This is a genomic window from Chryseosolibacter histidinae (assembly GCF_018598225.1).
GTDB lineage: Bacteria > Bacteroidota > Bacteroidia > Cytophagales > Cyclobacteriaceae > Chryseosolibacter > Chryseosolibacter histidini.
Genome location: NZ_JAHESF010000005.1, coordinates 114,390 through 172,060 on the forward strand (window position 1 = coordinate 114,390; position 57,671 = coordinate 172,060).

General features: G+C 50.6%; 47 protein-coding genes (2 of these 47 cut by a window edge). 31 read left to right on the plus strand and 16 right to left on the minus strand.

Annotation, left to right across the window (positions count from 1 at the left end; all coding sequences use genetic code 11):
- Together KK083_RS06835 and KK083_RS06840 are read left to right on the plus strand one after the other, a co-directional pair.
- On the plus strand, positions 1–885 hold the end of the coding sequence (locus KK083_RS06835) for a TonB-dependent receptor plug domain-containing protein (protein ID WP_254161860.1). Its footprint begins 1,110 nt before the window's first position; 885 of the gene's 1,995 nt are visible here — the last part of the coding sequence; its start codon lies off the left edge, out of view; it ends in the stop codon at positions 883–885.
- 6 nt (positions 886–891) lie between these two features.
- Entirely contained in the window at positions 892–1,398 is a 507-nt protein-coding gene (locus KK083_RS06840; RefSeq protein WP_254161861.1) for a YfiR family protein, read from the plus strand.
- Here the strand turns inward: KK083_RS06840 and KK083_RS06845 are convergent.
- On the minus strand, positions 1,387–2,343 hold the full coding sequence (locus tag KK083_RS06845) for a Ppx/GppA phosphatase family protein (protein ID WP_254161862.1): 957 nt from the start codon (positions 2,341–2,343) through the stop codon (positions 1,387–1,389). The genes KK083_RS06840 and KK083_RS06845 overlap by 12 nt on opposite strands.
- Positions 2,344–2,511: 168 nt before the next feature.
- On the opposite strand from KK083_RS06845, the gene KK083_RS06850 reads away from it, so the two are divergent.
- From KK083_RS06850 to KK083_RS06875, 6 genes are all read left to right on the plus strand, one after another.
- A complete protein-coding gene (locus KK083_RS06850; protein WP_254161863.1) occupies positions 2,512–4,083 on the plus strand; it encodes an acyl-CoA carboxylase subunit beta in 1,572 nt (523 codons plus the stop codon).
- 114 nt (positions 4,084–4,197) lie between these two features.
- Positions 4,198–5,268: a M42 family metallopeptidase gene (locus tag KK083_RS06855; protein WP_254161864.1), complete on the plus strand. Its 1,071-nt coding sequence runs from the start codon at positions 4,198–4,200 to the stop codon at positions 5,266–5,268.
- A 119-nt stretch (positions 5,269–5,387) separates the two neighbouring features.
- A complete protein-coding gene (locus KK083_RS06860; protein WP_254161865.1) occupies positions 5,388–5,900 on the plus strand; it encodes a YfiR family protein in 513 nt (170 codons plus the stop codon).
- Between the two features lie 98 nt (positions 5,901–5,998).
- Positions 5,999–6,508 (plus strand): YfiR family protein, encoded by a 510-nt coding sequence (locus KK083_RS06865; protein WP_254161866.1) that lies wholly within the window; start codon positions 5,999–6,001, stop codon positions 6,506–6,508.
- A gap of 81 nt (positions 6,509–6,589) precedes the next feature.
- A complete protein-coding gene (locus tag KK083_RS06870) occupies positions 6,590–7,657 on the plus strand; it encodes an ATP-binding protein (RefSeq protein ID WP_254161867.1) in 1,068 nt (355 codons plus the stop codon).
- Positions 7,658–7,750: 93 nt separating this feature from the next.
- Positions 7,751–8,530: an ABC transporter substrate-binding protein gene (locus tag KK083_RS06875; protein ID WP_254161868.1), complete on the plus strand. Its 780-nt coding sequence runs from the start codon at positions 7,751–7,753 to the stop codon at positions 8,528–8,530.
- A gap of 288 nt (positions 8,531–8,818) precedes the next feature.
- Here KK083_RS06875 and KK083_RS06880 read toward each other — a convergent pair whose 3' ends face one another.
- Both KK083_RS06880 and aroB read right to left on the minus strand, forming a co-directional pair.
- Positions 8,819–10,042 (minus strand): 3-phosphoshikimate 1-carboxyvinyltransferase, encoded by a 1,224-nt coding sequence (locus KK083_RS06880; RefSeq protein ID WP_254161869.1) that lies wholly within the window; start codon positions 10,040–10,042, stop codon positions 8,819–8,821.
- Between the two features lie 289 nt (positions 10,043–10,331).
- Positions 10,332–11,366: a 3-dehydroquinate synthase gene (aroB, locus tag KK083_RS06885; protein WP_254161870.1), complete on the minus strand. Its 1,035-nt coding sequence runs from the start codon at positions 11,364–11,366 to the stop codon at positions 10,332–10,334.
- A 125-nt stretch (positions 11,367–11,491) separates the two neighbouring features.
- On the opposite strand from aroB, the gene KK083_RS06890 reads away from it, so the two are divergent.
- Positions 11,492–12,676, plus strand: coding sequence for a proline dehydrogenase family protein (locus KK083_RS06890; protein WP_254161871.1), 1,185 nt, complete (start codon positions 11,492–11,494; stop codon positions 12,674–12,676).
- 62 nt (positions 12,677–12,738) lie between these two features.
- Positions 12,739–14,469: a lysine--tRNA ligase gene (lysS, locus tag KK083_RS06895; RefSeq protein ID WP_254161872.1), complete on the plus strand. Its 1,731-nt coding sequence runs from the start codon at positions 12,739–12,741 to the stop codon at positions 14,467–14,469.
- A gap of 111 nt (positions 14,470–14,580) precedes the next feature.
- On the opposite strand, the gene KK083_RS06900 is transcribed toward lysS, so the two are convergent.
- Positions 14,581–16,491 (minus strand): hypothetical protein, encoded by a 1,911-nt coding sequence (locus KK083_RS06900; protein WP_254161873.1) that lies wholly within the window; start codon positions 16,489–16,491, stop codon positions 14,581–14,583.
- Between the two features lie 295 nt (positions 16,492–16,786).
- Between KK083_RS06900 and mobA the strand changes: the two genes are divergently transcribed.
- A complete protein-coding gene (gene mobA / locus KK083_RS06905) occupies positions 16,787–17,350 on the plus strand; it encodes a molybdenum cofactor guanylyltransferase (protein WP_254161874.1) in 564 nt (187 codons plus the stop codon).
- A gap of 228 nt (positions 17,351–17,578) precedes the next feature.
- Here the strand turns inward: mobA and KK083_RS06910 are convergent, their stop codons facing one another.
- Both KK083_RS06910 and cobA read right to left on the minus strand, forming a co-directional pair.
- Positions 17,579–18,046: a nitrate reductase associated protein gene (locus KK083_RS06910; protein WP_254161875.1), complete on the minus strand. Its 468-nt coding sequence runs from the start codon at positions 18,044–18,046 to the stop codon at positions 17,579–17,581.
- A 42-nt stretch (positions 18,047–18,088) separates the two neighbouring features.
- Complete coding sequence (gene cobA, locus KK083_RS06915; RefSeq protein WP_254161876.1) at positions 18,089–18,871, minus strand: uroporphyrinogen-III C-methyltransferase; 783 nt, start codon at positions 18,869–18,871, stop codon at positions 18,089–18,091.
- 108 nt (positions 18,872–18,979) lie between these two features.
- On the opposite strand from cobA, the gene nirB reads away from it, so the two are divergent.
- From nirB to KK083_RS07000, 17 genes are all read left to right on the plus strand, one after another.
- Complete coding sequence (gene nirB, locus KK083_RS06920; RefSeq protein WP_254161877.1) at positions 18,980–21,481, plus strand: nitrite reductase large subunit NirB; 2,502 nt, start codon at positions 18,980–18,982, stop codon at positions 21,479–21,481.
- Between the two features lie 12 nt (positions 21,482–21,493).
- On the plus strand, positions 21,494–21,877 hold the full coding sequence (gene nirD / locus KK083_RS06925; RefSeq protein WP_254161878.1) for a nitrite reductase small subunit NirD: 384 nt from the start codon (positions 21,494–21,496) through the stop codon (positions 21,875–21,877).
- A 147-nt stretch (positions 21,878–22,024) separates the two neighbouring features.
- Positions 22,025–23,872 (plus strand): sensor histidine kinase, encoded by a 1,848-nt coding sequence (locus KK083_RS06930; RefSeq protein ID WP_254161879.1) that lies wholly within the window; start codon positions 22,025–22,027, stop codon positions 23,870–23,872.
- A 10-nt stretch (positions 23,873–23,882) separates the two neighbouring features.
- Positions 23,883–24,542: a response regulator transcription factor gene (locus KK083_RS06935; protein ID WP_254161880.1), complete on the plus strand. Its 660-nt coding sequence runs from the start codon at positions 23,883–23,885 to the stop codon at positions 24,540–24,542.
- 96 nt (positions 24,543–24,638) lie between these two features.
- Positions 24,639–24,863 carry a hypothetical protein gene (locus KK083_RS06940; protein ID WP_254161881.1) on the plus strand — a complete coding sequence of 75 codons (225 nt, stop codon included), beginning with the start codon at positions 24,639–24,641 and terminating at the stop codon, positions 24,861–24,863.
- A gap of 205 nt (positions 24,864–25,068) precedes the next feature.
- The gene (gene abc-f / locus KK083_RS06945) at positions 25,069–26,655 is read left to right on the plus strand and encodes a ribosomal protection-like ABC-F family protein (protein WP_254161882.1); all 1,587 of its coding nucleotides are present in this window, start codon (positions 25,069–25,071) and stop codon (positions 26,653–26,655) included.
- A 195-nt stretch (positions 26,656–26,850) separates the two neighbouring features.
- The gene (locus KK083_RS06950) at positions 26,851–27,870 is read left to right on the plus strand and encodes an EscV/YscV/HrcV family type III secretion system export apparatus protein (protein WP_254161883.1); all 1,020 of its coding nucleotides are present in this window, start codon (positions 26,851–26,853) and stop codon (positions 27,868–27,870) included.
- A gap of 257 nt (positions 27,871–28,127) precedes the next feature.
- Entirely contained in the window at positions 28,128–29,114 is a 987-nt protein-coding gene (locus KK083_RS06955) for a hypothetical protein (RefSeq protein ID WP_254161884.1), read from the plus strand.
- A gap of 359 nt (positions 29,115–29,473) precedes the next feature.
- Positions 29,474–30,832, plus strand: a complete 1,359-nt coding sequence (locus tag KK083_RS06960; protein WP_254161885.1) for a NarK family nitrate/nitrite MFS transporter — start codon at positions 29,474–29,476, stop codon at positions 30,830–30,832.
- Positions 30,833–30,977: 145 nt separating this feature from the next.
- Entirely contained in the window at positions 30,978–32,357 is a 1,380-nt protein-coding gene (locus KK083_RS06965; protein ID WP_254161886.1) for an alginate export family protein, read from the plus strand.
- A gap of 8 nt (positions 32,358–32,365) precedes the next feature.
- Positions 32,366–33,598, plus strand: coding sequence for a CmpA/NrtA family ABC transporter substrate-binding protein (locus KK083_RS06970; RefSeq protein WP_254161887.1), 1,233 nt, complete (start codon positions 32,366–32,368; stop codon positions 33,596–33,598).
- 5 nt (positions 33,599–33,603) lie between these two features.
- Entirely contained in the window at positions 33,604–34,452 is an 849-nt protein-coding gene (ntrB, locus tag KK083_RS06975) for a nitrate ABC transporter permease (RefSeq protein WP_254161888.1), read from the plus strand.
- Positions 34,453–34,462: 10 nt separating this feature from the next.
- Complete coding sequence (locus KK083_RS06980) at positions 34,463–35,281, plus strand: ABC transporter ATP-binding protein (protein ID WP_254161889.1); 819 nt, start codon at positions 34,463–34,465, stop codon at positions 35,279–35,281.
- A gap of 176 nt (positions 35,282–35,457) precedes the next feature.
- Positions 35,458–38,967 carry a nitrate reductase gene (locus KK083_RS06985; protein ID WP_254161890.1) on the plus strand — a complete coding sequence of 1,170 codons (3,510 nt, stop codon included), beginning with the start codon at positions 35,458–35,460 and terminating at the stop codon, positions 38,965–38,967.
- Positions 38,968–38,970: 3 nt separating this feature from the next.
- Entirely contained in the window at positions 38,971–40,548 is a 1,578-nt protein-coding gene (locus KK083_RS06990) for a rubredoxin (RefSeq protein ID WP_254161891.1), read from the plus strand.
- Between the two features lie 235 nt (positions 40,549–40,783).
- Positions 40,784–43,198: an ABC transporter permease gene (locus KK083_RS06995; protein WP_254161892.1), complete on the plus strand. Its 2,415-nt coding sequence runs from the start codon at positions 40,784–40,786 to the stop codon at positions 43,196–43,198.
- Positions 43,199–43,518: 320 nt separating this feature from the next.
- Entirely contained in the window at positions 43,519–46,509 is a 2,991-nt protein-coding gene (locus KK083_RS07000) for a hypothetical protein (RefSeq protein ID WP_254161893.1), read from the plus strand.
- A gap of 186 nt (positions 46,510–46,695) precedes the next feature.
- Here KK083_RS07000 and KK083_RS07005 read toward each other — a convergent pair whose 3' ends face one another.
- From KK083_RS07005 to KK083_RS07040, 8 genes are all read right to left on the minus strand, one after another.
- Positions 46,696–48,048, minus strand: a complete 1,353-nt coding sequence (locus KK083_RS07005; protein ID WP_254161894.1) for an MATE family efflux transporter — start codon at positions 48,046–48,048, stop codon at positions 46,696–46,698.
- Between the two features lie 132 nt (positions 48,049–48,180).
- A complete protein-coding gene (locus KK083_RS07010; protein WP_254161895.1) occupies positions 48,181–48,606 on the minus strand; it encodes a VOC family protein in 426 nt (141 codons plus the stop codon).
- A gap of 34 nt (positions 48,607–48,640) precedes the next feature.
- The gene (locus KK083_RS07015) at positions 48,641–49,180 is read right to left on the minus strand and encodes an SRPBCC family protein (RefSeq protein WP_254161896.1); all 540 of its coding nucleotides are present in this window, start codon (positions 49,178–49,180) and stop codon (positions 48,641–48,643) included.
- 65 nt (positions 49,181–49,245) lie between these two features.
- Positions 49,246–49,587 carry an ArsR/SmtB family transcription factor gene (locus tag KK083_RS07020; RefSeq protein WP_254161898.1) on the minus strand — a complete coding sequence of 114 codons (342 nt, stop codon included), beginning with the start codon at positions 49,585–49,587 and terminating at the stop codon, positions 49,246–49,248.
- Positions 49,588–49,714: 127 nt separating this feature from the next.
- The gene (locus KK083_RS07025) at positions 49,715–50,338 is read right to left on the minus strand and encodes a Type 1 glutamine amidotransferase-like domain-containing protein (protein ID WP_254161900.1); all 624 of its coding nucleotides are present in this window, start codon (positions 50,336–50,338) and stop codon (positions 49,715–49,717) included.
- 45 nt (positions 50,339–50,383) lie between these two features.
- A complete protein-coding gene (locus tag KK083_RS07030; RefSeq protein ID WP_254161903.1) occupies positions 50,384–50,599 on the minus strand; it encodes a hypothetical protein in 216 nt (71 codons plus the stop codon).
- Between the two features lie 63 nt (positions 50,600–50,662).
- The gene (locus tag KK083_RS07035; protein ID WP_254161905.1) at positions 50,663–51,238 is read right to left on the minus strand and encodes an RBBP9/YdeN family alpha/beta hydrolase; all 576 of its coding nucleotides are present in this window, start codon (positions 51,236–51,238) and stop codon (positions 50,663–50,665) included.
- The gene (locus KK083_RS07040; protein WP_254161907.1) at positions 51,235–51,417 is read right to left on the minus strand and encodes a hypothetical protein; all 183 of its coding nucleotides are present in this window, start codon (positions 51,415–51,417) and stop codon (positions 51,235–51,237) included. The genes KK083_RS07035 and KK083_RS07040 overlap by 4 nt, the downstream gene beginning before the upstream one ends.
- A gap of 189 nt (positions 51,418–51,606) precedes the next feature.
- Between KK083_RS07040 and KK083_RS07045 the strand changes: the two genes are divergently transcribed.
- Positions 51,607–52,587: a GlxA family transcriptional regulator gene (locus KK083_RS07045; protein ID WP_254161909.1), complete on the plus strand. Its 981-nt coding sequence runs from the start codon at positions 51,607–51,609 to the stop codon at positions 52,585–52,587.
- A gap of 245 nt (positions 52,588–52,832) precedes the next feature.
- Here KK083_RS07045 and KK083_RS07050 read toward each other — a convergent pair whose 3' ends face one another.
- Together KK083_RS07050 and KK083_RS07055 are read right to left on the minus strand one after the other, a co-directional pair.
- Positions 52,833–55,184 (minus strand): ABC transporter permease, encoded by a 2,352-nt coding sequence (locus KK083_RS07050; RefSeq protein WP_254161911.1) that lies wholly within the window; start codon positions 55,182–55,184, stop codon positions 52,833–52,835.
- 204 nt (positions 55,185–55,388) lie between these two features.
- Positions 55,389–56,501: an ATP-binding response regulator gene (locus KK083_RS07055; RefSeq protein WP_254161913.1), complete on the minus strand. Its 1,113-nt coding sequence runs from the start codon at positions 56,499–56,501 to the stop codon at positions 55,389–55,391.
- Positions 56,502–56,789: 288 nt separating this feature from the next.
- On the opposite strand from KK083_RS07055, the gene KK083_RS07060 reads away from it, so the two are divergent.
- Positions 56,790–57,128 (plus strand): PadR family transcriptional regulator, encoded by a 339-nt coding sequence (locus KK083_RS07060; protein WP_254161916.1) that lies wholly within the window; start codon positions 56,790–56,792, stop codon positions 57,126–57,128.
- Positions 57,125–57,671, plus strand: the 5' end (the start) of a protein-coding gene (locus KK083_RS07065) for an ABC transporter permease (RefSeq protein WP_254161918.1). The gene runs 2,114 nt beyond the window's last position; only the first 547 of its 2,661 coding nucleotides appear in the window; it begins with the start codon at positions 57,125–57,127; its stop codon lies beyond the right edge, outside the window. Before KK083_RS07060 ends, KK083_RS07065 begins: the two co-directional genes overlap by 4 nt.

The window sequence follows — 57,671 nt, forward strand, 5'->3', positions numbered from 1 at the left end:
CAGCTCAACAACTTTGCTTTCTTTGCCCAGGGCCTGCTCAAGCACCGCCTCGTGAATGCCACGCTGGGCTTCCGGTACGAGAAGAATAACTACTACGGTGCCGCTTTTGTGCCGCGTATGGCGCTGACGAAAAAGATCGAGAACTTCCATTTCAAGGTATTGTATAGCCAGGCCTTCCGCGCGCCGTCGATCCAGAACATCAATCTCGCGAAGACCGGAAGCGTGAGCCCTGAAAAATCGAATGTGTTCGAGTTTGAGCTCGGTTATCAGTTCACGCCCGAAATGCTGCTGGCCGTGAATGCCTTCAGCCTCACCACACGCGACATTCTCACCTATGGCTCGGAGGGAACAGGCGGAGAAGATTTTACCGAGTGGTATGAGAACGCCACCAAGACCGGTACACGCGGCGTTGAGTTCATCTACAGCATCCGCAGAAAATCGTGGTATGCCAACATCTCTTACTCGTTCAGTCATGCCATTAAAGGTGACGAAACCGTGGCAACCTACACGGTGCCTCAAACCACCACGCAGTATGCCGGTATGCTGGCAAACAAGATCGCCATCAACTCCGCATTTTATCTTACGCCCCGGTTCAGCGTCAATCCAAGCTTCATCTACGGTGGCAAGCGGTATGCTTACGTAACCGCGGATGATAACGATGAACCTGTGGCCACCAGCCTCGACCCGTACCTGCTGGCAAATGTTTTCTTCAATGTCAATAACCTCTTCACAGAGGGCTTCACAGCTGGCGTAGGTGCCTTTGACATCCTGAACGAGCAACCTTCCCTGCCACAGGCATACAATGGCGGATATGCACCCATCCCGGGCCGCAGCCTCGAATTCGTAGTGAAGTTGTCCTATCAGTTGAACTTCAAAAAGCAGTAACACCCCATGAAAAAAATATCGGCTTTAATCCTCCTTACAACCCTCGCCTGCAGCGTCAGGGCGCAGACCACCAATTACCAGGTGCACTCGCTGTTTGTGTTGAATATCGCCAAGTATTCAACGTGGCCATCCAGTGCCGGTGAGTTTCACATCGTTGTTTTCGGAAAATCGAAAATGTACGAAGAGCTCATGAAGCAGGTCTCCGGCAAACATATCAACGGGCAGATCATCAAGGTAACGCAAACAGACGATGCCGGTGAAATAGGCGCAGCCCAGATCGTTTTTCTTGCCGATGGAAAAAGCAGCAACCTCTCGGATATTGTGAAGGCAACCGATGGAAAATCTACCATGGTGATCGCCGAACGCGAGGGCCTGTTCAGGAAAGGCGCGGGCTTCAGCTTTGTACTGATGGAGAACAACACCTTGCGTTATGATATCAACAACGTTGAGCTCGAAAAACGGAACATCAAGGTGTCGAAGAACCTCGCCAGCCTGGCCAACTCAATAATCTGATGTGCGGGCTTTCAGCTGGTCGGTGAGGTAGGCCAGCACACCTTCTTTCAGCGAGTAGGTAGATACCCTGATGCGCGCGAAGTGGTGGCTCTCCAGCAGGAATTTCACGAGGCAGCACGCTACCACGATCATATCCACGCGCATTTCGATCATGCCGGGGATCAGCATGCGCTGTTCCCGGTTCTTCAGCAACAGGTCCTTATGGATCTCATAGAAGCCTTCGATCGAGAGGGGCGTCTCAACCTCTTCGGGCGACTTCTCGATATGATGGGTGATGCAGAAAATATCGCTGAGGGTATCGAACGTGCCCGATGAACCAACCAGAATAGAAGGATTGAATTTCTGAAGCGCCTGGAACAACGGTTCCAGCGATTTGTGAAAATAGGCTTCTAGCTCCGAAACTTCAGCGGGGTGAATGGGATCGTGTTTCTGGAACATCTCCAGCAGCCGCTGCGCACCGATCTCGAAGCTTTGTTTCCAGAATACCTGGTCATGGTCGGCGATGATGAACTCTACGCTGCCCCCGCCGATATCGATGATCAGGTTCTTGTCATGGCCCAGTCCCAGCGCCGCCCTTACGCCCAGGTAAATGTAATGCGCTTCCTGGTCGCCGGGGATGATGGAGATCCCGATGCCGGTGATCGACCTGATCTTGTCTACGATCTCCTGGCCGTTCCTGGCATTGCGCAGCGCACTGGTGCCGAAGGCATACGTGTTCTTAACGTCAACCCCATGCCCATCGAGGATATTTTTAAAGCTCTGCATGGCCAGCAGGGCCCGTTGCAGACCACTTTCAGTGATCACCCCGTTATTGATGCCGCCCATCCCGATCTTCACTGCCAGCCTGTCGCGAAGAATGATATTATAGCCATTCCCGCTCCCTTCGGCGATCAGCAAATGGAAGGTATTTGTACCAAGGTCAATAATGGCGATCCTGTTTTGCATTTCGCAGTTTTAAAAGTTTGAAGTTGAAAGTTTAAGGTTTAAAGTTACCCTCGACGAACTTTAAACTTTAAACTTTGAACCTGAAACCTCCCCTAAAGCCGTGCGAATTTAATACTATATTTCGACCGCCTTTTACTTATTTTTGGCACCATTCATATACCCTTTATCATGGCCAAACGCAATATCACAGACCCCGTACTTCTGGAAAAATTCAACGAGCTCGAGCGCAAGAACCTGGAGGCGCTGCAGGGAGGAGGAGAAAAACGGATCGAACAGCAGCACGCCAAAGGAAAGCTGACGGCCCGCGAACGTATTCACCTGCTGGTGGATGAAGGCTCTTTCGAAGAGCTGGGAAAATTTGTGATGCACCGCAGCAAAGACTTCGGCCTTGATAAGGAATACTATCTGGGCGATGGTGTGATCACTGGCTACGGCACCATCAACGGCAGGCTGGTGTATGTCTTTTCGCAAGACTTCACCGTCTTTGGTGGATCGCTGTCTGAGACCCACGCCGAAAAGATCGTCAAGATCATGGACCTCGCCATGAAGAACGGTGCCCCCATCATCGGGCTCAACGACTCCGGTGGTGCCCGCATTCAGGAAGGGGTGGTTTCGCTGGGTGGTTATGCCGATATCTTTTATCGCAACACCCTCGCCTCGGGTGTGATCCCCCAGATCTCGGCCATTATGGGCCCCTGTGCCGGTGGTGCCGTTTACTCCCCCGCCATCACAGACTTTATCTTTATGGTAGAGAACACTTCCTTTATGTTTGTGACCGGGCCCAACGTGGTAAAAACCGTAACGCATGAGAACGTCACAGCCGAAGAGCTTGGCGGCGCTATCGCGCACAGCTCCAAAAGTGGTGTCACACATTTTGCCTGCGCCAACGAAGCGGAGTGTATCGCCCAGATCAAGACCATTCTCAGCTACATGCCGCAGAATTGTGAAGACGAAGCGCCCCGCATGCCCTATACACCTGCCGATGAACGGAGGCCCGCGCTCAACTCGGTGATCCCTGCTAATCCCAATCAGCCTTACGATATGCGTGAGGTGATCAACGGTGTGGTGGATGAAGGCAGCTTTTTTGAAGTGCATAAAAATTTCGCCGAGAACATCGTGGTCGGTTTTGCACGCATCGCAGGCCGCAGCATCGGCGTGGTGGGGAACCAGCCTGCGTCACTGGCCGGTGTGCTCGATATCCACTCCAGCATCAAGGGCGCCAGGTTTGTGAGGTTCTGCGACTGCTTCAACATTCCGCTGCTGGTGTTTGAAGATGTGCCTGGTTTTTTGCCGGGCACAGACCAGGAGTGGAATGCCATCATCACCAACGGCGCCAAGCTGCTCTTTGCGTTCTCGGAGGCCACCGTGCCGCGGGTTACTGTCATCACCCGCAAAGCTTATGGCGGCGCATACGATGTGATGAACTCCAAACACATCGGCGCAGACATGAACTATGCCTGGCCCACGGCCGAGATCGCGGTGATGGGTGCAAAGGGAGCGGCGGAGATCATCTTTAAAAAGGAGATCTCTGAATCGGCTGACCCGCAGGCCAAGCTGAATGAAAAAGTGGATGAATACACCCGCAAGTTCGCCAATCCCTACAGGGCTGCGCACCGCGGTTATATCGACGAGGTGATCTACCCCGACCAGACCCGCGAAAAGCTGATCAGGGCTTTCCAGATGCTGGAGAACAAAGTGGCGAAGCTGCCGAAAAAGAAACACGGCAACATTCCGCTGTAATATCATCGGCTGCTTGCCATCTCAACTTTAAAACTGAAATTTGATCCAGCTTAACTTCAAACTTTAAACTTCAAACTTTAAACCTTAAACTTTAAACTTTAAACCTTCCCTCTGATGGATAAAAAAAGCAAGGAATTCCTGTTTGAGTATCTCAACAATGCCTCGCCAACCGGCTTCGAATCATCCGGTCAGCAGATCTGGCTCGACTATGTTAAACCTTATGTCAGCGAACACATCGTTGACGTCTACGGAAGCGTGGTGGGTGTGATCAACCCCAAGGCCAATTACAAAGTGGTGATCGAAGCGCATGCCGACGAAATCTCGTGGTTTGTGAACTACATCACAGAAGAAGGATACATCTATGTGCGCCGCAATGGTGGGTCAGATCACCAGATCGCACCTTCCAAAAGAGTGAATATCTTCACTGAAAACGGTATCGTAAAGGGTGTGTTCGGCTGGCCTGCCATCCACGTGCGGGATGCCGCCAAAGAAGAGCCCCCTACCTTGAAGAATATTTTCATCGATGTGGGCGCTGAGTCTAAAAAAGAAGTGGAAGCCATGGGCATCCATGTAGGGTGTGTGATCACTTTTGAAGATGAGCTCATGGAAATGAACAAGCGGTGGCTGGTGGGCCGTGCGCTGGATAACAGAATGGGTGGTTATATGATCGCCGAAGTGGCCAGAAGGCTCAGCGAAAACAAGAAAAAACTTCCTTTTTGCCTCTATGTAGTAAACGCTGTGCAGGAAGAGATCGGGCTTCGCGGAGCCGAAATGATTTCGCGCCGCTTAAAACCGGATTTGGCCATTTGTACAGACGTGACGCACGATACACAATCGCCCATGTACAACAAGAAGGAAAGTGGCAACCTGAAATGTGGTAATGGCCCTGTGGTTTGTTATGGTCCGGCCGTGCAGAACAATGTGTTAAAAATGGTGATAGACACGGCGCAGAAGCGTAAAATTCCCTTCCAGCGGCAGGCAGTGTCACGTTCTACGGGCACAGACACCGATTCTTTTGCCTATTCTGCAGAAGGGGTCGCTTCGGCACTCATATCATTGCCACTTAAATACATGCACACCACCGTTGAAATGGTACATAAAGATGACGTCGAAAACGTTATAAATCTGATCTACGAGTTCCTTTTACAGCTTAAACCGGGTCACGATTTCAGGTATATTAAATAATAATGGATTTAAACCTTACATCGCTAAGGTTGTTGCCCTTATAGGTTTTCAGGCTAGCGGCCGGGAGACCTATTTTTGTATCAACAAAGACAAACAACACCCAAGAATTTTCTTTAGTTATGAAAAAATTTAAAGCTCTTTTGATCGCCGCGGTACTTGTGTCAGGAAGCGCGATCGCCCAGGACAGACCCATCCATGAAGTGTACTCGATGATGGTTTTCAATTTTACGAAATACGTTCAGTGGCCTGATCACACTGCCGCCGGAGAGTTCGTGATCGGCGTTGTTGGCAATGCAGATGTATATGCTACTTTGAATACGTGGTATGGCGGCAAACCCCGCGGTTCTAAAACGTATGTGATCAAGAAATTCAATTCTTCTGATGAAATAACAGATTGTCACGTGGTGTTCATCGACAAGTCGAAAAGCGGCGAGTTCGATGCCATCAACAACAAAGTGAAAGGTAAAGGAACGCTGGTGATCACCGACAAGAATGGTCTTGGTGAAAAAGGAAGCGGCATCAATTTCAAGACAATTGACAATAAACTGAAGTTCGAGCTGAACCAGAAAGCACTTGAGGCTTCTAACCTCAAGGTTTCAGGCGCACTCTCTTCAATGGCAATATTGATTTAATGGGTTGTTTGGAAGCCCCGGCCCCGAGAAATCGGGGTGGGGTTTTTTCCTTTTTTTATCGTAGAGATTGGCATACGTAGTAACTGTATATAATATCTATGAAGAAGACTGTCATTTTGTTGGCGATGACCGTACTGGCCATCGGGGTAAGGGCGCAGGAAAGACCTACTCATGAGATACATGCAGCGATGCTGTATAATTTTATTAAGTACGTCCAGTGGCCCAACGAGGCCGAAGCAGGCGACTTCGTGGTAGGGGTGATCGGTGACGAAAAGGTCTTCAACACCCTCAAACAATGGTATGACGGCAAGCCCAAAGGCAGCAAAAAATACGTGATCAGGATGCTTGGCGCCCCTACAGAAGCAGGCGATTGCCAGGTGGTTTACGTAGGAAAATCAAAGAACAAGGATTTCGAAAGTATAAAAACAAGTACAACGGGGAAATCAGTATTGACCATTACTGATGGAAATGGATTAGGGCAGAAAGGAAGTTGTATCAATTTTAAAGTAGTTGACGGTAAATTAAAATTTGAATTAAACCAGGCCACGGTTAACTCATCTAACCTCAAAGTTTCCGGGCAGCTCAGCAGCATGGCGATCATGATCTGATCGCCGCCTCGCGAAGTGGATTTTTTCTGCTAATCACCTCGGTCTCAGGGGTAATTATATTTAAACAGTTGGATTGTGTGTATGAAGGAGAATGACGGGATGTTTAAAGAACTGGTTGAAAACTCAGACGATATTTTGATTGTAACAGACGAGGATTTCAAGATCCGCTACATCTCATCGTCTGTAACACGGGCATTTGGCATCGAGCCCATGAAGCTCCTCGGCCAGAATATTTTCAATTTTATCAACGCTGAAAAAACTGGTAACTGGAAACGGTGCCTGAAAGATCCGGCGCAAGTGTCGTTCCATGACGAGATCTCGCTGAACGCCGGCAACGACAAAAGAAATTATTTCGATGTTGAGGTCTCCAATTTCCTCAACAAAGCGAGCATTCATGGACTGGTGCTCAAGCTTCATGATATCTCCAGCAAAAAGCTCAAGGAAGAAGCGCTCATCCGCTCCAATCAGCAGCTCGATCAGGTGATCTACAAAACTACACATGATCTCAAAGCGCCGCTCATGTCTGCGATGGGTCTCGTGAACATCGCCGAGAAAGCTGCACCTTCTGAAAAAGATAAATATCTCCGGCTGATCAGGAAGAGCCTCGTCAGGCTCGATTCGTTCATTGAAGAAATGAATGATTTTTTCAGGAACGAAAAGCTTGCGCTTCAACGGGAGAAGATTAATATTGCGACGTTATTGAACGACGAACTCGGAGACCTCAGATCCCTCTATGAGCCATCTAAAATTGATGTCCAGTTCGAAATTCACGGAAACAGTGAATTTTATTCTGATGGTATACGTTTAAGAACTGTAGTAGCGAACTTATTGTCTAACGCTATTAAGTACTACGATCCGGATAAAATTGAACCATTCGTAAAGATTTCTGTTTACATAAACGAAGAAATTTGCGAAATTCGCTTTGAAGATAATGGAATAGGAATCGAGCCACAGTACCAGGAGAAGATCTTCGACCTCTTCTTCAGAGCTACAGACCACGCTCAGGGAACAGGATTAGGATTGTTCATTGTCAAAGACACGATAGAAAAATTGAAAGGAGTGATTGTTGTCAATTCAACAGTGGGTCAAGGTTCAACCTTCACGATCCAGCTCCCCAATCAGATACACCAGCCGATCGAGGTTGGATAAGATATACGCGCAGGGCCACAGAGTTTTTATAGAGAGGGTCTTTTCTCTGTGTGCTCTGTGCGTTGTTTTTAAGCACTACCTTAATTCCGGAAAATGCCAGACCGGTCGTTTTTCGATCAGCTCGGAAATAAACTCACACTTCCCCGTCCGCCGCAACGGATCGTCTCACTCGTTCCTTCACAAACCGAATTGCTGCACCACCTCGGCCTCCACCAGCAGGTAGTTGGCATCACCAAATTCTGCGTCCATCCACACGAGTGGCTTAAAACCAAACAGATCATCGGTGGCACAAAACAATTTCACTTCGATGCCATTGAAGCGCTTCAGCCCGATCTCATCATCGGCAACAAGGAAGAGAATTATAAAGACGGCATTGAAAAGTTGCAGCAGCAATATCCTGTGTGGATGAGCGACATCACTTCCCTGAACGATGCCATTACCATGATCCGCTCCATCGGCGAGCTCACTTCTTCAGAAACGCGGGCGGCAGCGATCATCAGCAGCATTACCAGCGCATTTGCAACACTGAAGAAACACGACTCAAAAAGGGTGCTTTACCTGATCTGGCGAAAACCATGGATGGCCGCCGGGTCACAAACGTTTATCAATACCATGCTTGAAATGCTTGGCCTCGTAAACTGCCTGGCCGGCAAGCCGCGTTATCCCGAGATCACCAGCGATGAGATCGCCACGTTAAGACCTGACGTGATCCTGCTTTCCTCCGAACCTTATCCCTTCCAGGAAAAACATTACAACGAGATCCAACAGCTCGCACCCACCGCCCGCATCATGCTGGTTGATGGCGAAATGTTCTCCTGGTACGGAAGCCGGTTGATGTATGCTCCTGAGTATTTGAATAAGCTGGAATTCTGAAATGAGAGTTCACGCAAGCGTGAGAAATACCGGTTCACGCAAAGTGCGCAAAGTGCGCCAAGATTTTTTTAACCGCAGTGAACGCTGAGAAAAGCGCAAAGACCGCGGAGGTTTCTTTAGGCAAACCTTTGAAAGAGCGTCAGCGAACCCTTTGCGTTCTTCGGCACTATAAAATAACAGGTGAACGATGTTCTATTTACGCGCACTGCGAGACTTGCGTGCATTCCTCTGCGTTTTCTTTGCGTTCTTTGCGTTTTGCATTAAAGTGCCTCGCGTGAAATGCATTTATTAACGCACCTCTATTTGAAACCCGAAGCTCCTCACATCGTCCCAAAACCTCGGATACGACTTCCTCACCACACTCGGGTTCTCGATCTCCACATTCATCAGTGTTGCCAGTGGTGCGAAGGCCATGGCCATGCGGTGATCTTTGTAGGTTTGGAAACTTGCCGACGAGGGAAGCTTTGTTGAAGGCAACAAGGTCCAGTGTGTGGAGTCGTCTTCACGCAGGTCGGCGCCGATCTTTCGCAGCTCGTTTTGAAGCGCGGCGATGCGATCAGTTTCTTTGATGCGAAGACTTTCGAGTCCTGTGAAATTTCCTTTGATACCTTTTGCGGCACAGATCACGGCAACGGTTTGCGCCAGGTCAGGGCAGTGTGTGAAATCCCAGCTGATCTCTTTTGCACCGGATGCTTTCGTGAGCCTGAGCTCTCCGTTCACGAGCTCGGCCTTCACACCCAGGGCCGTCATGTCTGCGATGGCACGGTCACCCTGCAACGACTGAAGTGACAATCGTGGAAGGACCACGTCGGCTTCCTTGGCAAGCGCTACGAATGAGAACCAGTAGCTCGCGCCAGACCAGTCTGACTCAACAGTGAATTCTGCCGCGCGATAAGTTTGTGGCTTGATGGAGATCGTGTTGCCTGCAAATTCTGCCGTGGTGCCGAAATGCCTCATCAGTGACGCGGTCATTTCAATGTAGGGCCTGCTCCCGATCTTTCCTTCAAGTGTAAGGGTGAGTCCCTGTGGTAGCACTGGCGCCACCATCATCAACGCTGAAATGAACTGACTGCTCACATCTCCGCGGATGCTGATCGCGTTTGTCTTTTGAGAAGAGAAGCCATTGATCCTGATCGGCGGATAACCATCTTTCTCCAGGTACGCGATGTCAACTCCTAACGAACGTAAGGCGTTGACGAGGATGCCGATCGGGCGTTCCTTCATACGCGCGGTGCCGGTAAGGATCTTTTTCTGATTGGTGATAGAAAAGTAAGCAGTGAGAAAACGCATGGTAGTGCCCGCATCCTCTACATCGATCTCTGTTTCAGGAGAGTTTACGAGCCGCAACATTAGCTGCGTATCGTTGGCATCGGAAAGATTGTGCAATGCTGACTCGCTTTTTGCCAGCGCCTTCATGATGAGCACGCGGTTGGCGATACTTTTTGACGCAGGCAGGGCGGAGGCGGTGCCGCGCAGAGATGATTTTTGTGTGATGGATAACGTTGAGTTCAAAGCAAAAAGTTTATGCCGGGCAAATTACACGATCGAAAAGATTTTTTTAAAACGTGATGTAACATTTCCGTCGAAAAACAAGTTATTTGTACTATATGAGTACAACCAGCAAAATAGCAATTGGAGTAGGCTTGGCGTCTGGTGCTTTATTGGCAGCCTGGTTACTAACAGGCACTCGTAAGGAAAAGACCAAAAAGTTGATCACAAAAGGAACAGCACGCCTGAAGCAAACTCTCAAAACGGAACCGCGTGAACAGCGTGTCTTTGACGATTCAGAGGTACACTACGTTTAGGCCGAACGGTAAAATGAAAGAGCACTTTTTACCTCTTCTGCACTAATTTCACAATCCCAACGGGCTTTTCCCACACCTTCGAGAAGCACGCAGAGAATCCTATTCCCTTTATTTTTCTTGTCTTGCAACGCCAGCTGAATGATGGTGTCGTCATCCTTCACGTGAAGCGTAACCTTTCCAAACACCTGGAGAATGTAACGCGTAATCTCATCCAGTGATGTTTGCGATAACAGTCCGCGTTTATGAGCAATGTATGCTTCCGCGATAAGCCCCACAGCGATCGCTTCCCCGTGCAAAACCTTGTTGCCCGAGTTCAGCAGATGACTCTCTACAGCATGACCGATGGTATGGCCTGCGTTCAGGATCTTCCGGAGCCCTTTTTCTTTGGGATCTTCTGTTACCACATATGATTTGAAATCGACCGAATGCCGGGTCAGCTTTTCCCAATCCTGTTGCTCGAAGGCCCGTGACCTCACCTCGTTCCACATAGCCTCATCCGAGATCAGCGTATGTTTGATGATCTCCGCAAAACCTGACCGGAGCTCGGCTTTGGGCAGCGTCTTTAAAAACCCGCTGTGCAGCAGGGTGAAGACGGGTAACTGGAAAACGCCGATGTGGTTCTTGAAATGGTTGAAATCGATGCCCAGCTTTCCGCCGATGCTGGAATCCACCTGCGATAATAACGTGGTCGAGATCAGAATAAAGTCAATGCCGCGTTTATAGGTGGCAGCGCAAAAACCGCCCATATCTCCCAGCACACCACCCCCGATCACCACCATGGCCGAATGCCTGTCGAGCGCCTGGTCTGTCATGGCCTGCCAGATGTAGGCCGAGGTCTCCAGGTTCTTGTGCTCTTCGCCGCTTTTGACCGTGATCACCTCATGGGCGGGCAATGCCGGCGCCAGCAACGGATAGCAGTGGCGGAAGGTGTTCTCGTCCGTAAGCACGGCTAGTTTGCTGTATTTTTTCGCGTCCAGGAAGCTTTTCAGGTCTGCCGCCGGGGCTGACGAAAAAAGAATGTTATCGGGCATCCGTTTATCAAATAATAGGTTTGAAAGTTATCAAAAAACAACGCCTGTTTGCAATCTGGCGTAATTCTGGAAACGATTTCGCGGCCGAATAATTGCAATTTTTATATTTGCGCACCTTTTGCATTATGGAACCCGAGCCGAAAATCTCTTTTGAAGACACCGCGATAGCATTCTCTTACAAATCGAACGCTGAGCTGCGAAAAGCCAACTTCATCTTCTCAACCGTTAACCATCCCTGGATCTCAGCCGCCGCCACGGGAATGGTGAAATTCGCCCTCAACCTGCGACTACCGATCGAGGGGATCATTAAAAAAACCGTATTCGATCACTTTTGCGGAGGCGTAAGCATCGAAAAAAGCGATGCGGCCATAAACAAGCTCGGAGCTTTCGGGGTAGGCACCATCCTGGACTATTCCGTGGAAGGCGAAGAATCGGAAGAAGACTTCGATAAAACCCTGGCCGAGCTGCTGCGTACCATCGACAAAGCCAAAACCTCCAAACATATCCCGTTTTCCGTGTTCAAGGTCACGGGCCTGGCCTCCACCGCCCTGCTGGAGAAAGTTCAGCGCGGCGACAAGCTTTCAGACGAAGAGCAGACAGCCTACACCCGCGTGAAAGCCCGGGTCGATGCCATCTGCCGCAAAGCTTATGAGCATAAAGTACCTGTGCTGGTAGATGCCGAAGAGACCTGGATCCAGGAACCCATAGACGCCATGGCCGATGAGATGATGGCCAGATATAACAAGGAAAAGGCGATCGTCTTTAACACGTATCAGCTTTACCGCACAGAGACCCTGGCCAACCTCAGGCATGCCCATAAAAAAGCCCTCGACAATAATTATTTTCTCGGTGCCAAGCTGGTGCGCGGCGCCTATATGGAAAAAGAACGCGCGCGGGCAGAGAGCCAGGGATATCCCAGTCCCATCCAGCCCGACAAAGAAGCCACAGACAAGGCGTTCAACGACGGCCTGCTCTTCTGCATTCAGCATATAGATCGTGTCAGCCTCATGTGTGGCTCGCACAACGAGCAAAGCAATCACCTGCTGGTGAGGCTCATGGCCGAGAACGGGATCAAGGCCGACGACCCCCGCGTGTGGTTTGCCCAGCTTTATGGCATGAGCGATAACATTTCTTTCAACCTCGCCAAGGCAGGCTACAGAGTGGCCAAATATGTTCCTTATGGTCCCGTGAGGGCGGTGATGCCTTATCTTTTCAGGAGGGCAGCAGAAAATACATCCGTTGCGGGGCAGAGCAGCCGCGAATTGTTGCTCATCCGCAAGGAATTAAGGCGCAGAAGAGCCTCCAGATAGCCGTTCCGCATTTTTACCTCCGCTTTATTCCATTATTTTTGCCCCTGCAAAATTGAGAAACTATGGCGTTAAGCGAACAGGAAAGCATCCGCAGACAAAAGCTTCAGGAACTTGAAAAGTTGGGGATCAATCCTTATCCGGCAGAATTATTTGAGGTCAACGCTTCGGCTGCCGAAATCCTCGAGAATTACGAACGCCAGAAGAGTGACTATCGTCAGATCTCGATCGCTGGCCGTGTGATGAGCATGCGGATCCAGGGCTCTGCCGGTTTTGCGGAGATCCAGGATGAAACAGGCCGGATCCAGATCTACCTGAGAAGAGACGACCTGTGCCCGGGCGAGGATAAAACTTTGTACAACACCGTTGTTAAAAAGCTTACCGATATCGGAGACATTATCGGTATAAAAGGATATGGCTTTACAACACAAACAGGAGAAATATCCATTCACGTTACCGCATTCAAATTGTTGTCGAAGGCACTCAGACCGCTGCCGATCGTTAAACAAACAAAAGACGAGCAGGGTAACGTTGTGCTGCACGATGCTTTCAGCGATCCCGAGCAACGGTACCGTCAGCGTTATGTAGACCTGATTGTCAATCCTCAGGTACGCGATACATTCAGAAAGCGTACAAAGCTGGTCAATTCTATGCGGGAATATCTGAATGCCAAAGATTATCTCGAGGTGGAAACCCCCATTCTTCAACCGTTGTATGGCGGTGCAGCAGCGAGGCCGTTCAAAACGCATCACAATACACTCGACATGACGTTGTATTTGCGTATTGCGAATGAGTTGTATTTGAAACGATTGATCGTTGGCGGCTTCCCTGGCGTATACGAATTTTCGAAAGACTTCCGCAATGAAGGCATGTCGCGCTTTCACAATCCTGAGTTCACACAGATAGAGCTGTACGTTGCGTACAAGGACTACTACTGGATGATGGACCTGGTGGAGGAAATGATCGAAAAAGTGGCGCTAGACCTGCACGGCACCACCGAGGTGAAAGTAGGAGAGAACATCATCGACTTCCGCAGGCCGTGGAAACGGTTTACCATGTTCGAAGCCATTCAACATTTTACAGGCGTAGACATCTCGAATATGAACGAGCAGGAGCTGCGCGACACGTGCCGCAAGCTTCATGTGCCGATGGACGATACCATGGGCAAAGGCAAGCTGATCGACCAGATCTTCGGAGAGAAATGTGAGCCGAACCTGATCCAGCCTACATTCATTACTGATTATCCGATAGAGATGTCGCCGCTGGCCAAGAAGCACCGCAGCAAGCCGGGACTGGTAGAACGTTTCGAAGCCATTTGTAACCGTAAGGAGATCGCCAACTCGTTCTCCGAGCTGAACGACCCCATCGATCAGCGCCAGCGTTTCGAAGAGCAGCTCGAGCTCGGCAAACGCGGCGATGAAGAAGCGATGACCCTCGACGAAGATTTTCTGCGCGCCCTTGAATACGGAATGCCGCCTACCGCAGGGCTGGGCATCGGCATCGACAGGCTCTCCATGATCATGACCAACTCGGCTTCGATCCAGGATGTGCTGTTCTTCCCGCAGATGAAACCTGAAAAAGCATTTTCAGCAGCGCCCGAACAGGAGTTCGAGCAGGCTGGTGTGCGGGCAGACCTGGTACCCATACTGCAGAAGCTCGGCATCAACTCCATGGCCCAGATGAAAGAGATGAAAGCATCCAAGCTCTTCAACGACGTGTGCGGCATGCGCAAAAAGATGAAGCTTGAAAATGTTCAGAATCCCACCTTACAAGAGGTTGAAGGCTGGCTGAAGTAGTTGAAGGTACGAGGTACGTCCCGATAGCCATCGGGATACGAAGGACGATAGCTTCGAATTGCCTACTGCTCCCGATTTATCGGTCCCGATAGCTATCGGGATGCCTACTGCCTACTTTTTAAAACTGAGCTCGTATTCTAGTTTGTCTTTCGTGTTGATCTCAACCACGTAACATTCCTTGTGGCCACCCCGCGTTGAAATAACGTCGTTCAGTTTTTTTACTTTGGCGCCGGGTCCAATGCTGATGGTCATAGTGCCTTTCCCACTTTGCAGGATGATGCTGTTATCAGTGCAGCGGATAGCGTCGGCGTTATCGGCCAGCAACGGGAGAACTTCCGTGAAGGAGCCCTGGTGCAGTACTGTGACCTTGATCTTTTCAGGAAGGAACTCAATGGTCTTTGTTCCTGATCTCAGCGGATACTTCACGCCGATATTTCCTTTCGGCTGATTTTTTCCTTCCGCAGCTTCCCAGCGCTTTCCGTCAAGGGTGAAAGTTGCAGCAACGTCGCCTGCTTCATAAACCTGTTCACTTCCATCGGCCTTCGTGCCCCACGCCGCTACTGATGAGTTGGACTGTGATTGCAGCACGGCACCCGTTGCAGGATTCCAGATCAGTCCAAGGCCATATCGCTGCAGCGATGTCAGTATCGATCCTGAATTGAAGGCGACATAATACGCTGGCCGCCTCACAAACGTATACACTGTGTTGTTTCGGTTGTCTTTTCGCACTTCATTAAAGTTCTCGCGCCTCAGGTAGGGAAGGTTGCCCACGGATTTATTTTTCTCAGCGTTAGAAGGCAACCACATTGCCAGGTCGTTGTGCAGAAAGGCATAAGGCGAAAATGACCAGAACTGTCCTTGCCTGAGCTCATCCACCTGAGGATACTGGTTGCGCATCCGCTGATAGAGCTTCTCTGTGGCCGAAGCATATTCTTCTTTGCTCAAGGTAAAAGCGCGGGCAGCGGGAATAAATTCGGCTTGTGGTGTCCACCTTGCCGCTGAAGGATTTTCAAGCGTATCGGTTAGCACTGACCATTTTTGCTGACGTGTTTCCACTGCCTTGTTGATGTAGTAGCGCGATTCACCGGGTTCCTTTACAGCATTGTAAGTAAACCAGTCGTACCATTTTTCAGTTTTATCAACGATATAGTGCTGCAGCGGTGTACCTTTTACGTAATGCCAGGCCACGTGCAGATCGCTGTGGTGCGTGCTGAGATTGTATCCCCAATCCGGTCCGTTCTTTTCATAAAAGTAGCCGCATGGACTTTGAAACTCTTTCATGCTGGCATCCAGGCGCTGATGGAACAATTTTTCAATTTCCGCATCGGGATATTGCCGGAGATACATGAGCACACCGCCCCAGAGGTTTTCGTACTGGTTGGTGAAGTTGCGTCCGTGCTCCCAGGTTTTTGCGTCGGTGAAGCTGATGTAAAAAGCTTTGCGCAGTGCTTGTTGAGTACGCTTCATGATGGAGGGGTCGATGGCGGGCCCATCATGTAACAGGAAGAGTGCCCTGCCAACAAATTTGGTGGCGAAAGCGGTGGGCGCAAGACTCCATTGCTGGGGTGCATACTCGCTGAACCTGCCGTCGTCATTTTGCATGTTACACCAGAAGGTGAGCGCGGCTTCGAGCCGGGCTTTCAATGCCGGGTCTCCGTAATAGACATTCCATGGCCGCTGATGCGTATAGAACCACGCGAGGCTCAGAACACTTTCCATGATGCGCGCATTGTAAGGTTTGTTTACATCGGGCGTACGCCATACAACAATATCGATAAACCCCCTGTTAGGCCCTTTGGATACAACGCTGTTGGCTACTGCTGCAAAGTTTTTAAGATAATAAGGCACGTACCACTCCTCCTGCGTGAACAGGGACGGATCGATCGTAGCCAGATCGACAGTTCTTACCAATGGCAGATCGTCATGATTACCATCCTGGCTGTAAACCGGAAGCAGAAAAAAATGTGTGATCAGTGTGAGGAGCGCTGCCCGTAAAGCGGACTGTATAGAAGCACGTTTCATGAGAGGAGAATTAAGGTGAGTATTTTAATGATGGACGAAGCCTGGCCCTCCATTCCTGACAAGCTTTCTCTATTCACCCGAAGCATTACATATATGGATACTCCGCCTGATCTGCGGTCTGTAATGTTATATTCCTGACATGGCTTCGGCCTTGTTTTGCAGTGTTATGTTTCTCCTGAAATTTAAAACCATCTAGGTGAAAATAATACACTTCCAACCGGCCATCCGGAAACCGGCAACTGGCAACAATTTACTGTTCCATAAGTCTTACTTTTGCCAGAACACCGATCTAATTATGGACATCGCATCTAACCTTTACGGCCTCGTACTATCGGGCGGAAAAAGCAGCCGCATGGGTATGGACAAAGGATTGATCTCATACCATGGCAAACCGCAGCGTGAGCATTTGTTTGATCTGCTATCGCGATGTTGTGCCAGGGTCTTTACTTCATGCAATGCTGAACAGCAGGTCCCGGAAAACCTGAATCCCATCGTTGATCAATTCGATCTTCAAAGCCCGCTCAATGGCATCCTCACAGCTTTCAAAAAATTTCCGGATAAAGCGTGGCTTACCGTGGCGGTGGATATGCCCTACGTTGACGATCACGTACTCAATACACTGATCGCACATCGCGATAGCAATAAGGTTGCCACCTGTTTTTACAATGCATCTGAAAAACTTCCCGACCCGCTGCTCACCATCTGGGAACCTGCTGCTTATCCGCTGTTGCTGAAGTTCACCGAACAGGGAAGGATTAGTCCCAGGGATTTCCTCTCGACGCATCATGCTCACATGATCCATCCCCCTAACGACAAAACATTGTTAAACATCAACACTCCTGGTGACATCCCCCTGTAGTAGGATTATGGCCTTCATTCTGAACGGAGGATAATGTGCTGGTGGTGTGAGTGAAGAATTCCCGAATATCAATGCGCATTTACTTCGAGCGCATATCTTGCCATGCGCACTCCGCGTCATGGGGATGCTTCGCTACCCGACCGCCTTGCACACACGCCTCGCTCAGCATGACGGAACTGTCGATGATTTTCCCGCCCCTCCTTACTCCTGGCTCCTTACTCCTTTTCCTCAGTCCACCAACTCAAACTCCCTCATCGCTTTCGGGAAATTCTTGTTCTCGTGTCCAGGATAGCTGAGCTTGAGCAATGCGAACCGCTGCAGGTCACTGAGCTTCTGCCATTGCTGAAGGGAGATGGCCCAGTTGAATTCCTGGAGCTTCTCTTGTAAGGGGAAAGGAATTTCATCCAGCATCGACCACGCCGGATTTTCCATCACGGGCAATTCCGTAGCTGTGTTGCCGGTGCGTGTATAGATCAATTGTTGCAGGTAGTAGCGGTATTGGCTGATCTCCTCATCCGTTTCACAGGGAAGATTGGCTAGATTTTCCCGTTCGTGAACATTCATCCGGCTCCATTCGGCAAGCTTCAGTTTGATACCACATGCATCCAGCTTGAACCTGACGATCATGGGAATGCACCGCACATTGTTTTCAACGAAGTCTTCTTCGAAAAGGAAATAATTCTTCACAGCTACCATATTCGTACATATTTGGGTTATTCAATTCAGGTAAATAAAAGTTCAAAACCGATTACCGATCACCGCATACCGATTACCAGCTTCACCGGCTACCGCTTCCAGCACGCTTCTTTCATCTACCACCTTGCCGATCACGATCACCGCGGGCGAGACGATGCCATGGTCTTGCGCCAGTTGTACAATATCGGCAGGGGTGCCGGTAACGATCTTTTGTTGTGGCAACGTAGCCTCCTGGATCAGGGCCATAGGCTCGGCTGCCGAACGTTCTTTCATAAAGAGTGCAGCGATCTCCTTCAGGTGCGAGACGCCCATTAAAATGATCACGGTGGCAGAAGATCTCGCGGCAAGCTGAATATCGTGCGACATTTCACCTGACGACAATGTGCCGGTGATCACCCAGAAGCTTTCATTCACGCCCCGTTTCGTCAACGGTATGCCTGCTGCCGTGGGCGCTGCAATGGCGCTGGAAATACCGGGGATCACTTCCACTTCCACACCCGCGCGCATGGCGTATGTCAGCTCCTCATGCCCGCGCCCAAAAACATTCGGGTCGCCTCCCTTCAGCCTCACCACGTGTTCGTACCGCATGGCATAGAATACCAGCAGCCTGTTGATCTCTTCCTGGGCAAATTCCTTTTTGCCTTTTCGCTTGCCTACATAAACCAGCTTGCATCCCTGGGGAGCATAATCCAGCAGCGCTTTAGAAACCAATGCGTCGTAAAGGATCACACTGGCTTGCTGTATAACTTTCATGCCTTTGACCGAGATCAGCTCGGCATCTCCTGGCCCGGCACCAACAAGGGTCAACTTCCCGCTTCTTTTCATAATCGTAGATAGGTTACGTAGTAAATTTACGTAAATTTGACTTGACCGCTGAATATTTTTACGTATAATTACTTAAAAAATGGTCAAAACATACTTAAATCGTTTGCAATGAAGCGTGTAGTAGTCGTCGGAAATGGAATGGTAGGTTATAAGTTTTGCGAAAAACTACGTAACCGCACGTCAGATCATGAACTCATTATATATGGAGAAGAGCCGCGGCCTGCATATGACCGGGTACACCTCAGCAGCTACTTTTCCGGAAAGACCGCCGATGACTTGTTGATGGCGCCGGCATCATGGTACCAGGAGAACAATGTTACGCTGTTCACCGGTGAGCTGGTAACAGAAATTGACAGGAAGCACAAGACCATCAGAACCCATACCGGCAAAACCGACCACTACGATTACCTGGTGCTGGCCACTGGCTCCAGTGCATTTGTTCCCTCCATCGAAGGTGCAGAGCGCGATGGTGTTTTTGTTTACCGCACCATTGAAGACCTGAACCAGATCATGAGCTACGGCAAAAAGATCAAAAAAGCTGCCGTGATGGGTGGAGGACTGCTTGGCCTCGAAGCTGCTAAAGCGCTGATCGACCTGGGCCTGGAGACTCACGTGGTTGAATTTGCACAACGCCTCATGCCCCGCCAGCTTGACGATGCTGGTGCTGCGATCCTGGCATACAAACTTTCGCAGCTGGGCATCGCCATCAACACAGGAAAGAGCACTTCCAAGATCGAAGGTAACGGAAAGCTTGAAGCCCTTTATTTTACAGATGGCACTGTGTTGCCGGTAGAAATGCTGGTGATCTCTGCGGGTATCCGCCCCCGCGATGAAGTGGCAAAATCCTGCGGACTGAACGTTCATGCCCGCGGTGGTGTAATTGTCGACGACTCGCTGCGTACCAGTGATGAAAATATCTTTGCCATTGGCGAGGTGGCTGTCCATAACAATATGGTGTACGGACTTGTGGCGCCGGGCTATGACATGGCGGAGTGTGTGGTGCGCGAGATCGTGGGAGAGACTCCTAAATTGTTTACTGGATATGATATGTCTACCAAGCTCAAGCTGATCGGTGTGGACGTAGGCAGCTTTGGTGATGTTTTCGGAGACACTCCTGGTAGTATTCCCATCGCCTTCCAGGATAAACGCAACGGTGTTTATAAGCGCATCAACATCTCGGCCGATGGAAAATATCTGCTGGGTGGAATTTTGGTAGGCGATGCCGCGCAGTATAACCTCTTTCACCAGATGGTGGTGAACAAGATGCCCCTGCCCGCGCAACCGGAATCGCTCATCATCGGCACACCGGGAAAAGCGGCAGAAGGTGCCGGCGTAAAAAGTCTTCCGGGCACGGCGCAGATCTGCTCCTGCGAAAATGTGTGCAAGGACGACCTTGTGACGCAGATCACCGAAAAAGGTGTTAAGACCATTCAGGAGCTGAAGAAAAATACGAAAGCGTGTACAGGCTGCGGCGGATGTACACCCATGGTCAACGACATTCTGAAGATCACGCTTGAATCCATGGGCTTCAAGGTGAAGAAGAACCTCTGCGAGCACTTTGATTACACACGCCAGGAGCTGTACGATATCATTCGCGTGAAGGGTATCAAAGATTACGAAGCGCTGCTCAACAGCCACGGCAAAGGTGATGGCTGTGAGGTGTGCAAGCCTGCTGTGGCGTCGCTGCTGGCCAGCATCTGGAATGAGCTGATCTCGGAGCAGGACACCATTCAGGATACCAACGACCGCTTTCTGGCCAACATTCAGCGCGGCGGAACATACTCGGTGGTTCCGCGCATCGCAGGTGGCGAGATCACACCGGCCAAGCTCATGGCCATCGGCAGGATCGCTGAAAAATATAACCTCTATACGAAGATCACCGGGGGCCAGCGCATCGATATGTTCGGCGCGCGGGTAGACCAGCTCCCCGACATCTGGCAGGAGCTGATCGCCGAAGGTTTTGAAAGTGGTCACGCTTATGGCAAAGCGCTGCGTACCGTCAAAAGTTGTGTAGGCTCCACGTGGTGCCGCTTCGGTGTTCAGGACTCGGTTTCATTTGCCATCTTCGTCGAAGACCGTTACAAAGGCCTGCGCGCACCGCACAAGCTCAAAGGTGCCGTGTCAGGCTGCATCCGCGAATGCGCCGAAGCACAATCCAAAGACTTCGGCATCATCGCCACAGAAAAAGGATGGAACCTGTATGTCTGCGGAAACGGTGGATCACATCCCCAACACGCCAAATTGTTGGTGTCGGATGTTGACACGGATACCTGCGTGAAGCTGATAGACCGTTTCCTGATGTTCTACATCCGCACCGCCGATCCGCTCACCCGCACGGCAACCTGGCTCAACAAAATGGAAGGCGGCCTCGAATACCTGCGTGACGTGATCGTGAACGACTCGCTCGGCATCGGCGAAGACCTCGAAAAAGAAATGCAGGGCCTCATCGACAACTACCAGTGCGAATGGAAAAAAGTGGTGGAAACACCCGAGCTCCGCGCACGCTTCAGGCACTTTGTGAACGACGAGAGCGCAGACGAAACACTTTCATTTGTGGATATGCGCGGACAGAAATGCCCTCCCGATTGGAATACAAAAACTACCAGATAACGCAAGAAACGGATGGAACAATTGAACGAATTGAAGATCGCAACCACAGTGGAGACAGACAATCACACCTGGTTCAGGGCGGCACGTGTTGAAGATTTTCCGGCAAATGGTGGCGCCTGTGTGAAATATGGTGACCAGCAGATTGCTGTTTTTAACTTCACCAGACGCAACGAATGGTATGCCTGCCAGAATTTGTGTCCTCATAAAATGCAGATGGCCCTATCGCGCGGCATGATCGGCTCCCAAGAAGGCGAGCCCAAAGTTGCCTGCCCGTTCCATAAAAAAACTTTCTCTCTACGCAATGGCCAGTGCCTCAACGCCGAAGAGCAAAACATCACCGTATACCCGGTTAGGATCGAAAACGGCTTCGTTTACATCGGCGTCGCCAAACCCTAAACCTCCACCTGAAGGTGGAGGACACTAAAATGCCAGGTCTCAACCCTGCATTTTATCCTGTTCATCCTGTAAATCCTTTAATACTGGTGTTTTAATCCTGTACATCCTATTAATCATTTAAATCAGAGTACGTAAATTGCTACGTAAATGAACTTAGATTTCATTTCTGAGAACAAACTGAAGTTCAACCGGTTCAGTAAACTGGGGATGTGGTATATCCTTGCCCTGAGCGTGATCGCCACCATCGCCATTGTAGGGCAGGTGCTGATCCAGCGTCACCTGCACAGTCAGGTAAGTGATTCGCGGGTGGTGAACCTGGCCGGTACCCAGCGTTATAAAAGCCAGTGGATCGTCAAGATGTCACTGCTGCTTACCGCAGACCTGGAGCACAAACATTTTCCCGATAAGATCAAAACGCTGGAGAACCTGCTTGAGCAGTGGAAGCGCGGCCACTATGGACTGCAACATGGCGATGAGGGGCTGAACCTTCCGGGCGATAACAGCGAGCAGATAACGCAGATGTTCAGCGACCTCGAACCTTATTTTCAGCAGGTTTACAACAGCGCCACGGCCATCATCCAATACAAAAAAGAAGCACACCCTGACACCGCGGCGCTGCATCAGGCCATGCGCACCCTGCTCGACAATGAAACGGTGTTCCTGCAGAAGATGGACCACATCGTTTTTCAGTACGACCAGGAGGCGCGCCAGAAAGTAGCCATGCTCAGCAAGCTTGAATATTTTTTGCTTGGCATCTCCATTCTGGTGATCGGCCTGGAGATCCTTTTTGTTTTCCGACCCACTACGGTTCAGGTGAACCGCACCATCAACCAGCTGATGTCTTCCGAAAAAAATGCGCGCAAATTGTCGAAAGAGATCGGCGCGCTGTATACATCACTGGAAAAATCATATGAGCAGATCTCCATCGTGAACCAGCCGGTGGAGAACCCGAGGCTTTACGCGAAAGCCGACAAGGGTGGGAACGTGACCTTTATTACGGAAGCGCTGGCTACACTTTCCGGGCAAAAGGCCATTGAAGCCAACATGCGCCTGTCGGACCTTTTTCCAGGTATGAACAATCCTGATGAGTGGATGGACGAGATCGTGGACGTGCTCTCCGAAGGCGGAACCTGGCAGGGCGAGATCCGATTTGAAGGCCCCCGCGAAAAGATCTGCTGGGTAGAGGTGATCATCACGCCGGTATATCACAACCACGACAACAGCATTGAAGAGCTGGTGCTGATGGGGGCTGACATCACCAAACGTAAGGAAGCGGAGCAGAACATGAACCGCAAGAACAGGGCGGAGATCGAGAAGAAGATCAACCAGCAGAAGTTTCGCTCGGTGCTGATCCTGGAAGGGCAGGAAGAAGAGCGCAAGCGCATCGCCATGGACATCCATGACGGTATTGGCCAGATGCTCACGTCCCTGAAATTCCAGATCGAGTCCATCGACCTGAAAGAAGGTGCGCAGGCACAGCAGAAGATCGGTGAGATCGAGCAGCTGATCAAGGAGGTGATCAAGGAAGTACGCAGGGTGACCTTCAACCTGAAGCCTACTGTACTCGGTGACTATGGACTGCAGGCGGCGCTGAATGTCTTCATCCAGGAAATTGGCAAGCTGACAGATATCAAACTGGTGTATCGAACCTCAGGCGAGATCGAGAGGCTCCCCCAAAAAACAGAAGACAATATCTTCCGCATTATTCAGGAGGCGATCAACAACGCTATCAAATATTCCGGCGCCGAAGTGATCACGGTAGACCTGAAGAAAACAGGCAACGACCTGTTGATCACCGTGCACGACGAGGGCAGGGGGTTTGATACGAAGCTGGTGGAGGCAAGGAATATGAACATTGAATCGGGCCGCGGATTTTTCAATATGTACGAGCGTACAGAATACATCAACGGAAATTTGACGATAGACTCAGCGCCCGGCAAAGGGACCACCGTGTTGCTGACGGTACCCGTAAGAAGTTTGGCAACAGCAGAATGAAACGACAACTATGGATAAAATAAATATTGTGCTTGCAGATGACCACGTGCTGGTGCGTAAGGGCATTAAGGCGATGCTTGAGTCGGAAGCCGATATCAACGTGATCGGTGAAGCGGGCAATGGTAACGAGGCGCTGGAGTCGGCCCGCTCGCTGAAGCCCGACATCCTGGTGCTCGATATCCGCATGCCTGAGATGACGGGCCTGGAAGCCGCGGCCAGGCTGAAGCAATATGCCCCCGATACCAAAGCCGTGATCCTCTCCATGCACGATTCAGAAGAGTACGTGCTGCAGGCGCTCGATGCCGGCGCGTATGGCTACCTGCTGAAGGATACAGACAAGCATGAATTTGTGAAGGCGCTGAAGCAGATCCATGGCGGCAGCAAATATTTCAGCGGCGCTGTCTCTAACATACTGGCCAACCAGTTGCTCAATGCAAAGCCTCATGTGGTTCGCAACACCGCGCCTGCAGAAGACCCCTACCGCCTCACCCGCCGAGAAAAAGAAATTTTGCGCATGGTGATCGACGGAAAGCACAACAAAGAGATCGCCGACACGTTCTCGAAGAGTGTGCGCACCATCGAAACCCACCGCTTCAACATCATGAAAAAGCTCGATGTCAACAACGCCATCGACATGGTGAACAAAGCCGTGAAAGAAAATCTGGTGTGACAGCCAGGTTCCCGCAGATCACGCGGATGACGCTGATTTGATGATCGCAGTAGTTTTTCTGGGATGCTGTGTAAATAAATGTCTCAGACCAATAACATGAAACTCAAAAAGATCCTGTTCACCGCGCTGCTCTCCGCCGCGTCCTACTTCTCAGGAACGTACCTAGTATCCATCTACGGCCTTGATCCTCCGTACGGTTATTACTACACCGGAACCATCCTCATCCTTGTTTCATACCTGATGATGGTGGTGACCGTCGTATTGCTAATGATCTCCTGTTATCGCTATTGGCGAACGGGAGCCCGGACCAACAACCGCTGATTCACCTTCTCGCACCCATTTTCAAATTCAGAAGACTACTCATCAATGGCCACGGGTTTCAACCGTGGCTCCAATACAACAAAAAATTTCATATCTTTGCACCACACCAAACAAGTCCGTTTAATGTAGGATGTAATTTCTCTCATAAGAATAACAGGATAGCCCAAGACGGCTTTCCCTCATTGTTTACTTCTAAAGAGGAATTATGCTTACAATACAGGATATCACCTACGGACATCCGGGCCAGGATGTGCTGTTCGACAACATCAGTTTCACCATCAACAAACACGAGAAGGTTGCTCTCGTTGGCAACAACGGCGTTGGAAAATCCACGCTGCTGAAAATTATTGCCGGTACTTTGCAACCATCGGGCGGACGGGTGGAGCGAACCTCAACACCGTATTACATTCCACAACTGTTCGGACAATTCAACGACCTCACCATTGGTCAGGCGCTTCAGATCGATCAAAAATTAAAGGCGCTGAACGAGATCCTCGACGGCCACGCCACAGAATCGAACCTGGCGCTGCTCGATGATGACTGGACCATCGAATCGCGGTGTCACGAAGCCTTAACCTATTGGGGACTTTCAGACCTTGACCTCATACAGAAAATGGGGTCATTGAGCGGTGGACAAAAAACAAAAGTGTTCCTGGCTGGTATCCTCATTCATCAGCCTGAGATCGTGCTGCTGGACGAACCCAGCAATCACCTCGACACCGGCAGTCGCGAGCGCTTATACAATTTTGTACGATCTGCGTCCGCTACCCTGGTGGTGGTGAGTCACGACAGAACATTGCTGAACCTGCTTGACACCGTTTACGAGCTCAGGAGGCAGGGTATTACCATGTATGGCGGTAACTATGATTTTTACGCAGAACAAAAGCAGGTTGAACGCAATGCCTTGCATGAGGACGTGAGAAGCAAGGAAAAAGAATTGCGCAAGGCAAAGGAGGTTGAGCGCGAAACCGCCGAGAGAAAGCAGAAGCTCGATGCGCGTGGAAAGAAAAAGCAGGAGAGAGAAGGGCTTCCTACCATCTCCATGAACACGTTCAGGAACAATGCCGAAAAGAGCACGGCGCGTCTCAAAGGTGCCCATGCCGACAAAGTGCAGGGCATAGCACAGGCGCTGAACGAATTACGAAGCACACTTCCCGGCACAGAAAAGATGAAGTTCGGCTTTGACGACTCGTCGCTTCACAGCGGCAAGGTGCTGGTGGAAGCGGACGCCATAAACTTTGGATACAACGGTCAGATGTTGTGGAACGCGCCGATGAGCTTTCAGGTAACCAGTGGCGAACGCATCGTCCTTAAAGGTTCGAACGGTTCAGGCAAAACAACGCTGATCAAAATAATGCTGGGAGAAATGGAGCCGACGGCCGGTACCATCCGCCGTGTGGTGGACAGAGCGGTGTACATCGACCAGGATTATTCATTGATCAATGATCAGCTCAGCGTCTATGACCAGGCGCTGACATTCAACTTCACGGCATTACAAGAGCACGAGGTGAAGATCAGGCTGAACCGGTTCCTGTTCACAAAAGATTTCTGGGACAAACCCTGCAGCACCCTGAGCGGTGGCGAGAAGATGCGGCTGATGCTCTGCTGCCTCACCATCGGCAACCAGGCCCCTGACATCATTGTGCTGGACGAGCCCACCAACAACCTCGACATCCAGAACACGGAGATTCTCACCGGCGCCATCAATGAATACAGCGGAACACTCATCGTGGTGTCGCATGACCAGCATTTTCTGAAGGAGATCAATGTAAAACGAGTAATAGAACTCTAACCACGAACCGAGATAAAACCCTTTGAGGGCTCTTAACCCCTCAAAGGGTTATTAAGTAGGGTCGCCGGTTTCCGGGTGACATCGGAGTCTCCGGTCTCCGGGACTCCGCGTTCTTGGGTGAACTAGGCTATGTATGATAATGTGCTTATCTTGAATAAGATGTTACATTGAAAACGATAGTTGAATTTAACTGGAATGAAACGATATATCTTCAGTATTTTTTTTGCCATTGTCATCGTCGGGTTGTACCACTTTGTTAATATCAATCTCTTCAGCCTGGATTTGACGAAGCGGACGAGAGAAGCGCTATTCGTTGTCAGAAACGAACCCGATATAGACGATGCACTGTTGTTACTTAACATCGGACGACTTGAACCCGATGAGCTTGCCGCTAAAATTGACTCCTTATTGATTACCGGAGTGCCGAGAATAGGGGTCAACCTTTGCCATTTTGATAAAGTGCCTAAAGGTCTTATTGCACGATACAGGGAAAACGACCGGGTCATATTTGCAAATTGTGATAGCTCCCAGCCCGGAGCACTTAGTCAGATCGTTGGCGACGGTAATGCCGTCACACATTTTAAGACTGACAGATCTGATTATTTTGAATTGCAGCTAACAGGATTTACGGGCAGGGGAAATGACTGGGAACGAATTAATTACGGAGTAAGATTGGATTATAGGCTTAAAGGCGAACTGAACAATTCTTATTATTGGTTCGATCCCGATTACCTGGAGAACAAGACTGTCCTTCTCGGTTATATGGGAGAATACGTAACGGACGAGATCTATTATTTCAAAAATTGCAGAATAACACCGCTGAATCCATATTATGGAGCGGAGGAGGATGTACTGCCTGATATGTATGATATCGAGATTACGGCCAATATCATTAGAACAATTCACCATAACGATTTTATTAATGAGGTTAACCAGGTAGTCAGAGTTCTCATTGTGTTGGCTATCTGTATGATTAACGTCATCGTTCTTACATACGCAAAAACAAGATGGATAGTCGTCAATCTTGTGATAGCAACAGTTCTTTTTGTACTGTTAACAGGAGCCGCGTCATTCCTTCTGGTGTACATGTTCGATAAAAGATATTTTTTGTCTCTGGATGAGCTCCCGTTAATCCTGTTGGTGACTACTTTTTTTACAGTTGCGTTGAATATCAGCCAAAAACCGTTCGAAACTCCCGAAACATCAAAGGGTTAGAAAAAAAACTGCCAATGAAACTGCACAAGGTCAGCCCAATCCTCTGGACAAAGGATCTCCACCAAAGCCATCATGTTGAGCGCTTCGAATAACCCCGACAGGGGTTTGTCATCGCTAGCACCGGGTTTTAACCCGGTGCGGCGTTGACGTGACGTTTTAAAGGTACTAGCAGAGTCTCCCACGCTCCGGAACTCCGTCGCCCTTCGAAGCCGCCAGTTGGTACCTTCTTGTTTTTGTAGCATATTCCTAAAAAATTCATGACAGCTATCGCCGGTTTTCGGATCATTGACATCATCATCATTCTAAATTCCAGTTTGACCATGTATTCTCAGGACCACGAAATCCAGGAGCTGTATGAAAAAGCAACCCGGAAAATTTCCCAGCAGCAAGTACTTGGCGGCTATGAAAAACCCGAGGGGTTGATCAAACTCGAAGAGCTTTCGGAGCGCAAAGTTGTCAACCTGGAAACGATCGGTTTCTTTCTTCACACTACAAAGCCTTATTTCCCGGCACCGGTTGATATTATTCCTTTTGCTTCAACAGGAGGTGACGGATGTTATTTTGCGTTCGTAACGGATTTTACCAGTCAGCCCGATCTCGAAAATGCGCCGGTGCTTTTTGTCAGCCCAACAGATTTTGACACTAACAGGCCCAAGCAGTCCAATATTCTTTTTGCCGGGAATTTTAACGATTTCCTCAGCATCATGACAATGATATGGAATGCTGAGATCATCCGTTTCAAGGACGTTACGCAAATGAATTTCGATGAGGAAATAAAACGGATTCGCCATGGGTCCGGAGATGATGACGAGCGCGAGAAGACGATTCAGCTTCTTCACAAGAATTTTGCGCTAAAGAAGATCACCAACCTCAATCAGTACTACCGGTCACTCTACGAAGAAAGAGAAGCAGGCTATTTCATTAAAACCATCGATGGGATAGGTATCCGTTGCAAGCATGTGCCGGCAATAACCCCAAACGTTATCACCGCACCGGTCGACATTCAATCGCTGAGCGCAACTTTAGAAAAATTATCACCTGACGAAAAGCTCCGGTTCTACAGAGAGGCGGCATACTTATATCCTTACCACGAAGATAGTTTTCTCAACATCCTCGAGATCATTTCAGGTCAGATGAAAAAAGACGGCTTGAACAGAGAGGCCGGCATCATTGATTTCGAAATTGCACAGACAAGGAACTTCAACGAATACCTCAAAGCGCAAAACAAAAAGCAGAAACGGTAGAACCCTTCGAGGGTTTTAAACCTTCAAAGGGTTGTCCGAAACGAAGGGGCCAGTCTTCTATTCTCGCAAGGTCCCGAACAAAGGCATCTACGTAAGTCACACCTTCCCAATAACCCTACATAAACCTGACAAGCCAGCTACGATACAGCTACCATTTACCTACTGTCAGATAAATACGGTCCCCTTGAAACTTTGTCAGCCCCCAAATCAGCCCGGAAACGCAGAAAACCCCGAAATCACTCCATTATCTGCAATCGATTTTCTACGTAATTAAATCCGTTTCGTAAATTATTTTACGTATAAATACGTAATTAAACACCTATTTACTTACTTTTATTACGTAACAAATACGTAGTAAAATGACGCTTCAGGAATCAGGAAAAGCCACGAAAATCAACCTGCTGGACTTCAAAACCACCCCCATGAAGGCCTTCCATATTACCTGGATCACCTTCTTTCTCTGCTTTTTCGGGTGGTTCGGTATCGCACCCCTGATGCCTGTAGTGCGTGAAGACCTTAACCTCACCAAAACGCAGATCGGCAACATCATCATTGCCTCGGTGGCCATCACCATTTTTGCGCGGTTGCTCTTCGGCTGGCTTTGTGATAAGATCGGTCCGCGCATCTCTTATTCCGTGTTGCTCATCCTGGGCTCAATCCCTGTTATGTGCATCGGCTTCAGCAACAGCTACGAAACCTTTCTGCTGTTCAGGCTCGCCATCGGTGTGATCGGCGCTTCATTCGTGATCACCCAATATCACACCTCTGTCATGTTCGCGCCTAACGTAGTGGGTACGGCTAACGCTACTGCTGCTGGCTGGGGTAACATGGGCGGCGGCGCAACCCTCATCGTGATGCCGCTGATCTTTGCAGCATTCGTCGGTGCCGGTTATGCCAGCGCAGAAGCCTGGCGTTACAGCATGGTGGTGCCAGGGGCGGCCCTCTTCATCATGGGCTTCGTATATTATTTCTTCACAAAAGATACGCCGTCAGGAAACATCACGTCACGTAAGGCCGAAGCTGTTGCAAAAGATAATTCGAAAGAAGGAAACTTCTGGGGCGTCTGCAAAGACTACAGGGTGTGGACCTTGTTCCTGGCTTACGGCGCCTGCTTCGGCATCGAGATCACCATCGACAACATTGCAACACTTTATTTTGTCGACAACTTCAAGCTTGGCATCGCCGAGGCAGGATTGATCGCCGGCCTTTTCGGCATGATGAACATCTTCGCCCGCGCACTGGGTGGCATCTTCGGAGACAAGGCCGGTAAAAAATTCGGACTGCAGGGAAGGATCATCACACTCAGCGCGTTCCTGCTGCTCGAAGGGTTGGGTATCATCATATTCTCCAACATGAGCACGCTGCCCTGGGCCATCGCCACCATGCTCATCTTTGCACTGTTCCTCAAGATGTCAAACGGGGCCACGTATTCTGTGGTGCCTTTCATTAACAAACGTGCCATCGGTGTGGTGTCGGGTATTGTGGGCGCCGGCGGAAATGTGGGTGCAGTGCTGGCGGGTATGTTGTTCACTTCCGAAGACCTCTCTTATCGCGAAAGCCTTTTCATTATTGGGGTCACAGTGATCGTTGTGTCTGTGATCTCTTTCTTATTAAGCCTGAGCAGGCGATCTGCGCAGGAGATCCTGTCGCCGGAATTTCACCCAGACACTTTGGGCGTGAAAGAGTCATTGGCTGTTACTTCCCTTCGTAAACCTTAACCCGCATGCACCTGTAAAAAAGAGATCATACAGCCTCGGGGAAAAAGTTACCAGGTAATGGATTCCTAAAACAAAAGTCCCCTTTCAGAACCACGAATTCTTCCAGGGGACAAGCAATTAGTTGTTTCACTAATCCTCGAAATTTATGAAGAAGAACATTTACATACAATTGCTGATTGTATTTTGTTGCCTCTGCAGCGTAAGCGAGCTGCGCGCGCAATTTACTTTTTCTGGCCAGATCAGAACGCGCTCAGAATTGCGCGATGGCCAGGGCACACCTTCCCTAAAAGATACAGTTCCCGCTTTTTTCACTTCTCAACGCACACGCCTTAATTTCGGATACAGCGCTTACCGCTTCAAGATCTACGCTTCGGTACAGGACGTTCGCGTGTGGGGACAGGATGCGTCTTCTATCAACCGCATTACCACAGATACTTACGATGGCTTTATGTTGCATGAGGCCTGGGGCGAGATCAGCCTTGTAGACACGGGCAAGGTTGTGAAGAACTTTACGTTGAAGATCGGTCGCCAGGAGCTGGTCTATGACGACGTGCGGCTGCTGGGCAACCTCGACTGGCTGCAACAGGCCAGAAGACACGACGCTGCCTTGCTGAAATTCGAGCACAACAACTGGACCGCCCACCTCGGCGTGGCGTACAACCAGAACGCTGAGCGCAAATCGAATACAATATATAACGGTGTGCCCACAGGATACACCGCCAGCACCAACGGTCTGGGTGCCATGTATAAGTCGATGCAATTTTTGTACGTGGCGAAGAAGCTGCACTTCGGCAACATCTCGTTCCTCGCCTTCAAGGATGATTTCAGCAAATTCCATTTCGCTGAGACTGACGTGGAAAAGAAAACACCCATCTACGACAGATCTGTATGGAGCCGTTTCACGGGAGGCACACACATCACCGGCACGGCGCTCCGGAAAATTGCTTTTACAGCCAGCGCATTTTACCAGGGCGGCAAGTTCAGGGAAGGAACGTCGCTTGACGAATACCTGCTCTCCGCTTCGGCGATGTACTCGGTTGGCAGAAAGCTCACGGTCGGCCCCGGCATCGATGTTACCTCGGGCAACAATGGCTCCGATCCAACAAAGAAATTTCAAAGGTTCGATCCGCTGTATGGTACGCCGCACAAGTTCTGGGGATACATGGACTACTTCTATGTGGCCGATGGTTTTGGCTCCAACGGATTGGTGGACGCTTACCTGAGAACAAAGTATAAAGCGAAGGATAACCTGACGCTGTCGCTGGATGCCCACCAGTTCTCATTGCCCAACTCAGTAACCGACGAAGCTGGTGTTGTGCTTGAGAAGACACTGGGGCAGGAGCTCGACTTCGTATTTAACTACGCGCTAACCAAAATGGTCAGCATTGAAGGAGGATATTCCACCATGTTCTCTACGGCTACGCTCACTTCGTCTAAAGTGAAAAACGTGCGCAATGCCGACACCACTTCTCAGTGGGCCTACCTGATGATCTCTATCAAACCCGAGTTCTCCATCAAAAACTGAACGTTCCCATGAAAACATTGACAATCAATATCAAGAGCCTGATGCGCTGGATCACGATCCCGGTGCTGCTGCTTATGCTGACGGCTTCCGCGCCCATTGTTGCCGATAAAGAGCCGATCCGCCTTGGATACATTCCGCTTACAGATTGTGCACCCCTGGTGATGGCCAAAGAGCTGGGCCTGTTTGAAAAATACGGTGTAGACGTTGAAGTGATCAAGGAAGCTTCGTGGGCCAACGTGCGCGATAAGCTGCTCACCGGCGAGCTGGACGGCGCACACTGTTTATTCAGCATGCCATTTTCAGTCTATACAGGCGTGGGTGGCAAAGAAGGTTCTGAAATGAAAATTGCCCTGGTGCTCAACAACAACGGGCAGGCTATTACACTTTCTAAAGATTTTTGTGGCAAAGTAGGGTTCAAACAGACACCGAAAGTTGCACCCGTAGTAGCGGCGAAGCTGAAGGCAGAGAAAGAAGTGACGTTTGCCATGACGTTTCCCGGCGGCACCCACGACATCTGGCTGCGCTACTGGCTGGCCGCTGCCGGCGTCAATCAGAAAACCTCCAAGATCATCACCATTCCTCCGCCGCAGATGGTAGCCAACATGAAGGTGGGTAACATGGATGGATATTGTGTAGGCGAACCGTGGAATGGTGTAGCTGTGAAGCAGGACATTGGGTTCACCGAGATCTCCACGCAGGACATCTGGAAACACCATCCGGAGAAAGCGCTGGTGGTGAACAAAAAATTCAGCGAAGCCAGAAGAGAAGAGCTCAAGCAGGTGATGAAGGCCGTGCTGGAAGCGTGCAAGTGGCTCGACAACCGCGCCAACCGCAAGAAAGCATCGGGTGTGGTAGGCAAGTACATCAACGCGCCCGCCGATGTGATCGAAGCCAGGCTCATGGGCGATTATAACCTCGGATGCAACCAGGGAACGGAGATCTACACCGATGACTATATGCTGTTCCACCGCGGTGGCGAAACAAACTTCCCCAGGAGATCGCACGCCATCTGGTTCATGTCGCAATACGTACGGTTCGACTACCTGAAAGAAGCGCCTGACTACAAAGCTGTGGCCGACAAGATCATCATGCAGGACCTCTACAAAGAAGTTGCCGCCAGCATGAAGATCAAAGTACCTGACGACGACATGAAACCTTTTGTGCTTGACCTCGACAAGGTAAAATTCGACCCTAACAACCCGGGCGAATATCTGAAGTCAGTCAATGCCATTAACCAGTAATGATCATGGCTATAACAACAACATTGACTGGCACAGAAAAGGAAACTGTGAAAGATCCGAAGCCCGGCATGCTGCTAAAGCGCACGATGGAAGTGTTTGTGAACCTTGCCTACAGCGTTTCCGGTTTCGGGTTGCTGATCGCACTCTGGTATATCATTACTGTAGCTTCCGGTGGAGAGCTGCCTTCGCCGGCAGCTACCTTCACTGTGTTCTGGGACCTGGTAAAAGATCCGTTCTACGATCTGGGACCTAACGACAAGGGTATTGCCCTTCAGTTGCTGAGCTCGCTCACCCGTGTGTTCACCGGTTTTCTGCTTGGATCGTTCGTAGCCATACCGGTGGGATTGGTTATGGGTGCCAGCAACATAGCGCGAAGGATCTTTTATCCCATCGTGCAGGTGCTGAAACCAGTTTCACCCCTGGCATGGTTTCCCATCGGCCTGGTGGCATTCCAGTCTGCCGCCGATGCAACCATCTTCATCATTGTGATCACATCGCTGTGGCCAACGCTGATCAACACTGCGTTCGGTGTTTCTTCCATTCCTGATGACCACCGTAACGTGGCGAAAGCGTTCGGTTTTTCACGATGGAAGTACCTCACCAAAGTACTGATACCTTTCAGTTTGCCGCACATTATCACGGGGCTGCGTCTCAGCATCGGTGTGGCGTGGCTGGTGATCGTTGCAGGCGAAATGCTCTCTGGCGGCATGGGCATCGGCTTCTTCGTTTGGGATAGCTGGAACGCGCTGAGCCTCGAGAAAGTGATCTCGGCCATCCTCATCATCGGCCTGGTTGGCCTGCTGCTCGACAGGGGATTCGCAGCGTTGGAGAAAAGAGTTACGTATGCAGCTTAACACAGAAATCATGAGCTACCTGAAAATTGAAGATCTAGAGATCGCCTTTAAAACACCCAAAGGCCGATACGTTGCTGTGCAGAACATTAACCTTGACGTTGATAAAGGGGAGATCATTTCCATCATCGGCCACTCAGGCTGTGGAAAGTCTACCATCCTCAACGCCGTTGCCGGCATGGTACAGCCCACGGGAGGAAGTGTGTTGCTGAACGGAAAAAAAGTAAAAGGCCCGGGCCCTGACCGTGGAATTGTTTTCCAGAACTACTCCCTGCTGCCTTGGCTGTGTGTTTACCAGAATATTTATCAGGCGGTGGATGCTGCGCTGAAGACAGAAGACAAGGCTGATAAACATGCCCGTGTTGAGCAGTACCTGAAGATGGTGGGCCTTTGGGATCACCGTGAGAAATATCCAAAGCAGATCTCCGGCGGTATGAAGCAGCGCGTAGCCATTGCCCGCGCTTTTGCCATCGACCCTGAGGTGCTGCTGCTCGATGAACCTTTCGGTGCCCTGGATGCGCTGACCAAATCGTCGCTGCACATAGAGCTGCTGAAGATGTGGAACCTCACGCAACGCAGTAAAACCATCATCATGGTAACACACGATATCGAAGAAGCGATCTTCCTTTCAGACCGGATCGTGGTGATGAACAACGGCCCGGCATCCACCATCCGCGAAATAGAAAACGTTCACCTGCCAAGACCCAGAAATAAAAAGGAGACCGTGAACATGCCCGAATACAAAGTGATCCGCGAACGCCTGCTGAACCTGCTGGTGGATAAAGTGGTGATCGATGACTCGGAGTTGTATAAGGAGGAACAGGCAGCTTGAGAAATAGTTGACAATTTGACAAGGGGCAATTGACAAATTAATGGACAGTTAACAAGATAACAATTGACAACAGACAAAATCAAAGTGAAAAAGGATATGCTACGAATCGGAGGAGAATCTATGATGTATACACAACACGTTGTCAACTGTTTCATTGTCAACTGTCAACTTTTCAAATGAGGTCAACGCACGATACGAGTTACAAAACCACCTGTTCCTACTGCGGCGTGGGTTGTGGGATAGTGATCAGGAAAGACCGGAAGAACAACCTGGTGCTGGAAGGCAATCCTGATCATCCTGTGAACAAGGGTATGCTGTGCTCCAAGGGCATGAACCTTCATTATGCCATGCAGGACATGAGCGACAGATTGCTGTTTCCCGAAATGCGATGGAGCCGGAACCACCCGTTGCAGCGTGTGAGCTGGAGCGACGCGATGAAAAGGGCCGCTGCCGTCTTCAGCGCCATGATCAAAACGTATGGCCCGGACTCCGTCGGTTTCTATGTTTCAGGACAATGCCTCACCGAAGAATACTACGTGGCTAACAAGTTGGTGAAAGGTTTTTTAGGCACCAATAACATCGACACCAACTCCCGACTCTGCATGAGCAGCGCTGTTGCAGGGTATGCGCAGATGTTGGGTGAGGATGCTGTACCCGTAGCGTACGAAGATATCGAGCTGTCGGATTGCTTTTTGATTGCCGGAGCCAATCCCGCATGGTGTCATCCCATTCTCTTCCGGAGGATCGAAGCACACAAACAGAAGAATCCGGAGGTGAAGCTTATTGTTGTTGACCCGCGACGAACACAGACGTGTGCTCTGGCAGACCTGCACTTACAGATCAATCCCGGCACCGACATCTATTTGTACAATGCCATTGTCCGCGTGCTCATCGAAAACGGCGAGGTGGATTACAATTTTGTTCGCGGTCATACCGAACAATTCGAGCAGTACCGCGACTCAGTGTTTCAGCACACGGTAGAAGAGGCGGCAGAGAAATGTGATGTAAGCATTCACGATATTCAGCTGGCGGCGTCTTACATTGCTGCTGCCAAAGGTTTTCTCACCTTGTGGGCCATGGGTTTGAACCAGAGTGCTATTGGCGTGAAGAAGAATCATGCGCTCATCAGCCTGAATCTCGTCACAGGCCATATTGGTAAACCAGGCTCTGGTCCGTTCTCGCTCACCGGCCAGCCCAACGCCATGGGGGGCAGAGAGGTAGGAGGACTGGCCACGATGCTGGCAGCGCATCGCAGCCTCGCCAACGCACAGCACCGTGAAGAGGTGGCAAAGTTCTGGGGTGTTGATTCTATTTCAAGTAGACCGGGATACACCGCCACCCAAATGATCGAAGCGCTGGAACGCGGCGAGCTCAAAGCCCTGTGGATCATCTGCACCAACCCGCTGGTGAGCTGGCCCGATGCGCGGCGTGCAGAGGCAGCGTTGGCCAATGCAAAATTTGTGGTCGTGCAAGATATTTCCCGCCGCTCCGACACGCTTCAGTTTGCAGACCTCATTCTTCCTGCGGCAGGTCACTTCGAGAAAGAAGGTACCATGACCAATTCCGAAAGGCGCATTACCCACCTCGATAAGATCGTCGACCCTCCCGGCGAAGCGCTTCCCGATGCAGAGATCCTTTGCCGGTTCGCGAAGGCCATGGGCTTCAAAGGTTTCGATTACACATCGGTGGAGGAGATCTATGCAGAACATTGCCGCCTAACGAAAGGAACGAATATCGATATCAGTGGACTCTCGTATGCGCGTCTACGGGCAGAAGGCTCTATGCAATGGCCGGTGCCTGAAGCAACGCATAGCGGCACCACGCGACTGTTCGCCGACCACGCATTTTATACGCCATCGCGCAAAGCAAAATTCTATCCCATCGATGCGGAGAACCTTTCGGCAGTACCCACACCGGAGCTACCGCTGATCCTGACTACGGGAAGGATACGCGATCAGTGGCATACCATGACCAAAACTGGTAAGGTGAATCGCCTGCGTCAGCACATCGATAAACCATTCCTGGAGATCCATCCTGATGATGCGGCTGCCAGGAACATCGGCGAAGACGACGTTGTGGTGATCAGGAACGAGCAGGGCGATGTGCGCGTGCGTGCCCGCATCTCTGCCGAGATCAAAAGAGGTGTGGTCTTCCTGCCCATGCACTGGGGACGGATGCTAATGAAAGACGCCGCGCGCGCCAACAACCTCACCACCATGCTGGTCGATCCGGTCTCAAAAGAGCCCGATTTCAAATTCTCACGTGTGGAGGTTGAGCTATACCGGAAACCTGCCGAGAAGATCATCATCGCCGGTGCAGGAGCAGCGAGCTATCGTTTTTTGTGCAGCTACCGATCCCTGAACAGCGATGACGAGCTGCTGGTGATCTCTAAAGAAAAAGACCCGTTCTACAACCGTGTGCTGTTGCCTGAATATGTGAATGATACACTGTCGTGGGAAAAACTTCAGAAATTCAGGTCAGGAGAATTTGAAGCGCTCGATGTGTCGATGCAGCTCGAGAACGAGATCGTGGCCATCAACCGCGCAGAGAAATACATCATAGACAAGCGTGGCCAGAAACATGGTTATGACAAGCTCATCCTCGCCACCGGCAGCAGGGCCCACATTCCCAATGACGCGCCCATTCATCTGCCGGGCGTTTTCACGATGCGCACCCGGTATGATGCAGACCGCCTGAAGAATTACCTCAGTCCCAACGGACAGGTTTTGATCATCGGTGGTGGATTGCTCGGACTTGAGCTTGCAGTATCGCTCCGCGACATCGACGTGCAGGTCTCCATTCTCCAGCTCGGCAGCAGGCTGATGGAACGGCAGATCGACAACCTCGCCGGACAGCTGCTGCTGGATTTTATTGAAGAGAAAAATATTACGGTATACATCAACGACCAGATGCAATCCGTGGAACAAGACATTGCCACCGGCAAGCTCAGCGCCTCGTTCCGCAGTGGTAAGATCATTCGTATAGACGCCATTGTATATGCGGTAGGTACAAGACCCAACATCGAGTTTGCACAGGAAGCCGGTGTTGAAACAGCGCGTGGTATTATTGTGAACGATCATCTTCAGACCAACGATCCCGACATTTTCGCCATGGGCGAGATCGCCGAACACCGCGGCAAGGCCCTGGGCATCACATCGGCCGCTGAAAAACAGGCCGACATCCTCGCACGCTTTATCCATGGCGATATGCAGAGCCTTTACGATGGCGCTGTGCCCATGAACATCCTCAAGCTGTCGGGCCTGGACCTCTGCTCCATCGGCATCGCGGAGATCCCCGCAGATGATGACGACTATGAAGAGATCCTGTTCATCGACAAATCGAAACGGTATTACAAAAAATGTATCATCAAGGACGACCGGCTTGTAGGTGCCATTCTGATCGGCGACAAGAGCGAGTTTGCCGAGTTCAAAACGCTGATCGAAGACAAGATCGAACTGTCCGAGCGCAGAATGCAGCTGCTGCGGTCAGGCAAAAAAACAGAGCCCATGCTGGGTAAGCTGGTCTGCTCCTGTAACCAGGTGGGCGCAGGCAACCTGCAGAAGCTGCTTGACGACGGTTGTACCGAGCTGGGCGACATCTGCCGGCGTTCAGGCGCAGGGCTGGGCTGCGGAAGCTGCAAGCCCGAGATCCAGCAGATGATCAGGGAAAGTTTAGTGAAAGTGTAAGGCATGAGCAGCTCAAATCACAACAGCGCGGTCACCGGAAAAAACGGGGCGTATACTTTTAAGCGGGAGAAAAAGTTAACTTACCAGCGCGAACCCGAGCCTGGTATGGATCAACCCGTTGAAAATAAAAAAAGCGACCTGATCAGGGCCTTTGTAAAGGGAGGATTTTTATCGCCCGCAGGCCTGCTGAAGATCATGGAGCTTTCGCGCAGCCTCGGAAATAAATACGTGCTCTTTGGCTCGCGGCAGGACATCATGTTTCCCTCGCATGGTGCCAACGAGTCTGAGTTGAGCGATGCGTTCAAAGCTATTCACATCGAGTATGAGCTCGGCAGCGACCAGTCTGTATTTCAAAACATCGTTTCTTCGTACGTGGCGGTGAACGTGGTGGAAACCACCAGCTGGGTGAAGGAAGATACCTACAACGTGCTCATCGATAGCTTCGACTACAAACCGAAGCTCAAGATCAACATTGTGGACCCGCTTCAGAGTCTGGTGCCGCTATTTACCGGTGAGCTCAACTTCATTGCGTCACGGGAAGAGAACTATTGGTACCTGTACATCCGTGATCCCCGTAAGGGCAACGTGATCGAATGCTGGCCGCGACTCATCTTCGGCCAGGATATTCCCAGGATCGCCCGGGAACTTGAGAAGATCTTCCTGGAGTTCCTTCCGTTCACGGCCGAAGAGCTTCACCTGGTGCTCAAGAATAACTATGTGCGCATCAACTACAAGCCCATCCAGGAGAAGCTGAAGTTTCATGAAACCACCTTCCCGTATTACGAAGGGCTCAACGCCATGCTCAACAACCAGTACTGGCTGGGATTGTACTGGCGCAACAATCAGTACGATATAGATTTTATGAGCGCTGCCTGCAAGCTGTGCCAGGAAACCAACATCAGTAACATCAACATCATTCCCTGGAAAGCTTTTATCATCAAAGGTATCAAGGCTGCAGACCGGCTGCGCTGGGAAAAGCTGATGGGTAAATTCGGTATCAACGAGCGCCACTCATCGCTGGAGCTCAACTGGCACTTGCCCGTGATCGACTCAGAGGCGCTGGCACTGAAACGGTTCCTGGTGCGTGAGCTCGATCAGCAGGACATCAGCACACACGGCCTCACTTTCGCCATCAAAACAAACCGCGATACTTTTCATTTTACGTCCATCGTCATTGAAAAGATAAATCCGACCGGTGCGGCATCCGGAGACCGATACAACATTTTGTATGCGAAGAATTTTAATCCCACCAACATCACCTATTACACATACGCGAAAGCTGTTAAGAAAGAGCTGATCCCCACGTTGCTGATAGAATTGAGCAAGCTGTACTTCCGCCAGCTGAACCCTGAGCGTGAGCAGGTGCACGAAGTAAAAACGGATACCCCACCCGTGAGCGGACCCGTCACCAGCTATCAATGCACCAACTGCCTCACCGTTTACGACAGACGATACGGCGATCCCGCCTCGAACATTCCACCCGGCGTACCCTTTGAAGAACTACCGGATAGTTACGTCTGCCATGTATGTGAAACACCCAAGAAAGACTTCGTTCCCGTCACCTCGTCGTCTGACCACTGACCCGCGCGCGGACCCCATGCGCAGCGGTCTGACGACTATCCCCGTTCGCCTGCGGACGCCCTTGTTCACCAGCGAAGACTAACGCACAACACCAGATCTCATAATAGCCTGTAACTACATCCAATTCAACGTTTTGCACGAATGGCACTATATTCGTAAAGGGTTTAACCGGCAACCGGTAACTGGCAACCGGCAACTTGAAACGTCTAACTTTAAACTTCAAACTTCAAACTCAATGCTCCGAAACTATCTCCGCATCGCCTACCGCAACCTGTTAAAGAGCAAAGTTTTTTCCGCTGTGAACATTGCCGGGCTGGCAGTGGGCATCGCCGCTTTTCTCTTCATTATCCAGTATGTGCGTTTTGAAAGGAGCTACGAAAGCTTCAACCCTAACGCAGACAATGTTTACCGGGTCACCATCGACCTGTACAATGGCGCTGAGTATGTGGTGACCGACTGCGAGACCTATGGTGTGCTGGGCCCAATGCTGAAGGAAAAGATGCCGGAGGTGATCGATTTTGTAAGGATGTATCACAACGATGGCCTCCAGGAGCTGGAAGCGGGAAGCCGGAAATTTTTAGACGAAGGCCTTTATTATGCAGACCCTTCGGCGTTCAATATATTTTCCGTCAGCGTCATCCAGGGCAATCCGAAGGCGGCGCTGTCGGAGCCATTCCAGATCGTGTTAAACGAGACCATGGCAAAGAAATATTTTGGCCGCACAGACATCGTAGGTGAAACAGTGAAGGTGCAGGGTACGCTGTATCATGTCACGGCTGTAATGGCCGACCTGCCGCCCAATACACATCTCAAGTTCAATGCGCTGTTATCGCACGAGACCATTGTGAAGACGCGGCCGCGATACACGAGTGAGCCCTGGTCGGGCAACAATGAATATACGTACCTGCTCATGCAGCCGGGAACAGACCTGGCGGCCTTTAATGATAAGCTCGCGCAGCTCTCGATATCACTGAAGGATAAGGTCGGTAATGAGCGCTTTAAAGCTGAGCCGGTGAAAGACATTCACCTCTACTCCAATAAAACGTACGAGCCGGAGGTGAATGGCAACGCGAGGGTGGTTTATTTTCTGCTGATCATCGCCATCTTTATCATTGCCCTTGCCTGGGTGAACTATATCAATCTTTCCACGGCACGGGCCCTGGATCGCGCGCGTGAGGTGGGCATCCGCAAGGTGATGGGATCGTTGCGTCGTCAGCTCGTATTTCAGTTTTTGTCTGAGTCGGTGATGGTGAATGTGATCGCAGCCTTTCTTGCCTTCGGGTTGTTTCAAATGGGGCTGCCGTTATTCCGCGGTCTTACGGGACAGCCGCTGCCACTCGACTTTGTTCAGGACATCAGCTTCTGGAAATTATTCTTTAGCCTGATCGCTGCCGGATCTTTGTTATCGGGCCTTTATCCTGCTTTTGTGCTCTCGGCGTTCAGGCCCGCAGAAGTACTGAAAGGAAAATTCAGGTCGTCTTCACATGGTCAGCGACTGCGCCAGGGATTGGTGATCTTCCAGTTTTCGTCTACCGTCATACTCATGGTGTGTATGTCTGCCGTTTACCTGCAGATCAGCTACCTGCGAAACTATGACCTTGGCATGGAGATCGACCAGACCGTTGCGCTGCGGGTGCCCGAGCTTGACATGCCCGACTCTCTTTACCGCGCCAGGTACCAAAGCCTGAAGACGGAGCTGCTTCGTAATCCTGCGATCCGATACGTAGCCCAGTCGGAAAGTTTACCGGGATTGAGCCTTCACGAGCTGAGCTCCACCTCAAGCATCTGGCGGCTGGGCCAGGAGCAGAATGACGACAGCTACACCTATTACGTGATCGCTATAGATGCCGATTTTGCCAGGGCGCTCAATATGACGTTTGTTGCCGGCCGCAATTTTCAGGAAGGTGTACGAAACGATGACCAGGTCATCATCAACGAAGAGGCGGTGAGCAAGCTCGGCTTTTCAAGCCCGGAAGAAGCAATCGGTTCAAAGATCACCTATAAGACCCGCCGGAATGGAGAGTCGTCCACGGTGATCGGTGTGCTGAAGAATTTTTACCAGCGCTCGCCCAAAGAGCCGCACATTCCCATGGTGTTCCCTTACGGAAGCGATGCGAGCTATTTTTCCATCCGGTTGCAGACAGAAGATGTGCACAGCGCCGTGGCATCAGTGAAGAAAGTATGGGATGAAGTATTTCCCGGCACGATCTTCCATTATTTTTTCATCAATGAAAGATATGATCAGCAATACCAGGCCGATGCGCAGTTCGGAAAAGTGGTGGCCAGCTTTTCAGTGCTGGCGGTATTTATCGCCTCCCTCGGATTATTCGGACTTTCGTCTTTCACCATCGTGCAGCGCACCAAAGAGATCGGTATCCGCAAGGTGCTCGGCGCATCCGTGTTCCAGATCGTGAACCTGCTCTCAAAAGATTTCACCAAAGTGATCCTGATCGCCGCTGTGCTGGCGCTACCGGTGGCCTACTTCGCCATGGAGCAATGGCTGTCCACCTACGCCACCCGCATCAGCCTGAACGTTTGGATCTTCATGCTCCCCGTAATAGTGATATTGATGATCGCGCTGCTCACGGTCAGCTTCCAGACCATCAAAACCGCGCTCTCAAATCCGACCAATGCATTGAAACAGGAATAAAAAAGGAGCCAGAAGTCAGAAGCCAGGAGTCAGGAGGGTAAATTCCCTGGAACTGAGATGTGGTGTCATTGAGCCGACTTGGGCTTGTATAATGAGACAAAATAATAGCAGTAATACCTTCAGTGTGAAATAAAGGCCTGAAGGGCGTAATTGTGCATTGGTATTCTACACGTGCCACAGGTGATTTACACGAGAGAGCATTTTTTGGCACGTAACGCACGCGCCTGATCAGGGCACGTGAAAAAATACCGGCTTACGATCAGGACTCTTTTCAAAAACACGTCTTTGTATTGGGTAACGGCATACTTTTACCTCATACTATGAACAAGACATTCCTGCTGGTTGCACTGTGTTGCATCATCATACTTCGGGCTACCGCTTCTACGGGAGATAAACCCAAATACCCCGCTGAAATTACCGCCGGTAAAAACGCCACCCATATCGGCCGCATCTCGGGCGATACCCTGGTGGTTGTTGGCGGAACCACCTATGCATTCACCGTGGATACTCCTGAAGATCAAGGGCTGGTGTCTACCAAACCCAGTGTAGCCGCACTCCTCCTCCAGGTGAGCGCAAAAGATGCATCGACACAGAAATACCAGGTCACCGGCAAAGATGACGTTGCCAAAAACGAAGGCGAGCTTGCAAGCGGAGACCGGCTCGTGGTCACTTCGCAAGACGGTAAAGCCACCAAAACCTACACCATCCTTGTAAAACCCATGGCCGTGGGCGGTGTGCTTCGCTTGCTGCAACAGGAGATCACCGCGAACACTTCACGCGACCTTACACTCTTTTTCACCGCAGGACAGCGCAGTCCTGCTGCCACGGTGAACATATACCTGCCCGCCGGCATCACACCAACGATGGACAACACTACCGTGAATGTGATCGGCCGTGGTGCTGTTAAACTGAGTGGTCTGGCCACACAATCCATCGGACGTGTTGGCACAAAATACACTTACAGCAAGGTGGGCGATGTGAAGATCACAAAAGCTGCCGATGGAGGTACTGTTCTTACGTTCAGCAACCTCGACCTGCGGCCTGCTAATGGCCCCGACCTCACGATCGTGATCAGTGGCGTGAACCTGGCGAAAATTGGCAATTATATTTTCAGCGCAAACTATACCACGTCGAAACCCGAGACCCTTACCAGTCCCGGCCTGGGTGCAGAGACAACAACCCTCAAAGTGATGAACACCATTTCTGATTTTGAAAGAGTGGTGAATCGTGAAGACACCTACAACGCATCACCGGATAGCTACACGCGCGCTTCTTTCCGGTGGACCGCTGCTGACAGGACTTCCGGTGCTCAGCTGATGCAATCGACGGATCAGGGAAAAAGCTGGAGTGCCGCCGTGGCATCCATTGACGTGCAGCGATCCACGGCAACAGTTTCAGGTTTAACGCCCGACAAGCTGTACGCGTTCAGGCTTGCCTTGAAGGATGGCGCGGGCAAAGGGACTTCTAACACCGCGTATTTTTATTCCGGAAGAATGGACCTCAAAAGCTTCGGGGTGAGCGGTGACGGCGCCGGTGACGACACACAAAAGATCAATGAGGCCATCGAATATCTTGCGCAGCTGGGCGGAGGCACACTGCTCTTCAGCGCCGGAGTCTACAATGTGAGAACCGTTCACCTGAAAAGTAATGTCTGGCTTTACGTCGATAAAAGTGCCGTTATTAAAGCTTTGAAAGGTGCCGATGCTCCGGAGACTACGTGGTTCAGCGATAAAAAGTATCGCTCGGGATTATCTCCTACCGATGCGGGACCTTATGCCGATCCGGAGAACTACCTTACCAAGCAGGATGTGGGCCACCATTATTTCAGGAACTGCATGTTCTTCGCGGAGCGGCAGGATAATATCAAAATTATCGGCAATGGTCTTATCACGGGCAACGGCAACCTGGTAACGGGAGATCGCGTGATGAACAACACCCCTGATAACCGGGCTGACAAAATGTTCACCTTCAAGTTGTGCACCAACATCGAGATCGGCGGCCTTTACCGTGGCGATGACCTTTGGTACGACCGTGACAAGGATGAGCCGTATTACATCGGCAAGAACGATGCGAAAGATTTCGATGTAAGCAACATGCTGCAGATCGATCGCGCGGGTCACTTTGTATTGCTCGCCACCGGCACGGATGGCATTCATGTGCACAACACTTATTTCGGCAAAGAGAACAGTGGCAATGCCCGTGATATTTACGACTTCATGGCCTGCAACAATGTTACCGTCACCAATATCTATTCGAAAGTAAGCTCCGACGACATTGTGAAACCAGGCTCCGATTGCTCATTGGGTTTCACCCGGCCGGCGCGTAACTATAAAGTACGCAACATCATCGGCGACACCAACTGCAACCTGTTCCAGATCGGCTCGGAGACCGCTGATGATATCATGGATATTCACGTCGACAACATTTACGTGCTGGGCGCCAACAAAGCGGGGTTCTCCATCTCCACCAACGATGGCGCGCACATCAAAGACATTCACCTCAACTGCGGGCACACCGGCAAGATCCACACGCGGTCGGTCATGTACCGTACGTTTGCACCGTTCTTTATTTCCATCTCCAACCGTGGCCGCATCCTGGGCGCTGAAGTGGGCAAGTACGCGTTCACTGACAATGGCGAAAAGCACAACGAGCTGCTGGTGAAGAATGTGAACATCGGGCAGGTAGAGAACATCATTCTCAATGGCATTGATGTTTACGAAGTGTATGCCGGAAGCTCATATGGAAGCAAAAGCGAGCGGTGGAAAGAATATGACGGCTCGCAACGAAGAGCAACCCCCATCATTGCCGGATACAGCCTGCCGGCAACTGCGGCGGTAGAAGGGGGCCTCGATTTTAAACTTCCCAATGGTAAGCATACAGGCTACATTACCAATGTGGTGTTCAGCGATATGAAAGTGCTGGTGAAGGGAGGCAACCCGGCATCGGACACAACCCAGGCACCACCTGAGCTTGGGGTGGGGCAGTACAACGTTTCCAATTTGAAGGTACAGCCTTCGTACGGGATCTGGGCGCGACACGTTCAGGGCCTTACACTAAAAGATTGCTCCTTCAGTTTTGAAAAGCGCGACAGCCGTTACGCCATCTTCCTCGACGATGTTTTCGGTGCCCGCTTCTCCGATCTGAAAGTGATCCGCCCAAAAGACAACGGCTCCGTCATCCGCCTGAAAAACTCCTCCGATGTAACCATCGGCAATGTGATCTACTACAACGACGAATGGGGAAGCGCACCCACCACGCTACGAACAGCGGGACCAGTTGTTGGAGGAGATGTCAGCATTCCGAAGAAGTAATTGGGTGCGGTTGCTAGTTGCCGGTTGCCAGTTTGGTGGTATAACTAAGCATTTAGGGTTTCAAACTCCAGAAAAAAAGATATGAGACCTAAGAAACGAAACATCTCATGTCTCAAATCTCAAGTCTCATATCTCATATCTGAGGCCTCACAACCGGCTACCCGGCAACTGGCAACCGGCAACAATTCAAACTTTCACCTCTTTCCACTTCCCCTTCTTAAAATAATACCACGCCACCAGCGCAATCACCGTTTCTGCTGCCGGGATAGCGATGAAGACTCCGGTTGACTTCAGGTCTAATCCCTTCGCCAGGAAATAAGCGAGGGGCACCTGGAAGAGCCAGAAGCATATAAAGTTAATGACTGTAGGTGTTCTGGTGTCGCCAGCGCCATTCAAAGCCTGGATCATCACCATGCCAAGGCCATAAAAAATATAACCCGAACCGATGATCTGTAAAGAAAGTGCACCATAACGCACCACGGTGTCATCCTGCGTAAAGATCCTGACAATGGGTGTGGCAAAGAACAGGAACAGCAGCATCACGAAGGTCATGAAAATGGCATTGTACTTCGCGGTAAGCAAAACACTTTGCTCAGCTCTTTCCAGTTGCTTGGCGCCGAGGTTCTGACCTACAAGCGTTGCCGCCGCGTTGCTCAATCCCCATGCGGGAAGGATGAAGAACACAAAATTGCGGAAGGCGATCTGATAACCCGCCGATGCTGACGTTCCACCTGTTTCCGCTACCAGCCTGGTGAGCACGATCCAGCTGCCGCTGGCGATGATGAACTGGAAGGTAGCTGGCCACGCAATGTTCACGATCGACTTCACGATGCCGGTGTTGAAGTTAAAGTAACGGCCGTGGAACTTCAGAATACCACTGCCTTTGAACAGGTGGTAACACTGGTACAACACACCCGAGCTGCGGCCGAAGACCGTGGCGATGGCGGCACCTTTTAATCCGAAGAAATGAATACAAATAGGGCACAGGATGATGTTGATGAGGCTGGCGATCCACAGGCTCTTCATGGCCATGGCGGCGTCACCAGCACCCCGGAAGATACCGTTGATCAGGAAGAGCAACATAATGGCCGCGCTGCTGCCCAACATGATGCGGGCAAACGTTGTACCTTCAGCCACAACTTCATTGCTGGCACCCATGATGGTAAGGATGTCGCCTGCGAAGATCACACCAGGGATGCTTAACAGAAGCGTTACGATCAGGGCCACCACCAGTGACTGTGCGCCGGCATGCGCTGCGGCGTCGGGATTTTTTTCTCCGATCCTGCGGGCAACGATGGCCGTGGCTGCCGTGCTCAGACCGATGGCCACCGAATAAATGATGGTGATCACCGATTCAGTCAGCCCTACCGTTGCAATGGCATTCTCGCCAAGCTTGCTCACAAAGAACATGTCCACCACCGCGAACACGCTCTCGAGGCTGAGCTCGAGGATCATGGGGATGGCCAGTAAAAATACGGCTTTGGGAATGCTGCCCTGGGTGTAATCCTGCTGCTCTCCCTTGAGAGACTGCTTGATCACGGTAAATATTTTACTAATAGTAAGAGTGTTGTTCTGGGTAGTCATATTAAAAGTTAAAAGGTACGCGGTACGAAGAACGAGGTACGAAGTGTCGAAGGCGAACCCCCGTACCCCGTACCTCTTACCTCGTACCTATTTTTGGTAGGTGTAGTTTACCATCCACAAGACGCCATACTTATCGGAGAACATTCCGAAAAGCGCGCCCCAGAATGTCTTTTCAAGCGGCATCACTACTTTGCCGCCTGCGGACAGTCCGTCGAAGAGCCGTTTCGCCTCCTCTTCACTGTCAGGGCTGATCGCAAGGTGCACATTGTTACCCTGGTTCAAGGTATGGCCCATAGAAGGCATCGTGTCAGATCCCATGAGCGTGCCGCTTTTACCGATCGGTAACGATACGTGCATCACCCTGTTCTGCTCATTCGGAGGATACTGGTCTCCGCCAGGTATTTCCTTGATCCGCTGAAAGGTGTCGAACTCGCCACCGAAAACTGATTTATAAAAGTTGAACGCTTCTTCGGTCTTACCGTCAAAGTTCAGATATGGATTTAAAGCTGCCATGGTATGAGTGTTTAAGTGTTGAAGGTATATCGTTTTATTTTTCAAGAACACCTTTGAGGTTGTTCAGGCTTATCTCCAGGTCTTTTCCCAATAGCTCGGGGATGTTGATGAACAGCAGCATGGCATTCATCGGGTAGGGCATTTTGCCGTTGAACCCCCACCTTACCTTGGTGGTGCTGTCCGCCACTGTTTCTGTTGTCATGTAGGCAGGCGATATGCTCTTGAAAGGCTTCACGAAACGGATCTCGAGGTCCATCCTTTCACCTTCTTTCAGGTTTTTGATCTCCTGCTCGCCTTTCCCTACGTCTTTGATGTCACTGTCCCACGCGGCAACAAAGCCAACCGTTCCGTCGGTGCCCCGGTAATCCCTCCGTACGTTGGGATCCATCATCACCCATTTGCTATACTGCTCCTGGTTCTTTAAGAACCTGATGTAGTCGAAAACTTTCTGGCGTGGCTTGTTGATGATGATCTGTCGCTCAACAGCATATTCTTTTTTGGAGAACAATGCGATGATCAGGATCAGTGCTATCAGGCCTGCAATGACGAATAGAATTGCTAACAGAATATCCATACGCTTTATCAGTTATATTGGTTTTGGAAATATTTGCTTTTTACAGACGGTTCGCGCCCCTGTGCTTATGATTTTTTCTTCCCGTACTTCTTCTTTTTAGCCTCCAGCTTTCCAAGATAAGCTTCCAGTGAATCAAATTTCGCCTCCCACAAACTGCGGTACCGTTCCACCCAGTCTGATACTTTGCTGAGCTTTTTCAGCCTTGCTTCGCAATACCGTTCGCGCCCCTGCTGCCTGACCACTACAAGCCCGCATTCCGTCAGGATCTTGATGTGCTTGTAGATGGCCGTGCGGCTTACCTCGAAATTCGCAGCTACTGAATTAACATTCAATGATTTATGTGCGATCATGTTGAGGATCTCGCGCCGGGTGGGATCCGCTATTCCCTGAAATACATCTCTTCGCATATTTATGTAACCTTATGGTTGCAAATATAAAAGAAACCTTTTGGTTGCAGGGGTTGTAGTTCCGACTTTCAGCAGGGTTAATTGCGACATTATTTTATTGTTAATGATCCGGCAGTCGCAATTTAAACTACAGAATGGTGTGCGCATCCCCATCGATCATCAGCGCCTGGGTGTCGCCGAGCAGCACGGTATTGTATCCGGCCTGCTCGAGCTGCTGGTTGGCAAGTTTTGTGTCTTCTGCAAAATCGCGGTTGTCGAGGTGCGGTACGGGCACCACATGCGTGAGATGGAGCCCATCCGTGATCACTTCGGGCAGCCCGTCAGGATTGTCCATGGTCTCGAAATACCGCAAAGTAGGTCCGGCTACAAGCGCGCCGGCACTCCAGCCCGCATATACTTTTCCATTGCTTACAAGCTCCCGGATGCTGTTATCTGCACCGGTATCTTTGAGGATCCAGCGCAGGTAATAGGTATGGCCTCCGCCGACCCAGATCACGTCCTTGCTGGCCAGCTTCTGATGCAACGCTTTCTGCTTCCCGCGCCAGTTTCTCAGGTCCACGCGCTCGAGGCGGTAGCCGTTATATTGCAACATGTCGCGAAAACCTCCCAGCCAGTCCCTGGAATTGGGCACAACATCCGCCGCATTTTCAATGAGTGCGAAAGAAATGTCTTCCGGGTCCTTGCCGACTAACTTTGTGAGGTAGGTGGCCTGCTCTGCGGAAATTGCCAGCGAATAAAGAAACAGTTTCACGTGATGGTTTGTGGTTAAGATCCCGTCAGGGCATTTTTTATTTTCTTATGGCAGCACTTCTGCGCTGAACCCATGGCCTTCCAGCAGGTTGATCAGCAGGGAAGGCTGTACCGACCCCGTTGTGCATCTCACGCGAAGGATCCTGTCACAATCCTCCAGGTCGAAATTGGCATTGTAATCCTCAAAGACCTTGTGGATCTGATCCACCAGCATGTTTGCATGATCACGGTCTTTAACATTGGTCTTAAAAACTTCTATCATTCTTTACAAACTTTGAGTCGTTACCTGGGTTCTATCAAATCGTACCTCGTACTTCGTACCTTCTTAGTTGAGGTTCATGATCACATGGCCCGACAGGCTTGTGATATCACTCACCATTTCCGGCAGCCCGTTGCCGAATTCATGCTCACTTCCGTTGATCTTGCGTATGGTTGCCTGGGGAAATTTTTTGGCGTACCGGGCAAGGTGCCCGAAAGGTACCCATTCATCGTCGCGGCTATGGTAAAGAAAGATCTTCGGAATGGGAGGCAGTTTCGGCACGAAGTCTTCCCGCAGCACAAATTCATCTATCTCCCATCCTTTTTTGCCCCAATACGGTGCGGCGATCAGGAACAGGCCTGTGATGGATCGTTTGCACGGCTCTTCCGACAGGTATTTCAGCACCACAGAAGCACCCAGTGAATGCGCGACAAGGATCAGCTCGCCGCCGGGCACACCGAGCTCGCGATAGATCGCCTCTTTCCAGGCTTCGTACCGCGGATTTTCCGGTTCAGGCATGGCGGGACAACGGAGTTGGTATGCTGCATCCAAAATTGTGTGCAGATAGGCCACCAGTTTGCTGCTGCCTTCATCAGGCCCTTGCGGCCCCGCGCTGTGTATAAAAAGTATTTCCTTTTTCATGCCGTGGCTTTATACCGCTCAACACTGAAAAAAACACTGCCATAAGGTATCAGAACCGCCGCCGGATAATTCGCAAAGCTGCTTTTCGCAGATCCGTTGGCGGAATAAGCTGGCCTAATCGCCATGGGAAGCGAAATGCTGCCAGCTTTGGGATCGTTGTTCAGGTTATAAGGTTCCATAAAAGGCGCTGCTTGATTGACTTTACAAACGTACTATCATTGGTCCTGGCAAACGCTGTGCAAATGCGACAATCGAGGGGGTTGATTACGACACCATATCTTTTTAGTTTTGTTTTACGGAACCCGGCGTTCCCTTTCCCCGGCAGCAACGCCGGTTCACAGAGACCAGGCTAAAACTTAAGATACCAAATGAGACACATTTCAATTTTAGTTCCCAAGGGAGCTGTTTTAGGAAGCATCGAAGGACCACGTCAGCTGTTCACGCAGGTGAACCAGTTTTTCAAAGCGAAAGGCGAACCCCCTGTGTTCAAGGTGCAGTTGGTGGGTCTCGAAAAAGAAACACCGCTGTGTGGCGGATTGGTGACCATCCACGCCGATACCTTGCTGAACGACGTGGAAAAAACAGATCTGGTGATCATCCCTGCTGTTGATGGCGAAATGAAAGCCGCGCTGGAAGCCAACAAGGAATTTATTCCCTGGATCACCAAACAATATAAAGCAGGCGCTGAAGTGGCAAGCCTCTGCCTGGGCGCCTTTATCCTGGCTTCTACCGGCCTGCTCAATGGAAGGAAAGCTGCCACGCACTGGCTGGCGGCCAACGACTTCAGGAAGATGTTCCCCGAAGTAAACCTGATGGCGGAAAAAGTGATCACCGATGAACGCGGCCTCTATTCCAGCGGTGGTGCTTACTCGTACCTCAACCTTGTTTTGTATCTGATCGAAAAATATGTCGGCCGTGAGATGGCCATTCTCAACGCCAAGGTATTCGCCATCGAAATAGAGCGCGAAAGCCAGTCGCCTTTTATCATCTTCCAGGGACAGAAAGAACACGAAGATGAGCCCATCAAAAAGGCGCAGGAATTCATCGAGAATAATTTTCAGGAAAAGATCACCGTTGACCAGCTCGCCTCCATGCTCGCACTGGGCCGCCGCAACCTGGAGCGGAGATTCAAAAAAGCCACTTCCAACACACTGGTAGAATACATCCAGCGCGTCAAGATCGAAGCTGCCAAAATGAGCCTCGAAACATCACGCGAAAACGTGAACGAGGTCATGTACAAAGTTGGCTACACCGATACAAAAGCATTCCGCACCACCTTCAAGCGCATCACCGGCCTGTCACCCATTGAATACAGGAACAAGTACAACAGGGAAATGATCGCGGCTTAAACAGGAGTCAGAAGCCAGGAGTAAGGAGTCAGGAGGGTACGTCAATGTGTTAAAGAGACGGAGTCAGCAAAAGTATAAATTCCATCAAAGTCAGATGCATGTAAGCCCTGAAAGGGCGTAATGTCAATATCCATGGGTGAAGCCCATGGATATTGCGTTTTTAGTATTTACGTGCCACAGGTAAGACATCAGGCGTTGCACGTTTTGGCACGTAACAGGAATACTCGATCAAGGCGCATCACCCATCACTCATTTCGTAAAATATCCGCTGGATTCATACGCGTGATCTCCACAAACTTCTTCAGCAGCGTCAGCAACATCGTCACGATCACCAGGAGATAGGCGATAATAAATGATGCCGGGCCGATCTCCATCCTGTACGTATAAAAACTGTCGAGCACCGCGGTGAGAATAAGATAACTGACCGGTGTGGCTACCAGCGCCGACACCGTGAGCAGCACCAGGAAATGCCCGTTCACGAGCAGGATCGCTTTCACCTGGGGGATCCCGAAGATCTTACGGATGCAAAGCTCTTTCATTTTGCTCAGCGCGCGTTGCGCTGCCAGGCCAAACAAACCCACACATGACATCAGCAGTGCCAGCACCGTTGTGAACGTGAAGATCCGCAGCAGTCCGTTGCTGTTCTCGTACATTTCATCGAAGGCCTGGTCCTGGAAAAAATAATGAAAGGCAACATCGGGGAAGTCATGCTTCCAGGCACTGTTCAACGAAGCGCTCGCCTGTGCTGCTGATCCCGGTGCGGTTCGCATCACCAGGTACGTGAACTGTGATTCATCGCCCAGCCTGAAGACGAGCGGCTCGATGTCGTTCTGAAAAGAGTCGTGGTGAAAATCCCTGACGACACCTGTTACGGCGTACGTGGTGCTGTCGATCACGATGGTACGACCTTCACCTGTTTCCCACCCGAATTGCCTGGCGAAAAGTTCGTTCACAACCACTTCACTACGAGTGCCGGGAGATCTGCCCGACGTCAGGTGAAAACCCATTGTCTCGAGATAATGATTGCCTACTTCAAAAACGATGGCGTGAGATTGTGCCTCACCCGCTGTTACGTTCATCTCGGTGCGGTAGATGCCGGCATGTTGTTTGGCGCCCGCTACGCTCAGCACTTGCGATTGCTCCAGGGCGGTTTTATACATCCGGTTGTATTGTTCCGGTGACTTGACCTTTACCACGAGGATGTTCTCATGGTCATAACCCCAGTCGCGATTTTTCAGGTCTATCAGGTTGAGCGTAAGGCCAACGCTCGCCATCATGGTCACAAAGGCGAGCACAAACTGGAACGACAACAGGAACTGCATGAACCTGTTCTTCGACCCGAACCGGAGGCGGTCACGTAAGATGACAACGGGTTTGAAGGAAGCGATGTAGAGTGCCGGATATAGGCCAGACACTACGCCCACCAGCACCAGCAATGCGCCCATGTACAGCCAGAGGTTGATGCGCAGCGAAAAGTCCATGATGAGCCCGTTGCCGAAGATGTTGTTGAATGCCGGGAGCAGGAAGCTGCCGGTGAGGGCTACGGCGATTATAAAAGCCGCGAGGCAAACCACAACATTTTCTGTGAGGAACTGGAAGATGAGCTGAAGCTTGTTGCCGCCGATCACTTTGCGGATGCCAATTTCTTTTAACCGGGTGCCGGCTGCGGCCATTGAAATGTTGATGAAGTTGAAGCATGAGAGCAACAGCAGCAAGGTGGCGATGGAAGAGAACATGATCACACCCTGCCAGGAGAGTTTTCGTCCTGCGATGGAATTTTTTACGTTGCCCACATTGCGTTTGATGTCAAGCAGGTTTTCGAAGATAAATGCTTTTACAGGTGTGTTCGTTTTGTCGGCAGCGTTTTGCAGTGTGATGAAAGGTTTCATCTGCGACGCTACACGGGCGATATCCGCAGGGTTGTCAACCTGGATGAAGGTAGCCTGGGTCAGGTTGTTCCAGTCGTCGGAATGTGTAGAGCCCGTTTCAAAACGGTTCTCGTACGACATGAAGATCGAAAACTCCACACAGCTCTGGCTGGGAATATGTTCGGTAACGCCCCGCACCACAAATGACCGTTCTGCCTGATCCTGGAGTTTGATCTGAAGGGTGCGGCCGATCGCGTTCTCCTCGCCAAAATATTTTCTGGCCAGATCCTGCGAAAGGAACACAGCATTTTTATCACGGAGTGCGCTGGAATTTCCGTCCACCAGGGGCAGCGTGAACATGTCCATAAAGCCCGGGTCTACCAGCCGGATGCGTTCATCAAACTCGTTGCCACCGGAAAGGATCGTGGCTTGCGAAATGGCGACGCGCACCGTTCTTACCACAGGAGCAAGATCAGTCATGGCAGGCCCCAGCGGGGTAGGCGTGGTGCCGTAAGTATACAGGTCGCCTTCTTCCCTGGCCTGTCGCTCGACTAAAAAGATCTTCTCTGCGTTGGCGTGATACCATTCACGGTTAACATGGTTATCAACGAACAGGTACGCCACAATGCTGCAGCCCACGGCCACTGACAGACAGGCAACGTTGATGAACAGGGTGATCTTTTGGCGGAGCAGGTTCCGGAGCGCGGTTTTGAAATAATTCCTGAGCATACTGATCTTCTTTTAGGTGAGGTTATGACCGTATACCCAACTTGAATGCCACATCCGCAGAACGCGTAAAACATCATAAAATGACAGTTGCCCCATCTCGAAACGGACGATCACCGTTCGCATGCGACCAGCCCTGAAAGGCTGAATGTCAATAGCCACAGGTGAAGCCCGTGGCTATTGAGCGAGGTGACAAACGTCGGAACCTCAATTCATATTCGGCACCGTAACGGTAACGCTAGTGCCAACGCCATGTGTGGATTCAATTTCAATAGTACCCCTCAGCTTCGAAACAGTTTCTTTCGCGATATACAAGCCGAGCCCTGCACCCTGGCTCAACTCCGTGCCGCGATAGAACATATTGAAAACATGGGGTTTGATATCATCCTTGATGCCGATGCCATTGTCTTTGATGGTGATGGTGGCAGTCTTCTCGGAGGTGAGCACGTCGATGTTCACAACGGCGTCCCTGTTCTTATCCCTGTATAAAATGGCGTTGGAGAGCAGGTTGATGAAGATGATGCCGAGGCGACCGGCATCTGAGGTGAACGGCACATCGGTCTGAAGCCGGATATGTTTCTCCACCTTGCCACCCTTGTCGAGATACTCGAGCTTCGAGAGGCTGGCTTCGATGGTCCTGAGCCAGTCCACCTTTCCCGGTTGAAGCTCACCCCTGGCGTTGCGTGAATATTCCAGAATTTCTTTCAGGGTATCTTCCAGCTTGTTCATGCTGCAGCTCATCATGTCATGCACCTGCACGAGTCGCTGGTCCTTATCTTCATCTTTGGCTATGTGCAGCAATCCCATCAGTGATGCCAGTGGTCCGCGCAGGTTATGCGATACACTGTATACAAAACTGTCGAGCTCGCGGTTTGCCTTCAGCAGCTCTTCATTCTGTTTTCTCAGCGCATGCCTCGCCTCACGTTTCAACTTTTCGAGCTTGCGTTTCTTCACGGCACCCCTGATGGCGGCAGGAAGTCGCGAAAGGTTCGATTTCAGAATATAGTCGTCAGCGCCGTCGCGCAGGCAGGCAATGGCATAGTCTTCAGAAACTGTACCGGTCACCAATATAAATGGAGTGGAGGATCGCTCCTTTAAACAGATCTTCAAAGCCTCGCGCGAGTTGAACCCGGGCAGGCCGTGATCTGACAACACCACGTCGGGCTGAAATCTGCGGATGGCCTCGTTGAATTCATCGCGGGTGTCAACACATTCCTTAACAAAAGACAGGTTGTCTTTGCGGAGTACACGTTCGATCAGAAACACATCGTCCTTGCTGTCTTCCAGCATCAGGATCTTCAATTGTTTTTCATCTTGCATAATACGTTGTTAAGTGCTCGGGATTCTTTCTGAGACGTCGTCCAACAGGCCTGACGTGAAAACTGGAATACCTAAATTAATATAATCGCGCGAATTATCGTAGAGGTCATCGCGTGCCGGGCTGACGAATTTATTCCACAACGCTCCGCAACAGCGTAAAACCCTTGTTATCAGCATGATTTCGCAGATTCCAGAGAGAGATTTCCCACGCTGAGAAAAAAATATTTATCCATCATGCAACCTTTCCCGGTTTGCCGGGTATATTTAGGCAAAGGTGAAACAAATACGATGAAAGGAACCTACATAGGAGAGTTCGAAGAGCTGGTGCTGCTCACCGTCGGGATCTTGTTCGACGATGCGTATGGCCTGGCCATTGTAGACGAGCTGGAGAAGCAAACCGGCCGCAACGTGATGATGAGTGCTGTGCATAAGGCGCTCGTGCGGCTCGAAGACAAAGGCTATCTGCGGTCACGCATGGGCGGTGCTACCGAAACCCGCGGGGGCAGGGACAAACGCCTGTACACCCTCACGCAGGCAGGCACCAAGGTGCTGAACCAGTCGCGTGAAATGCGCAACAGCATGTGGAAGCAGGTTCCGAAGATCGTTTGGGAGGGCGGTAAAATATGAAGCAGAGGCGTTTGCATAACGAAGGGGCTCCCGGGTGGGCTATCCGCTTTTTTTACTGGTACTGCAACGATCACCTGTGCGAGGCGGTAATGGGTGACATGCTCGAGCTGTACAGGCGACGGCGTTCCAGGTTGGGCAAAAAAAGAGCAGACCTGCTCTTCATCTTTAATGTGCTGCATTTCCTGCAGCCGTTTGCTATCCGTAAAAGATCACATTCCACAATCAATCATATTGCTATGTTCAAAAATTATTTCATCATCGCCTGGCGGACCATGTCGCGGCAGAAGATGTACACGGCCATCAAGATCGGAGGGTTTGCCCTCGGCCTGGCTACCTGCATGATCATCTTCCTTTTTATCAGGCATGAAATCAGCTACGATAAGTATTATACCGACAGCAACCGGCTCTTCCGCATGTACAACCAGTATAAGGGTGGTGACGACAGCGGAAACTGGACATCCTTTCCTGCACCTGTTGCCCAGATCCTCAGAACCGATTTCCCGGACATCGAGAAGGCAGGCAGGCTGATCCCGTACAATTGGT

Bases quoted from the DNA above. Each gene is read 5' to 3' on its own strand.
- KK083_RS06840 (WP_254161861.1), top strand. From the start codon at position 892: ATGAAAAAAATATCGGCTTTAATCCTCCTTACAACCCTCGCCTGCAGC.
- KK083_RS06845 (WP_254161862.1), bottom strand. From the start codon at position 2,343: ATGCAAAACAGGATCGCCATTATTGACCTTGGTACAAATACCTTCCAT.
- KK083_RS06850 (WP_254161863.1), top strand. From the start codon at position 2,512: ATGGCCAAACGCAATATCACAGACCCCGTACTTCTGGAAAAATTCAAC.
- KK083_RS06855 (WP_254161864.1), top strand. From the start codon at position 4,198: ATGGATAAAAAAAGCAAGGAATTCCTGTTTGAGTATCTCAACAATGCC.
- KK083_RS06860 (WP_254161865.1), top strand. From the start codon at position 5,388: ATGAAAAAATTTAAAGCTCTTTTGATCGCCGCGGTACTTGTGTCAGGA.
- KK083_RS06865 (WP_254161866.1), top strand. From the start codon at position 5,999: ATGAAGAAGACTGTCATTTTGTTGGCGATGACCGTACTGGCCATCGGG.
- KK083_RS06870 (WP_254161867.1), top strand. From the start codon at position 6,590: ATGAAGGAGAATGACGGGATGTTTAAAGAACTGGTTGAAAACTCAGAC.
- KK083_RS06875 (WP_254161868.1), top strand. From the start codon at position 7,751: ATGCCAGACCGGTCGTTTTTCGATCAGCTCGGAAATAAACTCACACTT.
- aroB (WP_254161870.1), bottom strand. From the start codon at position 11,366: ATGCCCGATAACATTCTTTTTTCGTCAGCCCCGGCGGCAGACCTGAAA.
- KK083_RS06890 (WP_254161871.1), top strand. From the start codon at position 11,492: ATGGAACCCGAGCCGAAAATCTCTTTTGAAGACACCGCGATAGCATTC.
- lysS (WP_254161872.1), top strand. From the start codon at position 12,739: ATGGCGTTAAGCGAACAGGAAAGCATCCGCAGACAAAAGCTTCAGGAA.
- KK083_RS06900 (WP_254161873.1), bottom strand. From the start codon at position 16,491: ATGAAACGTGCTTCTATACAGTCCGCTTTACGGGCAGCGCTCCTCACA.
- mobA (WP_254161874.1), top strand. From the start codon at position 16,787: ATGGACATCGCATCTAACCTTTACGGCCTCGTACTATCGGGCGGAAAA.
- KK083_RS06910 (WP_254161875.1), bottom strand. From the start codon at position 18,046: ATGGTAGCTGTGAAGAATTATTTCCTTTTCGAAGAAGACTTCGTTGAA.
- cobA (WP_254161876.1), bottom strand. From the start codon at position 18,871: ATGAAAAGAAGCGGGAAGTTGACCCTTGTTGGTGCCGGGCCAGGAGAT.
- nirB (WP_254161877.1), top strand. From the start codon at position 18,980: ATGAAGCGTGTAGTAGTCGTCGGAAATGGAATGGTAGGTTATAAGTTT.
- nirD (WP_254161878.1), top strand. From the start codon at position 21,494: ATGGAACAATTGAACGAATTGAAGATCGCAACCACAGTGGAGACAGAC.
- KK083_RS06930 (WP_254161879.1), top strand. From the start codon at position 22,025: ATGAACTTAGATTTCATTTCTGAGAACAAACTGAAGTTCAACCGGTTC.
- KK083_RS06935 (WP_254161880.1), top strand. From the start codon at position 23,883: ATGGATAAAATAAATATTGTGCTTGCAGATGACCACGTGCTGGTGCGT.
- KK083_RS06940 (WP_254161881.1), top strand. From the start codon at position 24,639: ATGAAACTCAAAAAGATCCTGTTCACCGCGCTGCTCTCCGCCGCGTCC.
- abc-f (WP_254161882.1), top strand. From the start codon at position 25,069: ATGCTTACAATACAGGATATCACCTACGGACATCCGGGCCAGGATGTG.
- KK083_RS06950 (WP_254161883.1), top strand. From the start codon at position 26,851: ATGAAACGATATATCTTCAGTATTTTTTTTGCCATTGTCATCGTCGGG.
- KK083_RS06955 (WP_254161884.1), top strand. From the start codon at position 28,128: ATGACAGCTATCGCCGGTTTTCGGATCATTGACATCATCATCATTCTA.
- KK083_RS06960 (WP_254161885.1), top strand. From the start codon at position 29,474: ATGACGCTTCAGGAATCAGGAAAAGCCACGAAAATCAACCTGCTGGAC.
- KK083_RS06965 (WP_254161886.1), top strand. From the start codon at position 30,978: ATGAAGAAGAACATTTACATACAATTGCTGATTGTATTTTGTTGCCTC.
- KK083_RS06970 (WP_254161887.1), top strand. From the start codon at position 32,366: ATGAAAACATTGACAATCAATATCAAGAGCCTGATGCGCTGGATCACG.
- ntrB (WP_254161888.1), top strand. From the start codon at position 33,604: ATGGCTATAACAACAACATTGACTGGCACAGAAAAGGAAACTGTGAAA.
- KK083_RS06980 (WP_254161889.1), top strand. From the start codon at position 34,463: ATGAGCTACCTGAAAATTGAAGATCTAGAGATCGCCTTTAAAACACCC.
- KK083_RS06985 (WP_254161890.1), top strand. From the start codon at position 35,458: ATGAGGTCAACGCACGATACGAGTTACAAAACCACCTGTTCCTACTGC.
- KK083_RS06990 (WP_254161891.1), top strand. From the start codon at position 38,971: ATGAGCAGCTCAAATCACAACAGCGCGGTCACCGGAAAAAACGGGGCG.
- KK083_RS06995 (WP_254161892.1), top strand. From the start codon at position 40,784: ATGCTCCGAAACTATCTCCGCATCGCCTACCGCAACCTGTTAAAGAGC.
- KK083_RS07000 (WP_254161893.1), top strand. From the start codon at position 43,519: ATGAACAAGACATTCCTGCTGGTTGCACTGTGTTGCATCATCATACTT.
- KK083_RS07010 (WP_254161895.1), bottom strand. From the start codon at position 48,606: ATGGCAGCTTTAAATCCATATCTGAACTTTGACGGTAAGACCGAAGAA.
- KK083_RS07015 (WP_254161896.1), bottom strand. From the start codon at position 49,180: ATGGATATTCTGTTAGCAATTCTATTCGTCATTGCAGGCCTGATAGCA.
- KK083_RS07020 (WP_254161898.1), bottom strand. From the start codon at position 49,587: ATGCGAAGAGATGTATTTCAGGGAATAGCGGATCCCACCCGGCGCGAG.
- KK083_RS07030 (WP_254161903.1), bottom strand. From the start codon at position 50,599: ATGATAGAAGTTTTTAAGACCAATGTTAAAGACCGTGATCATGCAAAC.
- KK083_RS07035 (WP_254161905.1), bottom strand. From the start codon at position 51,238: ATGAAAAAGGAAATACTTTTTATACACAGCGCGGGGCCGCAAGGGCCT.
- KK083_RS07040 (WP_254161907.1), bottom strand. From the start codon at position 51,417: ATGGAACCTTATAACCTGAACAACGATCCCAAAGCTGGCAGCATTTCG.
- KK083_RS07045 (WP_254161909.1), top strand. From the start codon at position 51,607: ATGAGACACATTTCAATTTTAGTTCCCAAGGGAGCTGTTTTAGGAAGC.
- KK083_RS07050 (WP_254161911.1), bottom strand. From the start codon at position 55,184: ATGCTCAGGAATTATTTCAAAACCGCGCTCCGGAACCTGCTCCGCCAA.
- KK083_RS07055 (WP_254161913.1), bottom strand. From the start codon at position 56,501: ATGCAAGATGAAAAACAATTGAAGATCCTGATGCTGGAAGACAGCAAG.
- KK083_RS07060 (WP_254161916.1), top strand. From the start codon at position 56,790: ATGAAAGGAACCTACATAGGAGAGTTCGAAGAGCTGGTGCTGCTCACC.